The organism is Affinundibacterium danionis (assembly GCF_042432465.1).
In the GTDB taxonomy this organism is placed as follows: domain Bacteria; phylum Pseudomonadota; class Gammaproteobacteria; order Burkholderiales; family Burkholderiaceae_D; genus Undibacterium; species Undibacterium danionis.
This window is the reverse complement of the sequence record NZ_JBHLXJ010000035.1, coordinates 1-57,671: the sequence shown is the minus strand read 5'-3', so window position 1 is coordinate 57,671 and position 57,671 is coordinate 1. Positions and strand designations below refer to the sequence as shown.

Annotated in this window: 45 protein-coding genes, 2 tRNA genes and 1 riboswitch (1 of these 48 running past the window's edge); of the genes, 12 read left to right on the top strand and 35 right to left on the bottom strand. The window is 45.0% G+C overall.

Annotation, left to right across the window (positions count from 1 at the left end; all coding sequences use genetic code 11):
* A protein-coding gene (locus ACFFJH_RS19180) for a S9 family peptidase (protein WP_390214670.1) crosses the window boundary here: on the bottom strand, positions 1-97 show its 5' end (the start). 2,021 nt of this gene lie to the left of the window's left edge; 97 of the gene's 2,118 nt are visible here — the first part of the coding sequence; its start codon is at positions 95-97; the stop codon falls past the left edge of the window.
* A gap of 242 nt (positions 98-339) precedes the next feature.
* On the opposite strand from ACFFJH_RS19180, the gene ACFFJH_RS19175 reads away from it, so the two are divergent.
* Together ACFFJH_RS19175 and ACFFJH_RS19170 are read left to right on the top strand one after the other, a co-directional pair.
* Complete coding sequence (locus ACFFJH_RS19175; RefSeq protein WP_390214669.1) at positions 340-945, top strand: YdeI/OmpD-associated family protein; 606 nt, start codon at positions 340-342, stop codon at positions 943-945.
* A gap of 46 nt (positions 946-991) precedes the next feature.
* A complete protein-coding gene (locus ACFFJH_RS19170) occupies positions 992-1,687 on the top strand; it encodes a GNAT family N-acetyltransferase (protein ID WP_390214668.1) in 696 nt (231 codons plus the stop codon).
* 21 nt (positions 1,688-1,708) lie between these two features.
* Here the strand turns inward: ACFFJH_RS19170 and ACFFJH_RS19165 are convergent, their stop codons facing one another.
* Entirely contained in the window at positions 1,709-2,434 is a 726-nt protein-coding gene (locus ACFFJH_RS19165) for a hypothetical protein (protein WP_390214667.1), read from the bottom strand.
* Positions 2,435-2,567: 133 nt separating this feature from the next.
* On the opposite strand from ACFFJH_RS19165, the gene ACFFJH_RS19160 reads away from it, so the two are divergent.
* The 5 genes from ACFFJH_RS19160 (at position 2,568) to ACFFJH_RS19140 (ending at position 8,809) form a co-directional block, all read left to right on the top strand.
* Positions 2,568-3,830, top strand: coding sequence for a DEAD/DEAH box helicase (locus ACFFJH_RS19160; RefSeq protein WP_390214666.1), 1,263 nt, complete (start codon positions 2,568-2,570; stop codon positions 3,828-3,830).
* A 216-nt stretch (positions 3,831-4,046) separates the two neighbouring features.
* A complete protein-coding gene (locus ACFFJH_RS19155) occupies positions 4,047-5,540 on the top strand; it encodes an aminoacyl-histidine dipeptidase (protein ID WP_390214665.1) in 1,494 nt (497 codons plus the stop codon).
* Between the two features lie 119 nt (positions 5,541-5,659).
* Positions 5,660-7,837 (top strand): S9 family peptidase, encoded by a 2,178-nt coding sequence (locus ACFFJH_RS19150; protein ID WP_390214664.1) that lies wholly within the window; start codon positions 5,660-5,662, stop codon positions 7,835-7,837.
* A 165-nt stretch (positions 7,838-8,002) separates the two neighbouring features.
* Entirely contained in the window at positions 8,003-8,335 is a 333-nt protein-coding gene (locus tag ACFFJH_RS19145; protein WP_390214663.1) for a hypothetical protein, read from the top strand.
* Between the two features lie 18 nt (positions 8,336-8,353).
* Positions 8,354-8,809, top strand: coding sequence for a hypothetical protein (locus tag ACFFJH_RS19140; RefSeq protein WP_390214662.1), 456 nt, complete (start codon positions 8,354-8,356; stop codon positions 8,807-8,809).
* Positions 8,810-8,921: 112 nt separating this feature from the next.
* On the opposite strand, the gene ACFFJH_RS19135 is transcribed toward ACFFJH_RS19140, so the two are convergent.
* Positions 8,922-9,377, bottom strand: a complete 456-nt coding sequence (locus ACFFJH_RS19135; protein ID WP_390214661.1) for a YiaA/YiaB family inner membrane protein — start codon at positions 9,375-9,377, stop codon at positions 8,922-8,924.
* A gap of 71 nt (positions 9,378-9,448) precedes the next feature.
* Positions 9,449-10,660, bottom strand: coding sequence for a toxic anion resistance protein (locus ACFFJH_RS19130; RefSeq protein ID WP_390214660.1), 1,212 nt, complete (start codon positions 10,658-10,660; stop codon positions 9,449-9,451).
* Positions 10,661-10,934: 274 nt separating this feature from the next.
* Between ACFFJH_RS19130 and ACFFJH_RS19125 the strand changes: the two genes are divergently transcribed.
* From ACFFJH_RS19125 to ACFFJH_RS19115, 3 genes are all read left to right on the top strand, one after another.
* Complete coding sequence (locus ACFFJH_RS19125; protein ID WP_390214659.1) at positions 10,935-12,539, top strand: phospholipase D family protein; 1,605 nt, start codon at positions 10,935-10,937, stop codon at positions 12,537-12,539.
* 435 nt (positions 12,540-12,974) lie between these two features.
* On the top strand, positions 12,975-14,756 hold the full coding sequence (locus ACFFJH_RS19120) for a PAS domain S-box protein (protein WP_390214658.1): 1,782 nt from the start codon (positions 12,975-12,977) through the stop codon (positions 14,754-14,756).
* 24 nt (positions 14,757-14,780) lie between these two features.
* Positions 14,781-16,937 carry an EAL domain-containing protein gene (locus ACFFJH_RS19115; RefSeq protein WP_390214657.1) on the top strand — a complete coding sequence of 719 codons (2,157 nt, stop codon included), beginning with the start codon at positions 14,781-14,783 and terminating at the stop codon, positions 16,935-16,937.
* A 54-nt stretch (positions 16,938-16,991) separates the two neighbouring features.
* Here ACFFJH_RS19115 and ACFFJH_RS19110 read toward each other — a convergent pair whose 3' ends face one another.
* The 24 genes from ACFFJH_RS19110 to ACFFJH_RS18995 all read right to left on the bottom strand — a co-directional run bounded on the left by ACFFJH_RS19110 (position 16,992) and on the right by ACFFJH_RS18995 (position 47,167).
* Entirely contained in the window at positions 16,992-17,363 is a 372-nt protein-coding gene (locus ACFFJH_RS19110) for a DUF1801 domain-containing protein (RefSeq protein ID WP_390214656.1), read from the bottom strand.
* Positions 17,360-17,794 (bottom strand): hypothetical protein, encoded by a 435-nt coding sequence (locus ACFFJH_RS19105; RefSeq protein ID WP_390214655.1) that lies wholly within the window; start codon positions 17,792-17,794, stop codon positions 17,360-17,362. Before ACFFJH_RS19105 ends, ACFFJH_RS19110 begins: the two co-directional genes overlap by 4 nt.
* Positions 17,795-17,860: 66 nt before the next feature.
* Positions 17,861-18,082, bottom strand: a complete 222-nt coding sequence (locus ACFFJH_RS19100) for a DUF6500 family protein (RefSeq protein ID WP_390214654.1) — start codon at positions 18,080-18,082, stop codon at positions 17,861-17,863.
* 37 nt (positions 18,083-18,119) lie between these two features.
* Complete coding sequence (locus ACFFJH_RS19095; protein WP_390214653.1) at positions 18,120-19,118, bottom strand: substrate-binding domain-containing protein; 999 nt, start codon at positions 19,116-19,118, stop codon at positions 18,120-18,122.
* Positions 19,119-19,264: 146 nt separating this feature from the next.
* The gene (locus ACFFJH_RS19090) at positions 19,265-21,739 is read right to left on the bottom strand and encodes a glycoside hydrolase family 31 protein (protein WP_390214652.1); all 2,475 of its coding nucleotides are present in this window, start codon (positions 21,737-21,739) and stop codon (positions 19,265-19,267) included.
* Between the two features lie 11 nt (positions 21,740-21,750).
* Complete coding sequence (locus ACFFJH_RS19085; RefSeq protein WP_390214650.1) at positions 21,751-23,436, bottom strand: alpha-amylase family glycosyl hydrolase; 1,686 nt, start codon at positions 23,434-23,436, stop codon at positions 21,751-21,753.
* A gap of 194 nt (positions 23,437-23,630) precedes the next feature.
* Positions 23,631-24,959 (bottom strand): MFS transporter, encoded by a 1,329-nt coding sequence (locus ACFFJH_RS19080; RefSeq protein WP_390214649.1) that lies wholly within the window; start codon positions 24,957-24,959, stop codon positions 23,631-23,633.
* Between the two features lie 89 nt (positions 24,960-25,048).
* Positions 25,049-26,572, bottom strand: a complete 1,524-nt coding sequence (locus ACFFJH_RS19075) for a tryptophan halogenase family protein (RefSeq protein ID WP_390214648.1) — start codon at positions 26,570-26,572, stop codon at positions 25,049-25,051.
* 228 nt (positions 26,573-26,800) lie between these two features.
* Positions 26,801-29,638, bottom strand: a complete 2,838-nt coding sequence (locus ACFFJH_RS19070) for a TonB-dependent receptor (protein ID WP_390214647.1) — start codon at positions 29,636-29,638, stop codon at positions 26,801-26,803.
* A 609-nt stretch (positions 29,639-30,247) separates the two neighbouring features.
* Positions 30,248-30,811: a hypothetical protein gene (locus ACFFJH_RS19065; RefSeq protein ID WP_390214646.1), complete on the bottom strand. Its 564-nt coding sequence runs from the start codon at positions 30,809-30,811 to the stop codon at positions 30,248-30,250.
* A 111-nt stretch (positions 30,812-30,922) separates the two neighbouring features.
* Positions 30,923-32,380 (bottom strand): Ppx/GppA phosphatase family protein, encoded by a 1,458-nt coding sequence (locus ACFFJH_RS19060; RefSeq protein ID WP_390214645.1) that lies wholly within the window; start codon positions 32,378-32,380, stop codon positions 30,923-30,925.
* 253 nt (positions 32,381-32,633) lie between these two features.
* Positions 32,634-33,518, bottom strand: coding sequence for a class I SAM-dependent methyltransferase (locus ACFFJH_RS19055; RefSeq protein WP_390214644.1), 885 nt, complete (start codon positions 33,516-33,518; stop codon positions 32,634-32,636).
* 413 nt (positions 33,519-33,931) lie between these two features.
* Positions 33,932-34,007: transfer RNA gene (locus ACFFJH_RS19050), tRNA-Lys, on the bottom strand.
* 98 nt (positions 34,008-34,105) lie between these two features.
* Positions 34,106-34,181, bottom strand: a tRNA-Lys gene (locus ACFFJH_RS19045).
* Positions 34,182-34,233: 52 nt separating this feature from the next.
* Positions 34,234-34,995: a tol-pal system protein YbgF gene (gene ybgF, locus ACFFJH_RS19040; RefSeq protein ID WP_390214643.1), complete on the bottom strand. Its 762-nt coding sequence runs from the start codon at positions 34,993-34,995 to the stop codon at positions 34,234-34,236.
* A 180-nt stretch (positions 34,996-35,175) separates the two neighbouring features.
* Positions 35,176-35,703, bottom strand: coding sequence for a peptidoglycan-associated lipoprotein Pal (gene pal / locus ACFFJH_RS19035; protein WP_390214642.1), 528 nt, complete (start codon positions 35,701-35,703; stop codon positions 35,176-35,178).
* A 101-nt stretch (positions 35,704-35,804) separates the two neighbouring features.
* Positions 35,805-37,073, bottom strand: a complete 1,269-nt coding sequence (gene tolB, locus ACFFJH_RS19030; protein ID WP_390214641.1) for a Tol-Pal system beta propeller repeat protein TolB — start codon at positions 37,071-37,073, stop codon at positions 35,805-35,807.
* Between the two features lie 5 nt (positions 37,074-37,078).
* Positions 37,079-37,921, bottom strand: a complete 843-nt coding sequence (tolA, locus tag ACFFJH_RS19025) for a cell envelope integrity protein TolA (protein WP_390214640.1) — start codon at positions 37,919-37,921, stop codon at positions 37,079-37,081.
* 213 nt (positions 37,922-38,134) lie between these two features.
* Positions 38,135-42,634, bottom strand: coding sequence for a translocation/assembly module TamB domain-containing protein (locus tag ACFFJH_RS19020; protein ID WP_390214639.1), 4,500 nt, complete (start codon positions 42,632-42,634; stop codon positions 38,135-38,137).
* A 14-nt stretch (positions 42,635-42,648) separates the two neighbouring features.
* Positions 42,649-44,454 carry an autotransporter assembly complex protein TamA gene (locus ACFFJH_RS19015; RefSeq protein ID WP_390214638.1) on the bottom strand — a complete coding sequence of 602 codons (1,806 nt, stop codon included), beginning with the start codon at positions 44,452-44,454 and terminating at the stop codon, positions 42,649-42,651.
* 161 nt (positions 44,455-44,615) lie between these two features.
* A complete protein-coding gene (locus ACFFJH_RS19010) occupies positions 44,616-45,059 on the bottom strand; it encodes an ExbD/TolR family protein (protein WP_390214637.1) in 444 nt (147 codons plus the stop codon).
* Between the two features lie 13 nt (positions 45,060-45,072).
* Positions 45,073-45,768, bottom strand: a complete 696-nt coding sequence (tolQ, locus tag ACFFJH_RS19005) for a protein TolQ (RefSeq protein WP_390214635.1) — start codon at positions 45,766-45,768, stop codon at positions 45,073-45,075.
* A gap of 86 nt (positions 45,769-45,854) precedes the next feature.
* Positions 45,855-46,295, bottom strand: a complete 441-nt coding sequence (ybgC, locus tag ACFFJH_RS19000) for a tol-pal system-associated acyl-CoA thioesterase (protein ID WP_390214634.1) — start codon at positions 46,293-46,295, stop codon at positions 45,855-45,857.
* Between the two features lie 125 nt (positions 46,296-46,420).
* A complete protein-coding gene (locus ACFFJH_RS18995) occupies positions 46,421-47,167 on the bottom strand; it encodes an SDR family oxidoreductase (protein ID WP_390214633.1) in 747 nt (248 codons plus the stop codon).
* 259 nt (positions 47,168-47,426) lie between these two features.
* A riboswitch (ZMP/ZTP riboswitch) is annotated at positions 47,427-47,561 on the top strand.
* Positions 47,562-47,661: 100 nt separating this feature from the next.
* Here ACFFJH_RS18995 and glyA point away from each other — a divergent pair.
* The gene (gene glyA / locus ACFFJH_RS18990; RefSeq protein ID WP_390214632.1) at positions 47,662-48,912 is read left to right on the top strand and encodes a serine hydroxymethyltransferase; all 1,251 of its coding nucleotides are present in this window, start codon (positions 47,662-47,664) and stop codon (positions 48,910-48,912) included.
* A gap of 118 nt (positions 48,913-49,030) precedes the next feature.
* On the top strand, positions 49,031-49,483 hold the full coding sequence (gene nrdR, locus ACFFJH_RS18985; RefSeq protein ID WP_390214631.1) for a transcriptional regulator NrdR: 453 nt from the start codon (positions 49,031-49,033) through the stop codon (positions 49,481-49,483).
* 99 nt (positions 49,484-49,582) lie between these two features.
* Here nrdR and ACFFJH_RS18980 read toward each other — a convergent pair whose 3' ends face one another.
* From ACFFJH_RS18980 to ACFFJH_RS18950, 7 genes are all read right to left on the bottom strand, one after another.
* Complete coding sequence (locus ACFFJH_RS18980; RefSeq protein WP_390214629.1) at positions 49,583-50,047, bottom strand: type IV pilin protein; 465 nt, start codon at positions 50,045-50,047, stop codon at positions 49,583-49,585.
* A gap of 90 nt (positions 50,048-50,137) precedes the next feature.
* Complete coding sequence (locus ACFFJH_RS18975) at positions 50,138-53,833, bottom strand: pilus assembly protein (protein WP_390214628.1); 3,696 nt, start codon at positions 53,831-53,833, stop codon at positions 50,138-50,140.
* Positions 53,834-53,892: 59 nt separating this feature from the next.
* Positions 53,893-54,456, bottom strand: a complete 564-nt coding sequence (locus ACFFJH_RS18970) for a pilus assembly PilX family protein (RefSeq protein WP_390214626.1) — start codon at positions 54,454-54,456, stop codon at positions 53,893-53,895.
* On the bottom strand, positions 54,456-55,421 hold the full coding sequence (locus tag ACFFJH_RS18965) for a PilW family protein (protein ID WP_390214625.1): 966 nt from the start codon (positions 55,419-55,421) through the stop codon (positions 54,456-54,458). Before ACFFJH_RS18965 ends, ACFFJH_RS18970 begins: the two co-directional genes overlap by 1 nt.
* 8 nt (positions 55,422-55,429) lie before the next feature.
* The gene (gene pilV, locus ACFFJH_RS18960; RefSeq protein WP_390214624.1) at positions 55,430-55,999 is read right to left on the bottom strand and encodes a type IV pilus modification protein PilV; all 570 of its coding nucleotides are present in this window, start codon (positions 55,997-55,999) and stop codon (positions 55,430-55,432) included.
* A 12-nt stretch (positions 56,000-56,011) separates the two neighbouring features.
* The gene (locus ACFFJH_RS18955) at positions 56,012-56,578 is read right to left on the bottom strand and encodes a GspH/FimT family protein (protein WP_390214623.1); all 567 of its coding nucleotides are present in this window, start codon (positions 56,576-56,578) and stop codon (positions 56,012-56,014) included.
* 137 nt (positions 56,579-56,715) lie between these two features.
* Positions 56,716-57,300, bottom strand: a complete 585-nt coding sequence (locus ACFFJH_RS18950) for a GspH/FimT family pseudopilin (RefSeq protein ID WP_390214622.1) — start codon at positions 57,298-57,300, stop codon at positions 56,716-56,718.
* Between the last annotated feature and the right edge of the window lie 371 nt (positions 57,301-57,671).

The window sequence follows — 57,671 nt, the reverse complement described above, 5'->3', positions numbered from 1 at the left end:
TGTCGGCAAATGCGCTGCCACAACTCATCATCAAAATTAACAAGCCTGCCTTACACAGACTTTGATGAGCAAATACACGGGATTGTTTCATTTCCATCGTTGTCATCCTTTAAGGTGATTGAATTTAAGGTGCTTGGGTTTAAGGTGCTTGGGTTTAATATCATTAAATTTAAATACCAACCAAGAATACACCATGACAAGCGTCGCGATGCTGGCATCAAACAACAGTCTCACCTAAATACATGAATACTTTTCTGAACTACTTATGTGATAATTAAATCGTCAAATTATTGTTCTGCCGATTAAAACAAACTCACTCAAACTAAGCAAAAAAATATTATGGGAAACCAAGATCCGCGCATCGATGCTTATATAGAAAAATCGGCTGAATTTGCTCAACCTATCTTGTGCCACATACGTGCTATGGTGCATCAGCACTGCCCAGACGTGAGCGAAACAATCAAATGGAGCATGCCACATTTTGAATATAAGGGGAGTATTTTCTGCCATTTCGCTGCCTTCAAACAGCATTGTGCTTTAGGGTTCTGGCTAGGTGCACTATTGCAAATTGATAGCAAACTAGAAAAGGCCATGGGCGACTTTGGCCGCATCACGTCGCTGGGTGACATGCCCAATGATAAAGACTTTGCGAAATTATTAAAACAAGCGATCAAACTTCATGATGCTGGAGCCAAAATTCCTGCGCGTAGTAAAGCTGGTGCAGAGAAAAAAGAGTTAGAAATCCCATCCGAATTTCTAAGCGCGCTCAAGAAAAATAAGTCGGCGTTCGCGACCTTCGATGCCTTTCCTTATTCTCAGAAAAAAGAATATGTCATGTGGTACACCGAAGCCAAAACCGAAGCGACACGGGACAAGCGTTTAACGCAGGCGATAGAATGGATGGCGGAAGGTAAGCGCCGTAATTGGAAGTACGAAAAATGTTGAATCGGCTTTATATCTAACTCATCTCTAGCTCATCTCTAAAAACACCATGCCCTTATTACTCGACAATATTTTCTGGCATAGCTTAAGCGGTGCGCATGCAGCTTACGCAGTAGGTGAAGGAAAAGCTCGACGCTATGCTCAAGGTTTTTCGCCGATACTAGGCTTTGAAGATCGCGAGCAACCAAACTTCGATGCATTGCTAGCTTACTGTGATCGCGACGAACATTTTTACTGCGCTGAATGGCGAGGTGCGGTTCCCAATGGCTGGCAAGTACACCTAGAGAAAACCATGTTCCGTATGCAATGGCAGGGTGTCATGCCTGACGATACCGTCGCCCCACACGATCACCAGAATTTTGCCCTTCGCGCATTGACCAAGGCCGATGCGCAACAGGCTTTAGAACTAGCATTGCTCACCAATCCAGGCCCATTTGGCTTGCGCACGATAGAACTGGGAACTTACCTAGCCTACTTCAACGAAGGGCGCATCATTGCCATGGCAGGTGAACGTAGTTTTGCGCCACCTTATCGTGAAGTGAGTGGTGTTTGTACTCACCCCGATTTTCAAGGCCAAGGTTTAGCCAAACGCTTGATGAACCAGATTATCCGACGTCAACTGCTTGCCGGCGAAATCCCCTTTCTCCATGTCATGAGCCACAATACAGCGGCACATGAACTTTATCTGCGTATGGGTTTCAGCGACTATTGTGAAACCCCGGTGCGAGTTGTGTCACGGACTTAAGCTGACACTTACCTCAAATCATTATCGCTTCGCCATAGCATTGATCATGCGTATAGATCGACCATAGTGATAATGGATTTGCTGCTCGCTATATCGATGTTCACTCGCGACCGGGCAACTCACACGTGCCACGCAGGTTTCTTTACAACGCGAATTCTCTAGCTGTCGATAACTGACACATTTAAGCAGGTGAAATTCACCGCCATCTAATGCCTGCGCCGGGCAACTCTGAATACAGATTTTGCTACTACAATCATGACAAGGTGAAGTCGTTTTTACGGGCGTACTTGTCGGCAAATTGGTATTGGCTAAGATCATGGCGCGATAGGCAAACCAAGAACCGAAAGTCGCGTTAATTCCCACCATAAACGGCGACGCATGATGCCAGCCAGCTAGCTTACCTAACTCTTGTAAGCTAACAGTATAAGCACCTGGATACATAATCTCGTAGTCAACGCCAGAACACTCACTCTCAAAAAATTGCCGCACAATGGACACCGTGAAATCATCAACAGGATGATTACTTGCCTCGGTACTAATGACAGCATCAGTCGCCGATAAGGATTGCCAAAACTGTCGCCCACCATGCCCGATTAAAATTAACTGTCGATACTTAATCACCTGAGGACAGCGTTCGATCAGCAGGTGTCGTGCGTCAGTCGATAAGCTAGCAATATCAAATACCGCATGACAATTGAGTCCAGCATCGTTCAGCAGCGGCGAAGAAAGAGTTTGATAAGGATTCATGCGCTATTGCCATTTAAAAAAGTAACTATTTTACTGTGCTTGAGCATGCTCGTTCGAGATCAAGCCAATATCGTTTAAAATCCTAGGATTATGCAACGCAAGTATGCGCCGCGCCTCTCTTTTGAAATTCACCATGCCATTTTCCCATTTAGGTTTATCCAGTGCCCTTTTGAATGCCGTTCAAGCGCGCGCTTATCAACAGCCAACGGCTATACAAAACGATGTTATTCCCAGCCTGCTGGCAGGACGCGATGTATTAGCGACCGCGCAAACAGGATCAGGTAAAACCGCCGCTTACTGTCTGCCTATACTCGAACGCTATTTGCAGCAAAAGAAACCCGCGCACAGGACCGTGCAAACTTTAATCTTGGTGCCTACCCGTGAGTTAGCGGTGCAGGTTGGTGATACCTTACGCAGCTTGAGTCAGGCATTTTCACAATCACCTAAGCTTGCCGTGCTGTTTGGTGGCATCTCGATTAACCCACAAATGCTGCATCTGCGGGGCGGCGCTGATATCGTGATCGCAACGCCTGGTCGCTTGCTTGATTTGGTCAGTAAAAATTCCCTGAAATTAGATGAAGTCAGTTGTCTGGTTTTAGATGAAGCAGATCGCATGCTGGCATTGGGCTTCGCTGATGAATTGCAACAGGTTCTCAAGTTATTACCTGCACAAAGACAAAATTGTTTTTTCTCAGCCACCTTTGCGCCGAATGTGACAAGCTTAGCGGAAGCACTATTGCATGATCCGCATCGCGTCAATATCCCCAGCACCGAAGAGGGCAAACCCGATATTCTGCAACGCGCCGTATTGGTCGATGCCAAACAACGCACGCAATTGCTACGCCACTTATTTCAAAGTGAAAAATGGTCGCGTGTTCTAGTCTTCGTCGCGACTAAATACGCAGCTGATTTAATCTCGACTAAGTTACGTCGAGCCCACATCAGCGCAGAAGCTTTTCATGGTGAACAGACTCAGGGAAAACGTAGCCAAGTGATCAGCGATTTCAAAGCATCACGCGTCAAGATAGTCGTTGCGACCGATATCGCAGCGCGCGGACTCGATATCAGCCAATTGCCGGTCGTGGTCAATTATGACCTGCCCCGTTCCAGCGATGATTATCTACATAGAATAGGCCGCACAGGGCGCGCGGGTGAAGCGGGAATCGCACTTAGCTTTATTTGTGCCGATGCCGCCAACGAAGCACACTTTCGTTTGATAGAACAACGCCACGGTTTTAAAATTCCGCGCGAACAAGTTCCTGGCTTTGAAGCGAGCGCCGAAAGTCTGGCAACTACTGAGGCAATTCGTCCACAAGATCCAAATGGCGGTATCAAAGGCAAACGCCCAAATAAAAAAGACAAACTCAGAGCCTTACAAAAAACCATCGGCGAATAAATGTGTGTAGGAGCTAGCTTCCTAACGTCGATAACTAGACAAATTCGGAAGAATCCGGAAGCCTACTAGACCATAAGCGCCCTAGCTCAGGTTCGGCCAAATCGAGTTCGGTCAAATCAAGATTTACTGACTGCCATCAGAGAAAGGCCTTGTGCTGCTATGTTAAACTAATGCCCTCTGCATTTTTTAAAAGCTGACTAGGCTTTCGCTTTCAATATGACTAACGCTGCTCTCGATCAGATCACTGATTCCCCTTTATTAGCACTTTATCCTCAGCCGCTTTGGCACTGGTTCGCGCAAATCTGCGCGATACCTCATCCTTCCAAGCACGAAGCAGCTTTAAGCGCGCATATTCAAGCTTGGGCAAAAGAGCGCGGCTTACCCGTGATCGTCGATCAAGTCGGTAATTTAATTATTAGCAAACCCGCTACGGCAGGTATGGAAAATCGCAAAGCAGTCGTGATCCAAGCGCATCTCGATATGGTGCCGCAAAAAAATGCCGACAAAATTCACGACTTCACTAAAGACCCTATCGAAGCCTGGGTCGATGGCGAATGGGTAAAAGCACGGGGCACAACTCTGGGTTCAGATAACGGTATCGGTATGTCTTCCGCACTCGCCATTTTAGGCTCCAAGGACATTCCTCACGGCCCCTTGGAAGTATTACTCACCGTCGATGAAGAAGCCGGCATGTCAGGTGCTTTCGGCTTACAAGCTGGCATACTCAAGGCCGATATTTTGATCAACACGGACTCCGAGCAAGAAGGCGAGATTTATATGGGTTGCGCGGGCGGTGTCGATGCCAAAATCAACTTAGCGCTGCAATGGCAAGAAGCCGATACCACGCAAGTAGCCTACACCTTGAACATCTCAGGTTTAAAAGGTGGCCACTCCGGTGTCAATATTCACTTAGGTCGCGGTAATGCAAATAAAATATTAGCTCGTTTTTTAGCCGCTCATGCAAATGAACTTGGTCTTTGTATTAGCCATCTGCAAGGCGGCTCATTACGTAATGCGATACCGCGCGAAGCCTCATGCAGTTTCACTTTGCCTGTCGACAAACTAGAATTATTACAGCAGCGCCTGGGACACTATCAAGACATCCTGCAAGCCGAACTCGCAGCAACCGAACCGGCGCTAAGATTAAGCCTGGTCGATGCGGCAGACCCTGCGAGAGTTTTGCAAACCAAAACGCAACAACAATTAGTCAATCTGATCAATAGCTGTCCAAACGGTGTCATGCGCATGAGTGATGAAGTCGCGGGTGTCGTAGAAAGCTCTCTCAATTTAGGTGTCATCAGCACGACCGAAGATAGCATCAACATCATTTGCATGGTGCGTTCCTTAATAGACAGTGGACGTGCCTATATCGAAAGTCATTTGCAATCATTATGCGACTTAGCAGGTGCTGAAGTGCAATTTGAAGGCCGCTACCCAGGCTGGAAACCTGACAACAGTTCCCCTGTGATGGCGATAGTCAAAGCGACTTACGAGAGCATTTATCAACGTGAACCGGAAATCATGGTGATACATGCGGGCTTGGAATGTGGTTTATTCAAAAAACCTTATCCGCATCTAGATATGGTTTCCATAGGCCCAACTATACGCTTTCCGCATGGCCCTGATGAAATGGTGAACATCAAAACAGTTGGGCAATATTGGGATTTGTTGTTAGCAGTATTGGCGCGTATTCCTGAAAAAACGGCGTAGCACTTCACGCGATTTAAGACCTGAGATTCCGAAGTACCATTTCTTTCAGCAAGAATATTGAATTTAGCAAGAAAGTCTCATAAGATGCCTCTCTTACTATTTTCATTACAAGGAATCTCATGTCCCGTAAAAATTGGGCGGCTTTACCTCGCTGCAGCGCCATGGTTCTCATGGCAATCGCGACACAAGCATCTGCACAAACCTCTATGCAAACTCCTACGCAAACCAGTGTACCTGCTGCCAATGCAGCTGTACCACCAATTGCCGCCAAAGCAGCTTGGTCAGAAGTCCGCCATGGCGAAACCGTCACCGATGATTATCGCTGGCTACAGAAAAAAGAAGATCCCAAGGTCATCGACTACCTAAATGCAGAAAATGCTTACACCAGCGCAATGACGTCTGGCGTACAAGCTTTGGCCGATAAGTTATTTGCCGAAACCAAAGGCCGCATGAAAGAAACCGATTTGTCCGTGCCAGTCCGTCGCGGCAAATACTATTACTACTCGCGCACCGAGGCGGGAAAACAATATGGTATCAATTGCCGTCGTCTAGCCGATGCGCACATGAATTACGATGAAAAAGCAGTAGAAGAAACTCTCTTAGACCAAAACGAACTGGCCAAAGGACAAAAATTTTTCATGGTAGCGGGCACCTTAGTCAGTCCCGATGACCGCTATCTTGCCTATCTGACCGATACCACGGGCTATCGTCAATTCAAGTTGCAAATTAAAGATTTAAAAACAGGCGAACTCTTAAGCGACACCGCAGAACGCGTTACCAGCATGGCTTGGGCAGCAGACAACAAAACTATGTTTTACGTGCAGGAAGACGCTACAACGAAGCGTTCTGACCGCCTATTCCGCTTCCAACTAGGCGGTAAAGCACAAGAAATTTATCATGAAAAAGTCGAGCAATTTGGCATAGGCGTCGGCACCACTCACGATAGAAAATTCATACAGTTACAAGCCTTTGCCACCGATACCAGCGAGATTTGGATGATCCCTGCTGATCGTCCTATGGATGAATTCAAAACCGTTCTTGGTCGCACCAAAGGACATCGCTACAGCGTCGATCATCGGGAAGGTAATTTATTCATCCGCACCAATAAGAACGCAAAAAACTTCCGTATCGTCAGCACTCCGGTAGGCAAAGTTGCGGAAAAAAATTGGAAAGAGATCGTCAAGCATAGTGACGATGTTTTGGTTGGCAATTACGAAGTGTTCCGCGATTTCTTAGCGGTCACAGAAAAAACCAAAGCCTTGAACCGCACCCGTATTTACAATTTCAAAACCAAGCAATGGACGAATGTGCAGTTCAACGATGAAGTCTACTTAGCAGGTAGCGGTGGTACACCAGAATACACCGCACAAAAATTACGCATGTCTTACCAATCACCGACTACGCCACCGATGGTCATGGATGTGAATATGGCGACTGGCGAACGTACTATTTTAAAACAGCAAGAAGTGGTCGGCGGCTTTGATGCTAGTAAATATGAAGCACGCCGTTTATGGGCAACGGCCAAAGATGGCGTCAAAGTACCGCTGTGGGCCGTATACAAAAAAGGCGTGAAGTTTAACGGCACCGCACCTACTTTGCTCTATTCTTATGGCAGCTACGGTATTTCTACAGAAGCGACGTTCTCCTTGGCACGTTTGAGTTTATTGGATCGCGGCGTGATCTATGTGCAAGCACATATTCGTGGCGGCACAGACTTGGGCGAACGTTGGCATGAAGATGGTATGTTGATGAAGAAAAAAAATACCTTCACTGACTTTATCGCCGCAGCCGAATATTTGATTCAGGAAAAATGGACGAGCAAAGATAAGCTGATTATTCAAGGTGGCAGTGCGGGTGGTTTGCTCATGGGTGCGGTGGTGAATATGCGTCCTGATTTATTCAAAGCAGTGCATGCAGCAGTCCCCTTTGTCGATGTCATGAACACCATGATGGATGCCAGCTTGCCATTAACCACAGGTGAATATCTGGAGTGGGGTGATCCTAACAACAAGGCCGCGTACGACTATATGCGCAGCTACTCGCCTTACGACAATATTGAGAAAAAAGCCTACCCAGCGATGTTAGTAACAACGGGTTTGAACGACAGCCAAGTCATGTATTGGGAGCCGGCCAAATACGTCGCCAAACTGCGTGCGCACAAAACCGATAACAATCCCCTACTCTTAAAAACCAATATGGCAGCAGGCCACGGCGGCGCATCGGGGCGCTATGATGCGATCAAAGAAGGCGCGTTTAACTTCGCATGGATGTTGTCGCAATGGGGTATTGCTGAGTAATTTTTATCTAGTTGAACAAAAATAGTTTGAAAAAATGCCGACCTGCGTCGGCATTTTTTTTGAAACTAACTTCATTCCTAATTAGATTTCAATCAATGCTATGATCATGAGTAACTCATCTGATTTAGTTGTTCCCGCCCTCTTTACTCTATACGTATTTCAAACATGACTTCTCTTGATCCTAAATACGTTGCAGCAGATCGTCCAGTGAATCGCCGGACTAGTCCCAAATTAAAAGCAGACAGCGCGCCCGTCCCTGCTGTGGTGCAACAGCGACTAGCGGCATTGCGCATAAAACATAGATTTGGGCTTCCTTTAAGCGAACAAATACACTTATCCCCAAGCAGTCAAAACCCTAAAAAATTCACGCCTGCCAAGATCTTCATTGGCGCTGTTTTTACCCTGTCCACACTGACCGGATTACTGGCTGCGATACAAAAATCAGCTCTGATGGGCGGCGGCGCCGGGATAGGACTTGTTTGTGGAGCCGGATTATAGTGGCATGTGAATAGAAAAATGGCGAGAAATTTAGACGCGAGCATACCTGCTACTACCTTGTTTGACGAAGCCAGCCTCTTGGCTTTTGATCAGGCACTAGAAAGCCTAGGGGAAGAAGTGGACGAAGATATTTATCAACAACTACTGCAGCTCAAACATCAGATTATCCATATCGCGAAGATAGCCAGCACGCTGGATATTGATGCGCATTGCAGCATCGATGATCGTCACTATTTGAGGGAAAGTTTGCGTCGCTATTTACCTGACAGCTTACAAAGTTATTTGCGTGTACCTATCGCTATGCGCTCAAGTCAACGCATCACCGCAGATCACACCGCCAACGATTTATTGAAACAGCAGCTATCACTGTTACAAGCAGAATTCAGCAAACGGGAAGCACAGATAAGCAAAAACGCCGCTGAGCAACTAGTGCAACAGCAGCGTTTTTTAGAAGAAAAAATTAGCTCCCAATAATATTGAGCCCGATACTATCTGAATATTCTACAAAACAAATTGATGCTAATTTAGGTGACTTCAATTCGCAGGATTCAGTTCGCAGACTTCGACTTACACGATTTAATTTACTTTAGTTTGAGCTCGTTACTTGCTCTGGCATCTGCACACTGGATCGCTCCATCAACGCGACCTCATGCGCATCACGCAGCGTTTTTGCTAAAGTAAAACTAGCGCTAACCAGAAACAACCAACTCACCAGCATATAACTTTTTTCCCAAACCGGAATATTCATACGCCACAAACCCCAAGCCGTTAATAAGACTGCCGCACAAAAAGCGATCCAAACGGTCATCACCCACGAAGCGGTATCAATCTGGCCATCACGATTATCACGCACTGTTTTTGCCACCGCAAAGCTGGCAAACAAACTAAAAAATAGTCCTAAAGCCAAAAATGCGCGGTCCAATTCTTGTCCCGGCAACTGAACCACACCCGCACCGCAAGCCGCCACGGCCAATCCAAATGAAAACCAAACTTGTAAGCGCCATCCATTAGTATCACGTTGCATAATGTATTGTGTTGCCATCTCTTTTCTCCAAAAATAAATTTTAATCGTTCCTGTTGGTGTTCTTTTCAAATTACCTTCTTACTATATCATCACAAGTGTACTGGCCCCGTAGTTATCAAGTTACTTGCTTCGCGCACCTGCTGTTGACGATGTCGATCTAAATAGAGCTCTGCTTTCGCGCATTGCTGTTGCATGATCAAATTATTCTGCCCCATGACATCAATCGCTTTGCTACGAAAACTATCCATGGCATCCATCGCCTTCAATGTTTGATCAAACATATCCTTCAATTTATCAATCCCTATCATAGGATTTTGTGCAAATTGCCCGACTTTATCGGTATGCAGATTCAATTGCCGTCCGGTTTCTGTCATCAGATTTTCTATCGTACTATTGATGCCAGTCAGAGCATCCATCACCTTAATTTGATTACCGGTTGCTCGCGCTACGGTCTGCGCGACGGCTAAAGCGCTCATGCCCGTAGTTGCAACACGACTACAACCATTCATCATTTCTCTGCCAGTCTTCTTCAACACATCCAAGGCCAAATAGCCATTGGTACATACTGATTGCTGTGTCAACATATCTCGTAGATTTTGCCGTACATAAAACAAAACCTCTTGCTCTAGGGCTTTAGCTCGTTGCGCATCGGTACTTTTTAGAGCGATAACGCGCTGTTGCAAACGACTATCCAAGTTTTCTGCAAAATGAATAGCTGCTTTTAATTTTTGCATAGCATCCCACAACTTGACACGCGTCGCCTCTATGTCGATCACGTCACGCAGCATATCATCGCGCGCTGCATATAACTGCTGCATACTTTTTTGTAGCTGACCCGCTGCGCCTTGATATTTACGGAAATAGGATTGCAGTTTATTCCCGTAAGGAATTAGGCCTAAAAATTTTTGGGGTTGAAATAGATCACCGTCCTTACCAGGATTAAGTACATCGAGATGAGTACGCATTTCTTGTATCGCTTTAAATGCGGAACTGTCTTCCATACCCATAAAATTGGCTTGCAATAAGCGCCCTTGCATCAGGCTAGAAGCGATCGATATTTCCTCACGCCCTAAAGCGAACGCGCTATCCAAGCGCTGCCGAAAGGCATCGCTTTGCACATCCTCACTCAATAACGCTTGCATGAAGCGATCCACCTGTTCTTCCACCGCATGTTGTACATCGGCAGTCAAAGGAACGGCGGTTCTGGCGCACTCTTCACTCACAAGCTTAACCGTCTCTGGCGCTTGTAATACAAATTCTGTTGCGAGGTTCTCAGTCTGAAGCACGGTCTCTGTTTGCATACGTTTCCCCTTCTCTTAATCTATGTATTGGTGTTTTCTGTCTGGTGTCATGAATAGAGATGTATATCACCCAACGCAAAAACAGGATGGAGCATGAGACCATGCTTAAAAAAATAGAACGCCTAATTATGGAGTGGCAAAAAAAATATAAAAAAGTAGCTCCAGCCGATACTATCTTTCACTCAACATGGAACACTTCAAAGCTACGCCTAATCATCAACTTCATATAAAATGGTCAATTAAAGTTCTATCTTCCATTAACTCTTTCTTTGCCATGACACCTGCTAATAAACTCAAACTCAATCTGGTTATCGCTGGCATGCTAGGACTTTTTTGGTATCTAGATCGGCCAACTCCGGAAGCCAAAGCCGTTTATGAAAGTGTCAAACTGGTCGATGCGCCGACGCCGAGTGCAGAGTTCAAATTAGCGCTACCATCCGGTCAAAATGAGAAAAGTTGGTCACTCCCTAGCTATATACGTGACATCACGGCATCGCATCCGCAAGCAACTGGTGCGTATATCTTAGAAAATGGCATAGAAGCGCTATTGGCGCGTGCCTGGCTGGCCGATCACGCAACGTCCAGTATTGAAGTGCAATACTTTATCTGGAGTACTGACAATATCGGCACGCTCGCGTCTGAGGCTTTGATACGAGCTGCCAATCGTGGTGTAAAAGTACGTGTCATCGTCGATGATTTATTGATTGATGCTGCGGACAAGACTTTACTGGCGCTGGCCAAACATCCGAATGTAGAAATCCGTATTTATAACCCTAAGCACCGTGTGGGCAGCCATATCGGCCAACGCCTCTGGAATATCATTACCGACTTTAAATCGTCCAATCAACGTATGCATGACAAAGTCTTTGTGGTTGATGACGTGGTTGCGATCACGGGTGGTAGAAACATGGCCGCAGAATATTTTAACTTTCATCACGAGTCTAATTTTCGGGATCGTGATGCGCTGATTCTGGGCACTGCTGTGGCGGAAGTAAAAAATAATTTTGAAAATTTTTGGAAGCATGATTTAAGCGTACCGGTTGAAACGATTTTCGCTAACCACCGTTTTATGCAAAAGACCGTTGATGTCAGCGATCAAGAAGTACAAACCATTTATCAGCAACTACATGCTTACGCCAAGCAAGATGAAAATTTTGATCCTCAGTTAAAACAAGCGATACGTCTGATCCCCCAATCATTTGAACGCATTGCGCAAGAAATGGTATGGACGCAGGTCGATTTTATTCATGATATCCCCGGCAAAAACCGACAAGAAGGCTTACAAGGAAGCGGTGAAAGTACACGTGCCTTAGCCGCTTTAGTACGCGGTGCACAGAAGGAAATTATTATCCAATCGCCTTATCTGGTCTTGTCTGATAAAGCCAAGGCTTTACTCAAAGAGACCATTGAGCGCGGGGTAAAAATTATCGTCAATACCAATTCCATGGCATCAACTGATAATCTGCAAGCGTTCAGCGGCTATCGCAATCAGCGTGAAGAATTGCTCAAAATGGGCCTGCAAATTTTTGAATTTCGCCCTGATGCCGAGAGCCGGGGAAAACTATTAACATCGCCAGTAATCGATAAATTTAAACCGGCTGTATTTGGTCTGCACGCCAAATCTATGGTGGTGGATGGGAAAATTGCTTACATCGGCACGTTTAACTTTGATCCCCGCTCGGAGAATCTCAATACCGAAGTCGGCGTTGTCATCCATAACGAACAACTCGCCACCCAATTAGCCAACGCAATTCGTACCGATATGAAAGCGGGCAACAGCTGGAACGCACAAAGCGATGATCCTGATCAATTTGTAGGTCGTAGTAAACGTTTCAAAGTCTGGGTTATGCAACTATTGCCATTGCGCCCGATACTATAACTATGCACTGCGGCGCAGCCCCAGCATAATTACATGGAAGAAATTCCTTACATGTAAATTGTGCTGGCACAACGCTATGCGAGCCTAGCCCTTACTGGCCTTCCCCCATTGCGCCAACCGACTCTAAAACAACGACGAAATAAAATAAACCACTATTTCGTGTAGAGATATGCCTACATCGCAAATTAGGCGTAAAGTAAATATCCAACTGCGATCGTCTTCAGAAGTAAATTGGCTCAATTTGCTAGCACAATCGATATGGCATATGTACTTACTGAGTTGCTAAGCAAGTTCCCAGCTTTAGTCACCAAAGCTACACGCCTAAGCCGCGCCTAGCCAGATATTAACTGAAAAACAAATATCAATATTTCCACATGGACATATAAGGCACACATTTTGCTTTAGCTAGTTACATATCCTTTTCAGGTGATTCCTATGCAAGACAAAGCCGGGCAATCCTCAGATCTTAATCCTCTAGACGAACGTTTTAGTTTGTTAGTTGATACGATTGAAGACTATGCGATCTTTATGCTTGATCTCGACGGTCACATCCTCAGTTGGAATAAGGGTGCAGCGCAAGTCACTGGCTATCCCAAAGCGGAAGTCTTGGGAGTCCACTTTGCCGTGCTGTATGCCGATAACGAAGCACATCAGCTAGTACCGGGGGCTTTGCTAGAACCAGCCATATCAAGCGAACCTGAGAAAAAACAGCAAGAAGAATTCACTTGGTGCCGACGTAAAAACGGCTCAGAATTCTGGGCCCACATCACCATGGCAAAACTCACAGATCAACATGGAAAACTACTAGGCTACAGCAAGATCATCAAAGATTTAAGCGAACGAAAACGTCTGGAAGAGCGTTTTCGCCGGGTGGTCGAATCAGCGCCGAATGCCATGGTGATGATCAACGACCAAGGTCGTATAGAAATGGTGAATACCCAAGCCGAACGTCTATTTAGCTATAGCCGCGCTGAAATGCTAGGTCAAAAAGTAGAAATTTTGGTGCCAGAACGTTTTCAGCACGGACATCCCGAAAAACGCAGTATGTTTCTACACGCACCGCAATCGCGTCCCATGGGTGCTGGCCTCGATTTGTATGGCCGACGTAAAGACGGCAGCGAATTCCCCGTTGAAATAGGATTAAATCCCATAGAGACCGATGAAGGCATGATGGTTCTCTCTTCTATCGTCGACATCTCAGAACGCAAGCGCTTAGAAGAACGGTTTCGACGTGTAGTGGAATCTGCCCCTAATGCAATGGTAATGGTCAATTCAGAAGGAAGTATTGAAATGGTCAATACCCAAGCAGAAAGACTATTCGATTACAGCAGAGAAGAATTATTAGGAGAGCGCATAGAAATTCTGGTACCAGAACGCTTCCGCCACCATCACCCACAAAAACGAAAAATGTTTTTTGGCGATTTGCAATCGCGCCCAATGGGTGTGGGGCGCGATCTGTTTGGACGACGCAAAAATGGGAGCGAATTTCCTATCGAAATCGGTTTAAATCCGATTGAGACCGAAGAAGGCATGATGGTGCTGTCATCCATTGTTGATATCTCCGACCGCAAACAAAAAGAAATGCGGATACAAGAAGCACTCAAAGAAAAAGATTTGTTATTAGGTGAAATTCACCATCGTGTAAAAAACAACCTACAAATAGTGCACAGCTTACTCAGCTTGCAATCGTCCATGATCAGTGATGAATCGGTACGAAGTATGCTCGTCGATAGTCAAAACCGCATACAGTCGATGGCGTTGATTCATCAAACACTTTATCAGTCCAATAATTTTGCCCGCGTTGATTTTGGTGATTTTTTAGAAGCACTGGTACCGACCTTAATTAGTGCCTACACGTTTTCCGGAAAAGACATACAAGTTGAGATTCATGCGGACTCGATTTATCTACCAATTAATTCTGCCATTCCATGTGGTTTGCTCATTAATGAGCTCATTACCAATGCGCTTAAGCATGCATTTACAGAGCGCACGCAAGGACAGATCACGGTTTCATTGTCGATGTTAGAGGATAAAAAAATGCAGCTTATTGTCAGTGATACCGGCGTTGGCATCGCGGAGGAACTCAATCTCCATGCCATCGAAACTTTGGGCCTCAGACTAGTCAATTTATTGGCACAACAACTCAACGGTAGTCTCAATATTCGACGTCACAACCCAACGCAATTTTCGCTTATTTTTCCCTTAACTGAGCACTAATAAAAACGAATCGAGAGTCGTCACATGCCTACCAAAGTCCTGATTGTGGAAGATGAAAGTATTGTTGCGCTTGACCTGCAACGCCGCCTGATTCGTCTTGGCTATGATGTACCAAGAGTCGCCGCAACGTGTGAGCAAACGATTAAAGCGATAGAAGAAACTTTACCTAATATCGTCTTAATGGATATCAACATTGCAGGTGATGTTGATGGCATAGATACCGCTGCACAATTGGATGTGCCTGTCATTTTCCTGACCGCCTACTCTGAAGAAAGCACTTTACAGAGAGCCAAGGCCAGCAAGCCTTATGGGTATTTGGTCAAACCATTCTCTGAAAGAGAATTACACGCCACCATACAAATGGCACTAGAAAGATATCAGGTAGAAACACGACTCAAAAATAGCGAAAATTTACTCGCTGTCGCCTATGCGAAAATGGAGAGCGCAAAACGTGAATTGGAATTACATGCAGCAGAATTATTCAAAGAAAAACAAAGGTTAGAAGTAACGCTCAATTCCATAGGTGACGGTGTAGTTACCACAGACAAATTCGGCAATATCACTTATCTCAATCCTGTCGCTGAGAAAAAAACAGGCTGGACCTGCGCCGAAGCTTTAGGTATGCCAGCGGCAATGGTATTAGTATTAGTCGATGAAGAGCGCAAGTTAAGCACCATCTCTCCAATAGAATCAACCTTAAGAAGCGGACAAATTTCTGGTCTTGCCCATCAAAGTGCGCTCATCAGTCGCAGTGGAAAAGTCTATTCAATTGAAGATTCTAGTGCTCCCATGTATGACCGTAATCAAGAGATCGTGGGTGCCGTGCTGGTCTTCCACGACGTGAGCGAAACCAAACGCCTAGCAGATGAAATGACCTATCAGGCTACCCACGACGCGCTTACCGATTTGGTCAATCGACGTGAGTTTGAAAAACGTTTAGAAAAAGCTGCACAAAGCACGCTATTACAAGATCAGCAGCACACACTAGCCTACCTAGATCTGGACCAATTTAAAATCGTCAACGACACTTGTGGACACAACGCAGGTGATGAATTACTGCGCCAGATCACCAGTTTATTAAGAATAGCTTTACGTGCCAACGATACTCTGGCACGACTGGGAGGTGATGAGTTTGGTGTCTTATTAGAGTCCTGCCCGCCTTATATCGCTTTACAAATCGCGGAAAAGCTACGCAATATTATTAGCGACTTTCATTTTAGTTGGGATAACAAAACCTTCCCTGTTAGCGTCAGCATAGGGCTAGTTCACTTTGGTGGGGAACAAGCAGAGCGACAAGGCGTGCATGAGATTTTACGTTTTGCGGACTCCGCCTGTTATACCGCCAAAGATTTAGGACGCAATCGTATTCATGTCTATCAAATCGAAGACAATGCCATCAATAAACGCCATGGTGAATTGGATTGGTATACCAAAATATGTAGTGCATTGAGCGAAAACAGATTAGTTCTATATACGCAAAAAATCGCCGCTTTACATCCAGACAGCTCCTATACAAATAATATTCTGCATGTAGAAATACTGCTGCGTCTGTTGAGTCAAGAAGGCAAAATCATCCCGCCTATGGCATTTATTCCAGCGGCGGAACGTTATGGTTTAATGCCGGAAATTGATCGTTGGGTGATACGCAATGCCTTCGCCTACATCGCCAATCTGAGCACACCAGAAGACGCGCTATTTTCAATTAATCTATCAGGCGGAAGCTTGAATGACGAAAAGATTCTGGCGTATATTTTCGAGCAGTTAAAGTATTCAGGTGTGCGTCCTGAATGCATATGTTTCGAGATCACCGAAACCGCCGCCATCGCCAATCTATTAAACGCTAGAGCATTCATTCTCAGTTTAAAAGAAAAAGGCTGTCTATTTGCTTTAGACGATTTTGGTAGTGGCATGTCATCTTTCGCCTACCTCAAACATTTGCCTGTCGATTTTCTAAAGATTGATGGCTGCTTCGTCAAAGACATCACGACTGACACGGTGGACGCCGCGATGGTGGACGCCATCAATCAAATTGGTCATGTTATGGGTTTAAAAACGATTGCGGAATTCGCCGAGGATCAAGCCATCGTTGATTTATTGACGGCAATGGGTGTCGATTATGCGCAGGGCTATGGAATAGGTCACCCTGAGCCTTTACCGCTAAACAAAGATGAGCAGCACTGACGGAAATAAGATTTTAATAGCGATACAGTTCAAGTATAAAAATAAAACAAACCACTATTGTGCAGCCGCCATGTAGGCTAGTTGTACATAATGTGCGACTTGACGCTTTTCTATTTCATCTAAACTCGTGAGTTTAATATGGCGACGCTGTTTGCCTTTACCTTCTAAAAAACCATAGGCATCTGGCAAATTTGCGCCATTGCCAAACTCTAAAGAAATATGCTGGGTATACGCAAACACACCGCAAAATGCCTCAGATCGAGAAAAAAGTATGCCGCCGTATTTCACTTCTTCCGTCACATCTTTACCCAAGGCCAATACCAACTCACGCACTGCTTGCACCAATGCATAGTTAGCTTCATTCACCAAACTCAAATCTTGCAATAAAGAGGCCACACGATCAGACTGCAAACTAATTGTTTTCATACTAGCCGACTCCATATCTGATAAAGACCAATGAAATGCAGAGTGCCAATCAACAAGCATAGCCCTGAACTGACCATCCAAAATATGCTGCTATTTCCAGGAAAAAATGGCATCAACAAGGGAAATGCCACACCACGCAAAACGAATACTGCAGTCACCGCACACAAAACCCAAGTTAACAAAGGCAAGCGCATCAAGACACCCGCTGCTGACAGAGCGTACGCCGCACAGACCAACAAAGCCGAACCGACTAGCATTGCCACCACATGAGGATAAACATGCCCATGCTCGACCATTTTGGCAATGACATCACCTGCGCCTAATAAACGATATAAAGGTGCACCAAATAAAATGCACGCAAAATGCAAGAGCGCGGCGATACTAGTGAGTACGGCCGCGCTGATAAGATAGAGATTAAAAGTATTGGTCATATTTCAAACGATAGATGCGACGACGTACCAGCAATCATTTTAATACGGTTTGTTTTTCAATTCATCTCAACTCATTTCACTGAGCACCAATGCTTTGATCTTCGTCGCTTTTTCAAAATGATCTAAACCATGCATCGAGATCCACCAAGTAGCAGCCTCCATCAATAGCTTTGGGTCATCATTTTTGTTCGCAAAAAATGCATAGAAGGATAAACCAACGTTCTCCCCCTTTTGCGCAATTTTTGCGTTACATACTTCTAGGATTTTTTGTTGTAACGCTGCTCTCATCGAGATTACCTGACATATTGATTAAGATATGATTAGTCTAACTAACCGTCTCACCAGCCAACAACACAGGTTGCCATAAGACTTGCAGATCGGATGGTGCCGCACCGTTTTGCAATGCTAGCAGCATCTCTACCATTTTCTTACCAGCCAAATCGGGATTTGGTTGCTCTATGGTGGTGACGTTATAGCCCGCTAAAGAGTCTTCCATTTTGCCCCACACGATAATCGACATTTGCTTACCGATAGTGATACCTGCGTCGAGCAAAGCACGCATCGCACCAACGCCTGCCATGTGGTTATCGACGATGACAGCGCTAGGCGGTGTGGCACTGCTCAATAGTTGTTGCATAGCGGCGTAACCACCGCGTCGGTCATTGGAATTATCTTTGAGGTAATCAGGATTAGGACTCAAACCCGCTCCGCGCATGACGCTCTGAAAACTATCATAGCGCTGACGCGCAAAATTCATTTCCAGTGGCGCGCTCATCAAGGCGATGCGTTGATGTCCATGCGCAAGCAGATGTTCAACTGCGACACGCATGCCACTTTCATTGTCGTAATCAAACCAGGCATGCGGCTCATTCACGCGGGTACGGCCATGCGCGACAAAAGGCAAACCTTGTTTAGCTAAATAGGCAACGCGCTCATCATAGAGTTTCGTTCTTCCAACGATCAAGCCATCGACGCGACGCTCCTTGACCATATGTTCGTAAGAGCGTAATTCGTTGGCAGGTGATACTGGTGCCATCACCAAATCCATCTGACGCTCTTCTAGCGCCTCTACCATGCCGCCAACGATTTGCATAAACATAGGGTCGGCCAGATCATTGGCGACCAAGGGATGAATAATTCCCACGACGTTAGTGCGCCCAGAGGCCAAACTACGCGCCATAGGATTTGGCCGATAACCAAACTGTTCAGCAGCTGCCAGCACGCGCTGCCGCGTGCGTTCACTCACTTCAGGATAACCATTTAAGGCGCGACTCACTGTCGTTTCTGAAATGCCGAGATTCTGTGCCAAGTTCTTAAGGTTCATGGTGCCTATCAATTTGCATCGCTATAGAACGAATTCCGAAAAGCCATTCCAAAAAAAATGAAGTGTAAAGGTATGCTGCTGACTGTACAAGTATTTTTAGACTGGCTGCGCGTACGTCAACAGAGCACCAAATTACTGATTCTCGATTACCATTTCACGTGAATTAAATTCGATGATGTCGCCTTATTGACGAGCTGAGTTGTCAATATTTGGGTACGAGCATCCCATTCAAATTTCAGTGAGGTGCGCACTTTTCCTGCGGCATCTAAACCACTTACCTGCTGCGGCATCTGCTTAATATTGTGGATGTACAGGTTGACCTGTTTGTCCTGCGCCTTCATTTTTTTACCCTGACGCTGCACAATCTGAATTTGCAACTGCATTTTATTGGCGTTATAACGACTCTCAAAGTGTGTCAAACGGTAAGCTGCTTTGGCATAGGCATCTGGTGTTTGTCCATCATCTTCATACATCTTGCCAGCGCCCGTTGCCACGCTCGCGTCATGGTAGTAATGCAAATCAAGCGAATTATCCTGATAAAACTGTGTGCTTTGCATCGGCGTTGCCATAGGAATAAACGCCCCAGCACGAACAAATACAGGAATAGACTGCTCACTTACTTTGACATTATGACTAGTGCCACCTTGATAAATCGCACCACTATAAAAATCTACCCACACCCCTTGCGGAAACAAGACATCCACTTGCTGTTGTCCGGGATTCATAATCGGTTGCACTAAAAAGTCCTCACCCCACAAGTAAGAAGCAGAATGTGCACTTAACTGTGCATTATTCGGATCGGAAAAAAACAAGGGACGCATCAATGGTAAACCCTGCTGTTGATTATCAAACGCCAAGGTATAGTTATAAGGTAGCAGACGATAACGCAATTCAATAGCTGCCTTAGCTAACTGCTTGGCTTTCTCGGCGCGAAAGATCGCCTCCGATGGCACTTCCTCTTGCGCATGAGGTCTGAAAATTGGTTGGAACACGCCGTACTGCAACCAGCGCGCGTATAACTCATCGTCCAAATTGGCACCAGCAAACCCGCCTAAATCGGAATGCATATAGGCCAATCCTTGCAATCCCATTTGCAGCGCAATTTCTGGTTGTGAACGCAGTCCTCCCCAAGTACGATTCACATCGCCTGACCATGGAATCAAGCCAAAACGCTGCGAGCCAGAATAGCCAGCACGCATCAAAATAAACGGGCGTTGATTTGGAAAATCTTTCTGATAACCGTGCGCTACCAGTTTCGCCCATTCATGGCCGTAAATATTATGAACTTGATCCGCGCTGATTTTGCCATTCGCATGCAGTAGTTCAGAAGGATGAACTTCTGGCTCGCCCAAATCACCCCACACACCAGCGACACCCATAGTGGCAAGGTCTTTATAAATACGCCAAAACCAGTCACGTGCTTTTGGTTGGAACAAATCAATCAGGCCAGTATTACCGAAATAAAAATCATAAGTAAACGGCTTCCCTGCTTTATCGGTCGCCAAAATATTCTCACGCACCGCTTCTTGCCAACGATTCGAGCTGGTCAAAATAAAAGGCTCAGTAATCAGCACGGTTTTCACGCCTTGTTGATTAAAATCGGCGATCATTTTTTTAGGATTGGTGAAAGTATCTTGATCAAACGCCAGATTACCCATCGTGCCTTTAATTTCTTTACCAAACCAATACAGGTCAAAAATAATCGCATCGACAGGAATATTTTCAGCACGATATTGCGCAATCACCTTGCGTGCTTCTGCTTCGGAATGGTAGCCAAAACGACTAGCAAAATTACCGAAAGCCCAGCGTGGCGGTATAGGCTGACGTCCGGTTAACAGCGTGTAATTACCAACCAAACTAGCCCAATCTTTGCCCGCAATGATTTGATAAGTCTTGCGACCACTAATGGTTTCATAAGTCAGCGAATTCTCTTTTTTACTGTCGAGATCGAGAGTGCCAATCGCGGCATTATCAAAATGTATGCCGTACATTTTGGAGGAATACACCAGCGGGATCGCAAAATTCATTTGGGAAGAATTTTCTTCGTAGCCATAGTGTGCTTTGTTGTACAAAGGCAGACGGTGACCACGGCGATTCATGCCTAAGGCACGAGCACCGGCGCCGTACAAGGCTTCTTGCCCATCCAAATTGAAGCTAATACTTTCTTTATTCTGAGAAGAAGCATCGCTACTTGTAGCATCTATTTTTTCGTAGCCACGTTTTTCTGAAGTCAGTAATTTTCCTTGATAGCTATAGCTGATTTGAAATGGCGATTTGTGAACCGTGACCGTTAATCCTGCACTCGCATACACTAACTTATCGACCGTTTCGCTATAACGAATTTTGACTGCATTGGGTTTCGCGACTACTGCATGTGAATCCTGTACCAATTCGACAAGGACTTCACCTTTAGGAATAAAGCGAGTCTCGAACACATCGGTCGAATACGGCGTGATGCGATACTGGCCATCATTCGTGCGGATTTCTAAATAAGTATTTGTATGCTTAATCTGCTCAATACGTCGCTGTGAATTTTGCGCGTATGCTTGCTCACTAAATGCCGATAAAAATACGGCCGTAACTAGACTTGCGTTAACAGACAAAAGATAATATTTATTCATGGCTTACCTAATCACTTAGCCAACAACACAATTGAGTTTTTACCCGACAATTCAACTTTGCCCGCTTTCACTAACACGGTTTGACCTGAGTAATAGTCTTTTAAAGTATCGCCGTCTTTAAACGCTGCACCCACCTCAATACTGTGCTTATCGGACGCTGGCAAATCTAAAGCAACCACGACGACATCGCTTACGCCGTCTTTGTTATAGCTGCGTTTAAACACGTAAGGTATTGCCGATAATTGTTGATGGCTACCCGCACCGACTGCCAGATGTGCCTGACGGAATTGTCCTAATTTTTGCCAATGCACTAGCAAATCTTGATAAGTCTGACCTGTGGAAATGGAAGGGATGATTTGATTACTTTTCAAAAGTGTCCAGTTCATCATAGAACGTAATTTAGCATCACCCTGCGCTTCGGCGATATTCAGCGGACGAGCAATCTCGTCACCATAATAAATCTGCGCCGAACCAGGACTCAGCATTAACTTAGTCGCAGCCTCGAAGGGAAACAAACGTGCCGGATCAAACGGACTGCCATCATCATGTGAACTAATATAATTCAGCACTGAATAGCCTTTAAGATCGTGCGCCAGATAATTGGCGTAGCTACTGAAAAGTGCTTCATAAGTTTTTCGAGCATCAGATTTAAAACCAAAATTAATCATGCTATCGAAACCGTGAGCGTAATAATTAATCCGTCCACCGCCATCCATACGGAACTGTAATCCATCGCTGATAGGATAGTTGTAAGCTTCCGCCGTCATGAAGAAGGCATCGTCACTGAGTTTTTGTTTAGGATGAGCTCGCTTCCATTCCTCGAATGCAATGCTAGCTTCTTGCTTCAGCTCTTTCCAAACGGATTCTTCCACGTGCTTGACGGTATCAACGCGAAAACCATCGATGCCATATCGTCGAATCCAATCGGTGTGCCATTTCATCAAATAATAACGCGGCGCACGTGGAAATTTGGTTCGTGCAAAATAATGATCGAGTTCTTTAACTTCCTTGTCGTAACGTCCTTCTTGCTTCCATTTTTTCACCAACTGCTCTGGCAACGCCACAGGCTTATCGCTTTCTGTCAAAAAATCTGGCAGGTTTTTAACCAAGGTACATTTGATCGCACCATCGGCATTCTTGTAATCACAAGGTGGCCCCGTCCGCACCCAATCAGCAGGCCATACAGGGTCATCGTCAGTCACAGGTCCAGTGTGGTTCATAACCACATCAAGCAAAATGCGTATGCCATGTTGATGCGAAGTCTCAACAAAAATTTTAAAATCTTGCTCAGTCCCGAGATTAGCGTCGACCTTGGTAAAATCCCTCGCCCAGTATCCGTGAAAACCATATGACTTCCCGGTGCCCTCATCGGTACTAGCATGTATCTGCTCTACCGGTGGCGTGATCCATAACGCATTCACACCCAGACGATCAAAGTAGCCTTCTTTAATTTTAGCGGTCACGCCTTTTAAGTCGCCCCCCATGAAGCCTCGCAATGGTGCCGCATCCGCTTTGCGACCGTACGCCAGATCATTGGTTTTATCGCCGTTATTAAAGCGATCAGTGAGTAGAAAATAGACGGTAGCGTTATTCCACAAGAAGGTTTTTTGGTTCAACTTTCCACTGGCGGCGACGCTATCATCTTGCATCAAACCCAAACTCAATAAAGACAAACAGATCAAAGTCTTCTTTAACATAAACAAAATTCCTATCCATCAGTTTGTATTCCAATAGCGTATCAGCGCCACTTCTAAACTAGTCTCGCCCTAGCCATTCCAGACATTAAGTTAAGCAATTCTCGTAGCGCGGGTGAAGCCCGCGCTGCTTTGTATCTGGGCGATCTGGCGTCGCGGGTTTCACCCGCCCTACAATTTATCGTAAAAGGAGCAGGCTATTTCGCCATCACCTTCTCGACATCATCCTGCACGAACAAAGTCAACAGACCTGCCAGCACCATACAGGCACCGCCTAGCATTAATACTTTGACAGACTGATTGGCAAAGAAATGTTTCAAGATCGCACCTAACACCACGCCCGCAACGATCTGTGGAATCACGACAAAGAAATTAAATAGGCCCATGTAGTAACCCATTTTATTGGCCGGCAAAGCGCCCGCTAAAATCGCATAGGGCATGGTCAACACGCTGGCCCAAGCAATGCCCACACCGACCATAGGCAACAACAACATTTCTTTACTACTAATTGCAAAGATACTGATCAAGCTGACACCACCGATTGCAAGGCAGATCAAATGCACCATTTTTCGGCTAGTAACTTTGGCTAGCATGGGCAACAGAAACGCTGCTATCGCGGATACGCCACCATACATCGCGAACATGATGCCCACCCAATTACCGGCATCTTGATAAGCACTTGATTGTGCATCGGTCGCATGAAAAACGCCTTCGGCAATGGAGGGCGTGGTGTACACCCACATAGCGAACAGGGCGACCCAAGTAAAAAACTGTACGACCGCAAGTTGCACCATGGTCTTAGGCATCTTCAAAAATCCACCCAGAATTTCTTTGATCGCATTAACTAGGCCTTTATTCTCAGCACGCTCTGCCAAGAATTTTTCCATATCAGCAGGTGCGTCTTCTTTGCTCAACAATACCGTCCACAATACGGCTAAAAAATAGACACTACCGCCCACGTAAAAGGAATAACGCACGGTATCAGGAATCGCACCATTCACCGGCACATTGCTGACGCCAAGATAGTCGGTAAAAATCGTTGGCAACAATGACGCGATCACGCCACCGCAACCGATAAAGAAAGTCTGCATCGCAAACCCGCCTGTCTGCTGACTCGCATCGAGCTTATCACCGACAAAAGCACGGAAAGGTTCCATAGAAACATTGATAGACGCATCCATCAACCACAAGACAAAAACAGCCATCCACAACATGCTAGCGTTCGGCATCAAAAACATCGCGATCGATGCCAGCACAGAACCAATAAAGAAAAATGGACGACGACGACCCCACACGGGATGCCAAGTATTGTCACTGAGATAGCCGATAATGGGTTGCACCAGCAAGCCAGTAATTGGTGCCGCCAGCCAAAGTATCGACAGATTATCAATGTCCGCACCCAAGGTAGCAAAGATACGACTGGTATTGGTATTTTGCAGCGCAAAGCCAAATTGAATACCAAAGAAGCCAAAGCTCATATGCCAGATCTGCCAGAACGACAGTTTGGGTTTTGTTAATTGCTGCATTCGTGTCCCCTCAAAAATTCTTGCTATTGATTTTTATTACGGCTGTTTTCTCTAACATCAATTACAGCGCACCTACTACAGCACGCCAACTACATCTTAGGTGTAGCGCAATGCTTGGCGATGTAGGCGGCGTGATCCGGCATCACATTGACACATTTGGCGATCACGTCGCGGACACTTTCCAGATATTCCAGGGTATCGGCTTCGGTCTGCAAATCGACTAAAGAATGATAGCTTTCGACTGGCATATTCTGCCCTTCCAACACTTGCAACCAACCGATCTCAGCAAACAATTCGTCAGCAACGCGCAGTAAGCGACCACTGGCGCGATACATTTCCATTTTGTGTGTCAAGGTCTCAGGCACTGCCATCTGTGCACAATTTTTCCAAAACAATGAGTCTTCACGTTGATTCAATTTGTAATGCAATATGATGAAATCACGAATACGTTCATATTCGAATTTGCTTTGACGATTGTATTCATCAATCTCAACTTGATTGAAAGCCTGCGTTGGGAAGAAACTGATTAAACGTGCGATCGCCGTTTGAATTAAATGAATACTGGTTGATTCTAAAGGTTCTAAGAAACCACTAGCCAAGCCTATCGCCACCACGTTTTTATTCCAGCATTGCTTACGCATGCCAGTATTGAATTTAAGCAGACGCGGATCAGCTAATGGCTTACCGTCGAGATTGGCTAACAAGGTCGCAGCGGCTTCATCTTCGCTGGTGAATTGACTACAGAATACATGTCCATTACCGATACGATGTTGTAGCGGAATGCGCCATTGCCAACCCGCTTTATGTGCAGTAGATCGGGTGTATGGCGTTAAGACTGGAGCTGATTCGCAAGGCACCGCCAAAGCACGATCACAGGGCAAATAATGTGTCCAATCTTCATAACCCGTTTTTAAAGTCTGCTCTATCAGTAAGCCTCGGAAACCAGAACAATCAATGAATAAATCACCAGAAATGATCTGGCCATTTTCTAAGACGACAGCTTCAATAAAACCGTTCTTATCACCAGCCTCTTGACGTTGTTTAACTTGCGTAATTTTGCCTTCAGTGCGAACCACGCCCATTTTCTCAGCAAATTTTCGTAAAAATTTAGAATACAAGCTGGCGTCAAAATGATAGGCGTGCGCAATTTGATTCAAAGGAGAATTAGGCACCTCATGATTGGCGGGCATAAATTTGTTCGCCTTTGATGCCATGCGCGTGATCGAATATTCTTCTAAGGGCGCGACCTTGCCTTGCTGATGATATTTCTGCCAGTATTGATCAAAACGCACGGTATAAGTATCTTGGCCTATGGTGCCAAAACCATGCATGTAGCGATCGCCGAGCTTGCCCCAATTGACAAATTCTATGCCTAATTTAAACGTACCTTGCGTCTCACGCAAAAACTCATTTTCATCGATACCAAGAACCTGATTAAAGCGTTGTATCATGGGAATCGTAGCCTCACCCACACCGACGATGCCGATTTCATCCGACTCCACCACTCGTATCTGGTATTGGCCTTGAAGGACTTTTGCCAACGCTGCGGCAGTCATCCAACCCGAGGTGCCACCACCGACAATCACCACGTCTTTGATCAATGCTTTATTCATTTTGAGCTTTCATCTTGAACTCTCACTCTTTAAAAAATTGATGGAAAATTTCTCTTCAATGTGGTCGCAAGTCAACACATCTTAGTGTATTGCAGCGCGCTGCATGCAACCTGCATAAAAAAATTTTTCATTAATTATTTACAGTAATTCGATTTGAATTTTAGTGACGATGTCGAACATAAAAAAAGACCCCTGCCGTGCTGCGCAGGGGTCTGATGTTAGTTCAATTTAGAACTTGTAGTTTGCGCCGAACAAATAAGTTCTACCGTAAGTCACTTTATTGGTGATCACGTTAGGATCTGTGTTGTACTCTTGAAATGGTGTGTTATTCCAGTTGTTCGCTTGAATCAACAAAGACAAACCTTTCAACCAGCCAGTTTGGAATTCGTAAGATGCTTGCAAATCAACCAGCGTTTCACCTTTCACCATCGTCAACTGCATATTGTCTTGGTAGTCGCTAACTTGACCTAAGAAATCAGAACGCTTACGTGCAGCCCAAGCTACTTGGAAGCCATTTTTCTCATAGTACAAACGCAAGTTACTAACTTTTTTCGACAAACCTGGCAATGGGATATTCACAGAGCTCACCGCGACATTCGCAAAACCAAAACCTGGTAAGGTAATTTGGCTGGACGTATCAGAGTGATTCACCATCATACCGAAACCATCGAGGTAAGGCGTGATCATATTGAACGGTACATTCAGTGCCAATTCAAATCCAGAAATACTACCGCCTTCACCATTACGCGGCGCGGTCAACAAACCTACCGTTGATCCTTTATAAGCACCAGTCAATGGCAACGGTGTCTTAGCACTGACATAAGGTTTGAAATCAAAGGTTGTAGGCGAACGGAAGATATACGTATCTAAAGACTTGTAGAAACCAGCAATACTGAAATAACCTTTGTTCCCGAAATATTTCTCATAAGACAAATCCAAAGATTTAGCCAAGAATGGTTTCAAATTCGGGTTACCACCACTACCGGTCAAGATAGGATTAGCACCCTGCGTTGTCACACCAAATGCTTGGCTAGCGCGCATATCATCCATATTAGCGCGGGACATAATTTTCGCTGCGCCAACGCGGAAGAATTGATCACGACCTAAATCGAAAGATACGTTCAAGCTCGGTAAGATATTGGAATATTTAGTGCCACCACCAACCACGCTAGATGGGCAAGTTGCTGCCGTAATACCCGTACAGTTTGCCAAGTCGACTTGGTTACCAGTAGATGATTGGTCAGTATGAACAAATTGCAGACCCACATTACCGCGGTAGTTCAAGCCCATCATCTGTCCATCTAAGTCACCCATAGCATAGGCCGTTGTGACCTTCTCGTGTACGGACCAATCTTTAGCCAATACGGAGGCATCAACCCAACGCGCAAGATCATAGACTGTACCTAAAGAACCTTCTGGGTCGAAAGAAACAACAGGCAATCCGGTTGTGCCCGCCACACCAACCGCAGAACCTGGGACAGTTGCCGTCGCATAACCGCTGCTACCTTTCACCACTAAACGACCTTCTTGACCAGAACGTACTTTTTCACGATCAGTACCATTGATACCAAAACGTGCTGTAGTGATCGGACCAAAATTCACATCGCGACTTGCCGTCAAACGGAAGCTAGTCACTTTATCGTCTACTTTTGGCAAAGCCACGTAACCCGCTTGCGGTGAATTAACACCACCACCCCATCCGTCAACGTCAGTCAGCAAAGCAACTGAACGGTCACCAAAATTTAAACTCGTCGTGTACTTCACATCATTAAAGTTACCGCCATTAAAACCGGTATAACTAATAGTCGAGAGATTTTTTGCATCACCAGGTTGACCAGCCGTTGTTTCGTAGCGTGAGGCATCTTTCTTCGCTTTGGAATAAGCCAAATCAGCATTCAAAGTCCATTCATCAACTTTCAAATCACTATTCCAACCGATGGACATGAATTTATCTTTGGCTGATTCTTTATGATTACGCACCACGCCTTTGTAGTTACTGAAAGTACCGGCAGTCGCAACACCATTCACGATAGTCGCATTGGACAAAACACCATCAGGATCGTAACCACCAGCAGATCCCGAAACAGCACCTTCCAAACCTGTTTTCTTCAAACTAGAACTACCTGCGGAATAGAACAAATCCACGGTTGATTTAAAGTTCTTATTTGGCTTGAACTGCAAGGTCATGGACGCGCCATCACGGTCACTCTTGCTTGTTTCAGTATCGGCACCGAAACCACCTATCGTTTTCACTTTAGCGCCGTTGTAATCAACTTCAGGAGAGTAACCACCCCAAGTATTGAAACGCTGTTGCGCGCCACCGTCTTCTTTGAACTTAGTAAAGCCTAAAGATAAACCGATAGTACGATCAGCGAATTGATCCACATACGAGAACGACATACGATCGCCACTACCCTCAGAAGAGGTTTGTACGCCGGTACGCTGTTTACGATACGCAGCAGAAATCACTTGTTTGCCGAAATCGAGTGGCTTCAAAGTATTCAAGTCAATGGTTGCTGCCAAACCTTGGCCGATCAAAGACGCGTCAGGTGTTTTGTAAATCAATACAGAACCCATCAATTCTGCCGGGAACAAGTCAAACTCTGGTGCACGTGCATTGCCTGTCGATGCTTGCTCGCGACCATTCAACAAAGAACCATTAAATGACGGTGACAAACCACGCACGCTGATGTCCGCCGCTTTACCGGAAGAGCGACTGCGTTGTGCCGTCACACCTGGCAAACGAGCGATAGATTCTGCCACGCTAGAATCTGGCAACTTACCGATATCTTCGGCAGAGATTGCTTCAACGATAGAGGTGGAATTTTTCTTCAAAGAGATCGCCGCCTCAATACCGCGACGAATACCCGTCACCACAACCGTGTCAACACCTTGTTGCGCTTCCGCTTTAGCGGCTTCTGTTTTGGCTGGCTCAGCTTGTTGCGCATATGCGCTGCCGGATGCCAAGGCCAACATCACGGTGCAACCAGCTGCAATTGGGGTCAACTTCATCATAGTGCGGTTCAGGCTTAATACCTGTTGGCGCTTTTTCAAGTTCTGTTCCATTCATATCTCCAAATATTTTTTTGGTAACACTTTAATCTAAGGGGGGGAGGAAATCACATTTAACTACTTAGTTTTCTGCATCAGAATTCGAATCGGTTAAGTTCTATCCTAATTAAATTCTTGAAGCAAGTTTGTACCAAAACTAAATTACGTGTCAATTGCAAAATGCGGAGATTTACTCAAAGTATTTGGCTCTCCTATGACGAAATATACTATTGCGTGGCTAGCAAACCACAAATTAGCAGAATAATTTATGTAGTCAAACTACATTTATTGCGTTTAGTTATCAACATTTCACATGAAAATTCAAAGCGCTTTGTATTTTTTTTGATTTTTTTATCAAAGCGCTTTAAATTTTTTGCGAATAAAAACTGAAATTTGATGCAAGACCCGCTAAAACTTAATAATATAAAAACATCAAACCAACAAAAACGCTCAAATAAGATGCTTAAACGCCAATTTTTAAGCCAATTCTGTAACACCACTACTTTCATAAACGCGCTCAGCCCCTCCGCCAAAAAAGCAATCAAACCAACACAAAATCTAAAGACGAAAAAAAACCACCATCATTTATTGATGGTGGTTATTCCTATTGGGATGCTATTACACTTATTTTTCGACTTTAGGGCGACCGGCTTTCAGTGCAGGTAAAGCCTCTATCATCGCTTTTAAAGAGCCAACAGAAGCCTGCTTTAATAACACCAAACCCACTCGCAATAACTGACTTTTTTTCACTTCGATACCAGCCGCGATACAAGCCTTCTTCACCTCACCCAAAACCGCATACTCCGCCTCAGGCATCGTAAAACTATCACGCACCAACTTTGGCTTCTTGTGCTTATCTTTCGACGCGATAGCCAGCGCAGGCTTCACCTGGTTCGATTTAGCAGTCTTAACAGCAACTGGTTTTGCAGTTAAGGTAGTTGCGGACTTGCGCTTCGGCGCGGGCTTTTTTTCCGCTGTTGGTGCCGCTACGCCTGCGGCTGCGGACTTCGTTGCGACACGCTTTGCTGGCTTAGCTGCAGATTTAGCGACTGACTTAGGCGCAGCCTTGGCGGTCTTAGTTGCAAGTTGCATAGTTTCTGCTTTCGCCGCGGCACTTGCGATAGCCTTCGCAGGAATAAGCTTAGCTTTTACCTCAACAGGCGCCTTCTTTTTTACTGCAGTAACCATAATAAAACTCCTAAGCAGTTAGTTTCACAAAAAAATAAATAATATAAACAATTTACACCATTAATTCAATAGCATTCATGACGCGTCTTGGCTAAGCTTACTAAGTGTCCATCAAACTCTGGCGCGCACAATAAATTCAACACCAATTTCTCGCCAACATTCAATTTCTTTGCGCAACCAAAAGGCAACAGTCGGGTGCAAACTGACCCAATCCTGCTTAAGCTCTAGTTCTATCTTGTTTTTCATTTTCAAGCTGAAATCTTTATAATCCAACTCAACCCGTGAGTGCATAAAACTGACAGACAAACGCAATGCCAACACCGCTTTCGCAAAATCCAAATCAGAAAACGCGTCACCAATTTTCCGCAAATTACCTTTTTGGCTCAAAACCAAGCGACTCATAAGCTTTTGTTCTCGTGTAGTAAAGCCTGGAATATCTGCATTCTCCAGTAAATAACTACCGTGTTTGTGATAGCCCGTATGCGAGACCACCATGCCAACCTCATGCAACAAAGCACTCCAATAAACATAGTTACTCAAATTTTCATTGGCAGGCTTCAATTGCACATAAAGTGAGCGCGCCATATCGGCCGCCAAATTAGCGCGTCCAGCGTCAACCCGAAACAAATGCAAAAAATCCAGCACAGACTGCTCACGTCTGTCGCGTTTTGTGGAGCGCAAATACAGATCCCACATAACGCCCATACGCAAACCCGCCTCGATGGGATGAAGTATTTTGATGTTTAATTCTTGAAATAATCCAATCAAAATTGCCAAGCCACCGATCACCATCGCGACTCGTTCTGGCTTGATTCCAGATAAGTTCAAAGCATCAATCTCACCCTTCTCGATACAATAATCACGCAAAGCCAACAACTTCGCTAACGTCACTTGTGCGTCACCAAAACCGTTCTTATACAAGGCATCCGAGATCGCCCGTACCGTACCGGAAGAGCCGTAAGCGTTACGCCAGAATTCTGGTTGATAGGCGGGTGTCGCATCCTCCAACAAAGAACGCACCGAAAGTACAGCAGCTTCAAATCCTTCTGCTGAAATACGTCCATGCGGGAAAAAGTTAGCGCTATGCTTCACCGTCCCCATAGGAAAAGATTCAACCTTAACGATCTCAGGTCCGCGTCCCAAAATGATTTCGGTCGATCCACCGCCTATATCAATCACTAGACGTCGCTCTGCAGGAATCGCCAAAGAATTAGACACGCCGAGATAAATTAAACGCCCCTCTTCCTCCCCTGAAATCACTTCTATGGGCAGACCAATCGCAGCCTCCGCCACAGGCAAAAACTCAGCCGCATTTTTTGCGATACGTATCGTATTCGTCGCGACCACTCGCACCGCATCGACAGGAAACTCTGCCAATACATCTTTAAAATGAGCCAGACAAGCCAACGCACGTTGCATGGCTTCAGCAGTCAAATTACCTTGCTGATCTAAACCAGCAGCGAGACGAATTGGATCACGCGCACTTTTAATAACGCGTATCGCATTTCCCTCGTAACTACCGATATGCAAGCGAAAACTATTAGAGCCAAGATCAACCGCTGCGAACATGGGAATTTCCTTCAGATTAAAGATGCGCGCAAAAACACAGTGAAACACCGTTGCCTACGCCAAAATACGAACGACATAAATCATATCGTATGAGCACAAGAATTTAGGCCATGAACGCAAAAGGATAAATGATATTAATCATTAATTGTGACGCGAATGTGACAAGGGCAAAATGCAAAGCCGTGTACTTCGGAACCACCTCAACACCACCTCAGCATTAAGTAGGTGGTTCGAAAAAACGGAAGTAAGCAGACTAGTTTGCCGTGGTAGCGCTTGGCAGAAAGAAGCGAGGCTGCAAGGTCTCAAGACCAGTGGCATTTAGAATCTCGGTCAAGCGTTGTGCCGATTTAGTATTCCGCCCACCTTTAAATTCGGCCACGATCAATTCATTTTTCATGGAATGCTCCCAGCCGACCAACTCAGTCACGCGCACTTGGTAACCGTGCGACTCCAATTGCAAGCAACGCAAAACATTAGTGATCTGGCTACCAAACTCGCGAGCATGAATAGGATGACGCCACATTTCAGACATAGGATTGTTTTTAACTGCATCCCCCTTAGTCTTGCGCAACTCAGCCGCAACTTCGGCTTGGCAACAAGGGACCAAGACCATAAATTTTGCTTTTTTCTTCAACGCAAAATCAATCGCATCATCAGTCGCCGTATTACAGGCATGCAGCGCGGTAACGATATCAATTTGTGCTGGCAAGGCGCTAGATTTTGTTGATTCTGCCACCGACAAATTCAAAAACTGCATACCCTGAAAACCAAGTTTTTGCGCCAACTCACTCGATTTAGCGACTAGCTCATCGCGTGTCTCGATACCGTAAATACAGGAGGTATTTTCCCCAGCCAAAGCCTTAAAAAATAAGTCGTACAAAATAAAACCTAGGTAGGATTTACCTGCACCGTGATCTACCAAGTTCACTGTCCCCTTCTGTTCCAGCACTTGCTTAAGTAAGGGTTCAATAAATTGGTAGAGGTGATAAACCTGTTTAAGCTTACGCCGGCTATCCTGATTCATCTTGCCATCACGCGTCAGAATATGCAGCTCTTTCAACAATTCAATCGACTGCCCTGGGCGAATTTCGTGTTTTTCTGTTTTATGCGCTTGTGCTGTAGCGGCTGCAGATTTCATAGTTAACCTTTGATTGATTTCGATTTACTGACAATGTTCTCTTCGCATTTTCCACAGTATAAAAAAATGGGGAAAAGGTTCATTTTAACGACCAATATAGTCGCACCAAGGCTTACTTCGCAACTAATGAACGGCATTTGATCTTATACAGCGTATGACTCAGAAACTGGACAACACCAGTCACGAATCCAATATCCAACATCTCCGCCCAAATCAACTGCGCCTCATGACCATCAACCGACTTAGCAATCAACAATCAGGGGCAAGCTAACACTGACAAAATTCACACAATAGGCGACGGCGATCCGACTATATTTGATTATGGATGACCACATCAAATTGACATCAAGATCAAACAGAAAATAAAAAAGGATTACGCGCCAAAGCGGGTAATCCTTTTTTATTACTTATTTTGGTAGGCCGTGCGGGATTCGAACCTGCGACCAACGGATTAAAAGTCCGCTGCTCTACCAGCTGAGCTAACGACCCAAAACTTGCTGCTTTTACCGAATAACTTAGATTTCGGCACGAATTATTCGGTAAATGAAAAGGACTTAGATTTACACCTAAGTCCTTCACTAAATTCGTGGTAGGCCGTGCGGGATTCGAACCTGCGACCAACGGATTAAAAGTCCGCTGCTCTACCAGCTGAGCTAACGACCCGAAAGAACGAGATTATAGGGCGTTTCCCACACCCTGTCAATTAAGGCGGCGATTATTTTGTTGATGGCAAGCGGTTCTTAGCGGCCTGCGCTGCGTCTGTACCGGGAAATTTGGCAATAACAGCCATCAATGTTTTACGACTTTCTTTCTTATCTTTTAAGTCCAACTGACAAGCAGCGATGTTTAACATGGCATCAGGAACTTTAGCATTGTCTGGATAATTTTTAAGTAAGGTTTGCAAGGCCGTAATGGTATTTTTGCAGTCACGCTGGGCATAAAATGAATTACCTAACCAATATTGCGCCTGACTCGCAAAAACGGAGTCAGCATAGTTCAGCGTGAATGCAGTAAATGCCGATGCGGCGTTGGCATATTGCCCGGCCTTATAGAGGCTCATGGCAGCATCAAAACTGCGCTGCTCACTTTGTTCTATCGTAACCTCACGCCCCTCTACGGTGAGTTTTTTCGGCTCAAGCGCACGTAGACGTTTGTCCAAATCGATATAGAAATCTTGCTGACGTTTTTGCGCATTCGCTAACTCATTCATCAGAACTTCGATTTGACCGCGCAATGCCGCGATTTCACTGCGTAATTGCTCGTTCTGATTCGACAATTCTAAAACACTGGTCTTATCCGCTTTGTCGTCCAGTTTGGCATCCAGTTTAGTGCTGAGTGCTGCGATCTTAGTACGCAAATCCAATATCGCTTTGCGCGCTTCGTCATCGTCAAAAATCCCAGCTGATGCAATGGCTGGCAGTAGCGTAACTGCAAATATTAATGCCTGCAGGCCTTTATTTAAATTCCATGATTTCATATACCACCTCATTCTATAAACAGTCTAAGCTTCACTCGACAGCAGCGAATACTCTACAAACACTTTACACAATAAAAAACGGACTTTGCAGTATGACACTGCAAAGTCCGTTTTAGATTACTCCACCAACAAAACTCAACAAAATAATCGCAAATCGATTTGATCTACGACCTAAGTCGATTATTGGTAAACGATGTCGGAACGGCGATTTTCAGCCCAAGATGCTTCATCGCTGCCAGTTGCTTTTGGTTTTTCTTCGCCCAAAGAAACGGCTTCAACTTGCGCTTCAGCTACGCCCAACAAAGCCAATGCTTTACGCACGGCTTCTGCACGTTTTTGACCCAAAGCGATATTGTATTCACGGCTACCGCGTTCATCAGTATTACCTTGTACCAAGATCTTACGACCTTTGTTCGCTACCAAGTATTTGGCATGCGCTTCAACTACTGGTTTGAATTCATCTTTAACAACATAGCTGTCGTAGTCAAAATAGATACTACGTTTTGCCAATGCACCTTGTGTCAATGGATCTACTTCTGCTGCTTTTTGTGGCACTACAGCGCGATTATCGACTTGTGCTACTGGCTCTGGTGATTTTTCAACAATTTTCGCTGGCTCTTCCAACTTAACTGGTGTGCTGCAAGCACTGATCAAAGCTACGCTGGCGAGCAACAAAGCTACGGTTTTTGATGCTGAAGTTAAACGCATTTTTTTCTCCTGACAATAATTTTAAAGTGGAATTTCAAATCTAACGCTAAATTGTAACCCAAAATAGGAAATTCGCCATCATCTCAACGCTATTTCAAGCATTATTTCATGAATGGACCCCAAGTAGGCTCGCGAATATCACCAGCCTGAATTGTTAATTTTTGCTTAACCTTGCCATCGGTAGAAACGATACCTAAACTACCACGACGACCAGACTGAGTCGCATACAAAACATAACGGCCATTCGGCGCGATACTTGGAGATTCATCACGATTGGTATCGGACAGCTTTAATTCCTGCCCGCTAATCAGATCCATCGCATACACTTGATCACCACCATCACGTCGAGAAATGAAAACCAAAGTATTACCGTCAGGGGAAATCCTAGGAGAAACATTATAAGTGCCTTTAAAAGTGATACGCTTAGCGTCACCTCCTGTGGCACTCATACGATAGATTTGCGGCCCACCGCTGCGGTCGCTAACAAAATAAATAGACTGGCCATCGGGAGAATAACGTGCTTCGGTATCGATGCCATTAGAATTGCTCAAGCGTTGCGCGTCAGAGCCATCGGCATTAATTGAATACACTTGGGCAATAGCACCTTTCGACAAAGTGACCAACAGCTTACTGCCATCAGGCGACCATGACGGTGAAGAGTTATTGCCTTTAAAATTAGCGACCGTCAATCGTTGACCAGTTACCAAATTTTGAATGTAAACGATAGGTTTTTTCAATTCCATTGACACATAGGCCACCTTGGTACCATCAGGGGACCATATCGGTGAAATGATAGGTTCTTTCGATGTCAAAGCGACTTGCACACCTTCGCCATCCGCATCAGAAATTTCTAAGCGATATTCGGGTCCGGCTTTGGTCACATAAGCGATACGGGTAGAGAACACGCCAGGCAAACCCAATAATTTTTCATAAATATCATCGGCAATTTTATGCGCTGTCAAACGGAACTTAGGATTCGGCGTATCGATAGCAAAACCTGACAGCATCGTCGTTTTTGTCACGTCATATAATTTATAACGCACTTCGTAACGGCCTTCTGCACGTTTCTGTACACTACCAACCACCAAGGCTTCTGCACCACGTGCCTTCCAAGTATCAAAGTTGATACTGGCTGTTTCCGAAATCGCCATGCCTACGTCGATTAATTTAAAGTAACCACTACGAGCTAAATCATCTCGAATAATGCGAGTCACTAATTGTGGCGACAGCTCTTCATCTGCAAATGCAGCGACTGCAATGGGTACTTGGGTCGAGCCGACTCCCGACACCTCGACCCGCATTTGCGCTTGCGTCGCTGCAGAAACAAGAACAACAATACTCAGCATCAAGGCTTTTAATAAGGATTTCATCGATTTCAATCTTTCATGCGGTGAACAATAGTGAGACTAGACGGAACTTCGCCTGACTTATCTCGTGGAAATGGCTGTGATTTGTCAATCGCCTTTTCTACAGCTTCATCAAACGCTAAATTACCTGAAGATTTTGTTTTCTTAACCGGCCCTTTTAAAGACCCATCAGGAAATAAATTAATCACAAATTCTACAGTGGGATTATTAGCAGAAGCGTCGTTCACCAAGTAAATGGTATTTGCTTTGATCTTCGCCGCCACTTTCGCATTGTAGCTGGGGTCACCTCGATTATTACCAGTCGATTTGAGTGCGTCACCGAGGCCGCCGGAGCCCGACTTTACTACTTGGCCGTTCAAACGACGCATATCTTCTTCAAAAATTTTATCTCGCGCTGCTTTTTCTTTCGCCAATTTTTTCTTATCGAGTAAGTCTTTTTCCAACTTCTCTTTTTTCAATTGCTCCTCAGCTAATTTCTCTGCTTTCTTCTTCTCTAACTCAAGTTCTGCAATTTTTTTCTTTTCTTCTAATTTACGTTTTTTTTCTTGCGCGAGTGCGATCTCAGGATCTTCTTTGACTTCTTCCTGCTGTACTGGTTTGGGTGGTTCAACTTCTTTTGGAACCTCTTTTGGTATTTCTACTGGCACTTCGGGCAACGGTGCTGCTTGACGTACTGTCATATCCCACACTTCAGCTTCAACAGCAGTCGACTCCTGACTCTGCCATTGCACGCCTATCCAAAGAAAGGCCAATAGAAATAAGTGCACCGCGGTCGCAAGACCTAAGGATTTCCATTCTAAAGTCTCATTTCGAGCGACACTGGGCATAGCGTTGTAGGTAAATTCTGTCATCACTTCTTTAAACCAATTGGTAGGCGGATCATTCCGCAGATTTTGCCCTAGCAGGCATCAAGCCGCGACTTGCCATTTTCGCGTGATTATAAACCCTCTTCTAAGAGAAGCGGGACTAAGCGAGCAGACTAAGGAAGATCACTCTATATCGTCGCGAGAGATGCTACCGTAAGTCGATTCTAGCGATGCTAATTAAAACAACTCCTAGGCTCATTAATTAAACGAAAACTTGTATTTCATATCAAGCGAATTATCAGTACCAAAACTACCTATCATTCGGATTCTGCGCGTCAACTGCCAGCTCAGCTTGAGCGCACCGCTAGCATCCGATACACCACGCTCTACCGCCAACACCAAACCGGGACGCATGCGCCAGCCTATACGTACTACTTTATCATTGGATGAAGCACCCACATCGGTCGCCCCTGCAACCGTTTGACTTGGCAATTTGGATGCGCCGCCATTCTCTGAGGGCCCGATACTAAACTCATCAAAGCCTAAACCTTGCACCAACTCTTTAGGAATATTGCGGCTACCATCACCACCAAAAATTGCGCCAGCCGCGGACAATAACAAAGAAGCGTCCGCGCTTCCAACTTGATCTGCTTCGCGTCCTAATACCAGCCATGATAATTTGTCGCTATCGGGCACATTAGGCTCCGAAACTAATCGTACGACAGGATTGGCGACCGTGCCAGTTACATCCACACCCGCCTCTACCGCCAACCCTTTTCTCAAAGCGCGAATATTCAAAGAGGGATTACCAGGAGCACCCTGAAAATTCAGAATGCCTCGCTCTATTTCTAATTGCTGCCCGTAACCTTCATATTGCCCACCGTTCGTAGTAATCGAGCCGCTCGCATGAATTGGTGAACTGTCGGTACTACGCAAACGCAAAGTACCAGACAACGCAGTATTTAAGCCACGACCAACAAATAGAAACCGCGACCCCACATCAATCTGCAAATCTAACTTTGTACGAAAACTCTTTTTATTCGCATCTTGCGCTTCATCATCTAGCGTTAGCCCTCTAGACACGACGACATCGCTAGACAAGCTGGGTGGCGGCATCTTGGGCAATTTAAAATAAGCTGCATCGGCCTTCAATTTCCCAGCTAATCCCCACACATTATCGAGCTGACTAATAGTCGCTTGACCGCTAACGACCAGCCAACGGTCTTTTCTCTGCAGCAACGGAAACGTCTGCCAATCCGCCTTAATAGCACCTGCCTGCGTATGCCAATTTACTTCGCCACTAGCATTAAACTCACCTTGTTTACCCGTCCAATTCAAGTCTTGAAATTGCTCAAGTTTGGGCACAAAGGCGATCTTATTTGAGAAACGTAAATGAGCTAATCTGAAAGTTTGCTCATTCAGCTCAGCTTTTAACTCACCATTCGGAAATAACAATCCTTCCGAGGCAAATGCAAATTCTAAACCCTTCCCTTCAATATTCGCTTTATACAAGGGTTTATCAAAACTGCCAGAAAATTTTGCATCGACATCGAGCGCACCTTTGAGTGAAAATTCAGAACTAAACTGGCTGACCAGCCATTGCAGTTCCGGCACATTGGCACGCAATTCAGCCTGCATTGGCGCATCAGAGGTAAAAGTCCATTTGCCGTCCAACTGACGTATTTGCGTATTTAGGTTTGCAGTCCAACTTCCAACTCGTGCGCCGTTTGCTTGCAATTGGATACGAATTTTTTCAGCATCGGTCCCAGCCAAAAGTCCTGCGGAGTTCAACACAAGCTGAAAATGGCTCAAACCCAAATCCATTTTTTGTCCGGTGCCATCCGCATCCAACACTTGTAAATCACCGCGTTGACGTTCAACACTAAGCTGTGCTCGCAAATGATCTTTCAGTTGCAAGTCCCACTGGACGCCCAATTTTAAATCACCACCAAACCGATCTTGCGGCTGCACTAACTGCAAAACATCAAGCAAAGGCAATCCATCAACACTACCTTTAGTCAGCATGGAATGTGGTGTCCATTCAAAATTTTGCAAACTAATTTGCCCCAAGCTGCCAGCCAACTTACCTGCACCAACACTGATTTTTTCAGCGCTCAACTCTAGAGGAATTGTGTTTAGCAAACTCAGATCTACTTCATTTGGATGAGCAAGGATATTCGTCGCCTTAACTTGTTTTGCGCTCGGATGTGTTACGGGATTCAAACCTGGATTCAAACTTGGAATCAAACCTGATAGCTGTACTTGCTCCAATTGCCCACGCCACACAGGGGATGCGAAACGGCGCAAATCCAAGGCACCACTGGCTTGCATTTTCAAATGACGCACCGGAGTAAATTGAGCTGTCGCTTGTAACTTATGAGCGTCACGTTGCCCTTGCACTTGCAGATTAAGTAGGTCTAGCCAATGACGCCTCTTGGTTTCAGGACTGGTTGGCGTATCGCCAGCATTCTTCGCCAAAGTGATATTACTGCTTTCAAGGTTTCGAGCGGTGACACTAATATCTATTGGTCCCGAGCTACTTGTGCCGAGATTGAAATCAGCGTCGACTTGCCCTACCCGCAAACCGTCCGGCAATTTTATTTGCGCCGCAACGAACTTTCCTTTGACGGTCAGCGCATTCAGCTTTCCGCGCACATCGGCTTCTAGATTTGCTTTTCCTCCCAAAGAGAAGTTGGTCAATGTCTCAAATAGGGCTAAATCTTCCGCTTGCAATTTGACTTGTAAAACGTCATTGTCGTTACCTAATTGGCCTTGTGCAGTCAGTACGTTCGCGCCCCAAGATAAATTCAATTGCCCAACTTTCAAGCCCGTGAAATGTTTATCTTGTTGCCAATCTACTTCTGCAACCCCCATCAGCTTATGCCCATCCAACTCGCCAGAGAGATTTGGCAAACCTAATTGCAATTGCAATTGGGGTAGCACGCTGCCGTGTACATGTAATTCGGTGTCAATACGTCCTGTTGGTAATTTAGCCCATTGAGCAGGATTAAATTGCTCTAATTTCGCAGTCATTTTGAACGCTTGCTTGCCGTCTAAATTAAACTCGGCATTACCAGAGAAACGAGACTGCTCCGCCTTCAATTCAAAATTATTTAAACTTATTAGGCCGCCATCACCACGTTGATTCCAAATAAAATTGCCATCAGCAAGTAAATTCGCATGAGGATCACTGAGCTGAGCTTGCACATCGATACGACGATCTGCCTTACTTTCCAGCGCCAGTTTCCCCTTAATCTGAGTGCTTCGAATGCGACTATCAATTTGCGCCAAATTAATGTCACTCAACAAAAATTTAGCGTCAAACTGTGGCAGCTTGCCATTTCCCCACAACAGATGCGCATTACCTTCTAATTTTCCATTTCCCACTTCCAGCAGCTGATTGGTCAGTTGCAATTGTTGATCTTGCCAATGCAGTTGGGCACGCAAAGTCCGTACAGGAATTCCATTTTTATCCCAGGTTTGAGGAGCGCTATTATTAACTTGGATGTGTCCAACTAAATTGATTGCTGAATTGGTTGCTGGTAAATTCGTATTTTTTGGTGCTTCCGATTTTTTCTCAAGATTTTTTTCAAGACGAGTGCGCAAAGATTTATCGGAAGTAGCTGACGACACGGGCGATGGCGCAGCGCGCACGGCAATATTCATAGACAGCATGGCTTGCGGTGCTGCCGCACTTAACCATTGTGGATCAAGATGTTCAACCTGTACTTTGGCGGCCTGTAGAGGCATTTTGGCGAATGGCGCCACACTCACATCCACCGCAACACTCGCATCTTGCACGCTATTTTTTTGTGCACTCTTTATCTCGCTCTTTGGCGCACCTTTTACAGAACTGTCAACGGAATGCAAACCCTGATTCAATGTAGAAGCAAGTGAATGTGCTTGCAAACGTAATAATTGCAAATCACCAGACAACTTGCCCTGCAAAGAAATCGCAGGCAGTGCCTGTCTAGCTTGCCCTGTATAGTCGACATCAGCATTCAATTGAAAAGGAGCGCTCGTTTGCATCTCTCCCTTAAGTGCGAGTCCGCCCCATTCTGACTGTAAATTCAATACCAATTGATGCAGCGCCTGCGTACTATGCACACTGCCAGAAATCGCATTTAAGCTTAGCTTGATCTGCTGTTTTTGATCCTCAACATTTCCCGTGGCTTTATCACCTTGCAACTCAGCTACGCTGAAACGTCCTATTGCCAATTGTTGGATATCAATTGCGAGCGGCAATTGCAAATTTTGCGGTAGTGTAAGTGGCTGCTTGTCTGGCACACTTGCTAAGCGTATCGCACTCAGCTTCAAAGATTGAATGACGAGTTGCTGGTGCCACAATGCTGAAGGTGACCACTCTAAATCGAGACCACTGATACTCACATGCTGAGTTGCGCTTCGATAAGTTAGCTCATCAATGTGCAATTGGTCGGCCAAGCGCCCCTCAACACCAGAAAAACGCACTTGTTCACCGCTCAAACTTTGCAGGCTTTGTAGCAAAAATCGCGTACCGGACTGGGTCTTTAAGATCCACACCGACATCAGCGTGATACTCAACAAAAGTACGAAGAGTAAGCTAAGTACTGCGAGAAAACGTCGCCAAAAACCTTGGCGATACTTGGCTGGCCTTGTGTCAAGCGCGGATGTGGATGCTGGTGCAACTTCCGGTACAATCGTATCGGGCGACACGACAGTAGTCGTTGTAGAAGAGAGTTCTTCAGAGACTGGATTGGATGTTTTATTCTGAGTCATACGCTCGCACCCAACTAAAAGGCAATCGCAATTGAAATATCCAAACGCGCTTTTCTTACTTGGCGACCATACGCAAGATCCAATGCAATTGGGCCTGCGGGTGTTTTGATCCTGGCACCAAAGCCAATACTTTGCTTACTATCTAGTGAGCGCCAATCTTTTGCCGCATCTCCCACATCGACAAAAGCGGCCACACCCAAACTCTCATTACGCCAATGTACATATTCGATACTGGATGCTGCCATCACTTGTCCACCAAGCACCGCCTCACCACTTTTAACACCTAAACTTTGGTAGGCAAAACCTCGCACCGTGGTACTCCCACCAGTACGGAATAGATAATTTTCTGGGATGCCACCATCACCATTACTAAATACTTTGCCGAATTCTGTGCGCAACAAGATACTATCGCGCTGCCCTACTGGGAACCAATATTGATACTTGGTGTACAAACGCACAAAGCGCTGATCCGAGATCAATGCTTTATCAGAAAAAGCCAACTCCAACTGCGCTCTTTGTCCTTGTCTCGGCGCAAAAATATCATCTACATCACGCCAGATCCAACCGACACTTCCAACTAAAGCGCGGCTTTTGCGTTGCAGCTCTTGGCTACTACCATCATTTTCGACGACTTTTTCCTGCGTATAATTAAGACCCAAAGACTGCTCTAGCTTACCGTGAGTCGTGGTTCTTTTCACCCCCACCGCTGAGCGTGTTTGCAGTAATCCTTCAACATTGAGACGATCAAATAAAACGCCAAAAGAATCTAGTCGATGTTGATCTTGGGGCGGCAAAAAAACATCTGCATAAGATAGTTGCCGTTTCTGCTCCAAGCGAATCGCCCCTCGCAAATCCCAAACACGATTAGCAATATTTCGATCACGATAACTCATTTCCGTTCTGAATCCGGTACTAGAACTATAACCGGTTCCAAAGCCCAAATCGCGTGTTTGACGCTCATGCAAAGTCAGCTCTATGGGCAAGGCCGATGCTTTACTTTCCTCCGGCTCCACATTCAAAGCCACGGTAGAAAAATAAGCCGAATTTTGCAAAGCGCGCTGAAAATCAAGTAGCTGCGAACTAGAATATGGTTGTCCGTTTTTGGGGGGATTAAATCGATCGATAAGCCAAAGCGGATAGCGATCCAGACCTGACACTTGTAAATCACCGAAGAAAAATTCAGCACCACTATCAATGTCCAATTCGAGCACGGCAGTGTCAGTTTCGGCATCAATGTTGGCACGACTATCCACTAAAGTCGCGCCTGCATAAGTCAAGCTGCGCAGGCTTTCCAAAATTGCCGTCTTTGATTGACTCCAATCGCTCTGTCTAAATGCAGCCCCCCGCGGCAATCCCCACTCTTTTACCAAACGCTCGTAATGTTCCACCGCAGCGGGTTTCTGTGCGCGCACATTGGCCATCAAACTACCGGTTAAATTAAACACCACCTCTTTAATCACGGTGCGCTTTCCGGCATCGATCTTTACCTCCAACCGAGTTTCATCCGCATTTTTTTCAAATACTATTTGCGGAGAAAAATATCCCTCCGTTGCGAGAATTGCGGATGCATCCTTCTGCAGCTTACGCAAAAAACTAGGCGTCACAACTTGCGCCTCCGCATTCGATGCGAACACGGGCATGTGCTCTTCCAGTAAGTCGGCTAGTGCGGTTGGTTTAAGCTGTAAGTACACGCGGGTCGTTCTGACAGCAACAACAGGAAGCTCAATCGCGAGCTGTGCAGTTGGCGTGATGGTTTGGGCTTCCTGCTGCGCATTGACCGGCTCTGCAATTAACCAAGTGCACGCCAACAAGCTGATCATGCAGTTCACACGACAACGAGCGGATCGCACTCGCTCGGTAATTCGTGACGGCAGATTTTTACAAACAATAGGCATTAAGTCGATATCTGAACAATGTAGGACACAAGTTTGTAGAGCGCATAATTACCTAAAACTCATATTGGAAAATACTCGGTTCAAAATTATTTGGTTGCTAACCCTACCCGATTAATACCCAATTTTTTCGCTTCAGAAATAACTTGAATGACTTCATCATATTTAATTTCTTTATCCGCCGACACCATAACCGACAACTCCGGTTTCGCCTGATGATATTCCTTGAGTTTCTGCATTAATTGTTTGCGATCTTGTGCAGTCTCTTTTGACTCTTGCTTACTATTTCCGTTGCTACTGCCTTTGGTCGTTATGCTAATCGTTGCAGAGGCATTGGGACTCAAAGCGATTTCTATATAATCGGCTGGCGGTTGAGTTGACTGGCCAGCCGTTGGTAGGTTGATCACGCTAGGATTAGTCATAGGTGCAGCCACCATAAAAATCACCAACAACACCAACATCACGTCGATATACGGGACGACATTAATTTCGGCTTTAAATTTGCGTTTACGTTCGCCACGAAGAGAACTCATTTCTACTTGCCGCTTAGCGTGATTGTCGCTGCAAAATATTTGAGAACTCTTCAATAAAAGTTTCAAAACGAATCGCTAACCGGTCGATATCATGGGAATAACGGTTATATGCCAACACTGCCGGAATCGCAGCAAACAAACCAATCGCGGTTGCGATCAAGGCTTCGGCAATGCCAGGTGCGACCGCACTCAAAGTCGCTTGCTGCACATTGGCCAAGCCACGGAAAGAATTCATAATGCCCCAAACGGTGCCGAGCAAACCAATGTAAGGCGATACTGAACCGACCGATGCGAGGAAAGACAAATGAGATTCCAAATGATCCATTTCACGTTGATAAGAAGCACGCATGGCACGACGTGCGCCATCTAACATCGCGCCCGCATCCAGACTCGCCTTATTGGCAGCTTTCACCTTGTGGTATTCGTTCATGCCAGCCTCAAAGATACGCTCCAACGCACCCGTTTTATCGCGACTACCTCGATGATTGGCAACCGCCGCCTGGTATAGCTCAACCAGATTTCCACCGGCCCAAAAATTACGCTCAAAATCCTCGGTTTGTGCACGGGCTTTTTTGATAGCAAACATTTTGCTGAAGATATAGTTCCAGCTAGTCAGTGATACCAGCAATAAAATTGCCATCACAATTTGAACTAAGGGTGAGGCATTTAAAATTAAAGCGGAGAATGAAAGATCGTGGGTAACTGTCATGATAATTTCTACGAAAACACTACTATCTAAAATGCCTGGCAAAGTTTCACAACGATGACAGAACTAATTACTGATTTTAATGAAGACTAAACTTTATTCGCAAATAGCTGAGGATTCATCAATTTCAAAATGGGACTGGGAATAGGCATAGGTCGCCATTGATCCATATCTACACAACAAGCGGTAACTTTAGCACTCGCCAATAAACGTTCACCACACCACACTTCTTGCAAAAAAACGACCGACGCTCTTCCCGTTTTTTCGATCTGTGCGGTCACCGAAAGTTCATCATCCAAACGTGCGGATGCATGATACTCGACTGCAGTCGCTTTGACGACAAACAACGCACGGAATTCATCCGCCATTTGCTTTTGATGAACGCCCAGCGCACGCAACCACTCGGTTCGTGCTCGCTCAAAAAACTTTAGATAATTCGCGTAAAAAACGATACCACCCGCATCGGTATCTTCATAATACACACGAACAGGCCAACTGAACGTATGAGACTTATCAAGTGTATTTATCATCACTACTTCTTCATTATCTAGCTATCAAGGAATAACGTAAGGAATAAGCTTTCAGGCGCTTGCGCATTAAGGATAGAGCTGATTACTCAACCAACTCTTGACCTACTTTGAACACTCAAAAGACATCAATTGCGCTGTATCGCCAAAGGCCCAAAGCCCTGACACATAGGCATCATTTCTATGTAATTGATATTGACATGAGGCGGCAAGGTAGCAATCCAATACGCCGTTTCCGCGATATCAAGCGCAGTTAATGGCTCAGTACCTTGGTAAACTTTCGCAGCTGCTACATCATCGCCCTTAAGTCTGACATTAGAAAACTCCGTACCACCACAAAGTCCAGGTGCGATATTGCTAGCGCGTACGCCGGTACCGATCAAATCGGCACGCAAGTTTAGCGTAAATTGGTCAACGAATGCCTTAGTCGCGCCATACACATTGCCACCTGGATAAGCCGTTGAACCAGCAATCGAACCAATATTCAAAATCACACCATTTTTGCGCGCTATGAAATGAGGTAACAAGGTATGCGTCATACGCACCAAGCCCTTATTATTGGTATCAATCATGGTTTCCCAATCATCCAAACTCGCGCTTTGAGCTGGGGCAACACCCAAAGCCAAACCAGCATTATTGATTAATACATCAATATCACGCCATTCAGCAGGCAAACTCGTCAACATCGACGCAATGGAAGCTTTATCTGTTACATCCAACTCAAGGCCTAGCAAAGCACTGCCCAATTCAGCTTGCAATAACTGCAATTTATCTATGCGGCGTGCCGCAGCAATAACTCTATGGCCAGTTTGGACGAATTTGCGCGCCATCGCTTCACCGAAACCTGAACTTGCGCCTGTAATTAATACCAGCATTTAGCTTGCCTCTAACACTTTCTGATAAAAACGCCATTTTAAAGCTTTTTACTAAGACTGGCTGCGTTTGAGCATCTTATGTCCCAGATAAAGATGCTCTCAACGCATTACCTATCTCGACTACTTGAATCTACGCAAAGAACCACTAGCCTATTCCACACCAGCAGATTCATTGTGTATTTACACTCGATTCGAAAGCAGTGTTTACCTTTAGGTAACTTGCCGAAACACCCCTCTTCACGTAAAATTCGGGCACCATTTTGTCTCACGCAACTGGCGAAAATGCAGCAATTTTTTATCCAAAGATTGTCAGCAGAAGATGGAGTTCCATCGTGAAGCGTGAGATTTGCAGAGTCAAAGATGTCGATTCTGGCCGTACGCCTGGGTATCCCGATGGTAAAAGTGATTGAGGCTTGTATCCACAAGTTTGCGCATTTTTACAGATCAGCCCCAATCTAATTTTTCATTTTTTACGTTTTTTCTACAGGAAACCCATGTTCTCCAAGAATCATACTCTCGCCAATATCGATCCAGAATTGCTCGCCGCGATTCAAGCCGAAAACCTTCGTCAAGAAGAACACATTGAATTAATCGCCTCTGAAAACTATACCTCACCAGCGGTCATGGAAGCGCAAGGTTCGCAATTGACCAATAAATACGCAGAGGGTTATCCAGGCAAGCGCTACTATGGCGGCTGCGAACACGTAGATGTGGTTGAACAGTTGGCAATTGACCGCTTAAAACAACTGTTTGGCGCAAACTTTGCCAACGTACAACCGAATTCAGGTTCACAAGCAAATCAAGGCGTATTTTTTGCATTACTCAATCCTGGCGATACCATTATGGGCATGAGCTTGGCAGAAGGTGGCCACCTCACGCATGGCATGTCTTTAAACATGTCTGGCAAATGGTTTAACGTAGTCTCTTATGGCTTGAATGCACAAGAAGACATCGACTACGATGCGATGGAAAAATTAGCACGCGAAACCAAACCAAAACTGATCATCGCTGGCGCCTCTGCATTTGCACTGCGCATTGACTTTGAGCGCTTTAGTAAAATCGCTAAAGAAATCGGCGCTTATTTCATGGTGGACATGGCGCATTACGCTGGCTTGATTGCTGCAGGCGTTTATCCTAACCCTGTTCCTTTTGCTGATGTTGTCACCTCCACTACGCACAAGAGCTTGCGCGGTCCACGTGGTGGTATTATTTTGAGTAACGATGAAACCATCGCTAAAAAAATCAATTCAGCGATTTTCCCTGGCCTACAAGGTGGCCCTTTAATGCACGTGATCGCTGGCAAAGCCGTTGCATTCAAAGAAGCACTCACACCAGAATTTAAAGCTTACCAAGAACAAGTCGTTAAAAATGCAGCAGCGCTTGCCAACACATTGACAGAACGCGGTCTGCGTATCGTATCAGGTCGCACTGAATCGCACGTGATGTTGGTCGATTTACGTCCTAAAGGTTTAACGGGTAAAGAAGCTGAAGCAATCTTGGGTTCTGCTCACATCACATGCAACAAAAACGGCATTCCAAATGACCCACAAAAACCAATGGTGACATCCGGCATACGTTTAGGTAGCCCAGCATTGACGACTCGTGGCTTCAAAGAAGCAGAAGCTATTAAGATCGGCCATTTAGTCGCGGATGTTTTAGATAACCCAAATGACGCAGCAACCATAGAACGTGTAAAAGCTGAAGTCAAAAAATTGACCTCTGCCTTCCCTGTATATGGCAATTAATTAATGTATAAAAAAGCCACTCAGATGAGTGGCTTTTTTTACGTTAAGTTTTACCCATAAAAATAAATAAAAGACTGATGCATACCAAGATAAACCAAACATTGGCAGGAGATATTTCATGAAGTGTCCATACTGCCACCACGTAGATACCCAAGTTATTGACACCCGAATTTCTGAAGAAGGCGACAGCATACGCCGCCGCAGACGTTGCGCCAGTTGCGACAAACGCTTCACCACTTACGAACGCATAGAATTAGCCATGCCTGTCATCGTCAAGAAAAATGGCAGCCGCTCAGAATACGAATCTTCTAAACTACGTGCTAGCCTCATGCTAGCTTTGCGCAAGCGCCCGGTATCGGCCGAAGCAGTCGACACTGCAATTCAAAGAATTGAAGAAAAATTATTAGCCAGTGGAGAACGTGAAATTGTGTCAGGCCACTTAGGTGAGTTAGTCATGCGAGAACTAAAACGCTTAGACAAAATTGCCTACATTCGCTTTGCTTCGGTTTATAAGAGTTTTGAGGATGTTTCTGAATTTGTTGAGGCGATTCAGGAAGTGAAAAAGAAGTAACACCTAAATTTTGTAAGAATTTAAAGTTGAACGTAAAAAAGGAAAATATTACTTTTCCTTTTTTTACATTTACTCAAATACAAATTTATTTATTCCACCTTATTTATTCCAGCATAAATCTTGTGTCTTAGAGGCACCCAAAGTACCAGTAATTGTGCGCTGACCAAAATTATTTACCGTAAAAGTTGCACAAGGATCTCCAGCCATCTTATTGACAGGACGCGCATCCAAAGAATATGTCCTCGCAGTTCTTGGTGAAGCTGGGCTAAACTCCAATTGATATTGGACTTGTGTCCCCGTCGAATTCTTAGGTGACACCAAATTTGGCAATACAGGTTGAGTACCCGACAGAGAAACTAGATACGAATTATTTTCCGTATAAAAGCGTTCCATGTACTGGGCATTTTCCATTAAAAGGACACGTACATCAGAGCGCTTACCTCGATTCATATACTCAACAAGACCTGGGTAAGCCACGGCCGAAACCACACCTAAAATAACGACGGTAATCATTGCTTCTATCAGGGTAAAACCATCACTAAGCTTTCTTTGTCGCTGTTTCATCGCACATCCTTCTTTTTTAAAAACACATTGTAGCTTATGTGTCAACAAGGCTCAAAGAAAATCATTCTTGAGCCTTGCATCACCAGAAAATTACTGACGACCAATCAATTGACGCCATAAGCGTGTGGTTGGAATCAGCTTAGACCCTTTACTTGGAGTCCCAGTGCTATTGACTAAAGCGCCGTCTTTCGAAGCCGCTTGATACAACTTCAAATTACGATTGCCTGTACGGATCACGGTGGTTCCTAAAGTCGAGGCACTCAAACGACCACTCACCATCGCATCAGAAGCATTGATCACGCCATCGCCATTGGTATCAATCGTTTGATAGCCAAGCGCTGCGCCGTTTAACGCACTAATTTGAATAGTCGCTGACAAACTGTCATTTGCGCACAAATCAGTACTGATGCCAGGTACCAAAGTAGTAAATATTGCCTGATCTTCAAAGATATTCGGGTCAGTCACTAAACGCTCTCCCGACTTCTGATCCAAGGTAACATACCAGCCACGCTTAGTATTCCAATCGACTGGATTTTTAGTCACTTGATAAAAATTACTCAAATAAGTCGACAATTTTTGTTGCACTAATTGAGTTTTAGTCACACGAGATGCCGCGGCTCTATCCCAAATACCATACAAAGTTTCAAGATCGACCGTTGCAGCATCATTATCTTCAAAAATCTTTCCACTACCAAAGACCACCATAAAACCATCTGTCGGGTGTTGATAAAGCTGAGGCTGGGTGGTAATTGGTTGTCTGCGACCACTACCGTCAGTAGCATTTGTTGCAACAAATAAAGGATTTCCTGCGCCAAAAGCCAAGCTCGGTGTTGTAGTACCGCTCGTTGTCTTGAAATCAAATTTCCACAAGTTACCTTGAATGTCACCAGCATAAACCGCTGCAATAGTGGACTCAGAATCTAACAATAGCTTAGGAGTTGATAAGCCGTTCGGTGAGCCAGCACTGCCAACGCCTGTTGAAATACGATATAAGACATTGCCATTATTCAAATCAACTACATACAACATCGCAACACCATTAATGCTCGAAAAGCCATTTCCAAACACAGTCACCCAACGCCCATCTTTAAGACGACCAATTTGAGGAATACCTATCGTATAACCCAAATTATCATCGCCTGTTGCTGATATTTCCCATTTCACATTATCTTTAGTAAAACTAGTTGGATCTGTAATATCCAAAGCATAGACAGACTTAGCGCCAGCGCCAGTCGTCCCCACTAAAATAGTTTTCCACGGACTTGAAGGATTAGATCCCAAAGGTGCATCACCTATAGCTGGCGTTCCGTCAACAAAGAAACGATGCACATAATTGGGCTTTGCCAACTCAGGCATATTGCCAATCACCGCTTTTGGCACAAAAGCAAAACGCTCAGTTCCACCAGATGCAGTATTCGTAGCATCGAATGCATGCAACATACCATCATTACTTCCAACATAGACGGTAGGTGCTCGTCCTTTTTTCTGATTCAAATAGCTTTGATAAACCGTTTTACCGTAAGATCCTGCCGGTAAAAACGAATAACCATGATCTTGTCCTTCAGCAACATATTGAGGATCAGAGTTAACCAAATCCCCTAGCCAATAAGAACGGCGTCTAAAAAAATCACCTTCTTTAGTTGAATCACCGCGAATAAAATTAAAGATATCGCTTCCAGAAACTTGAGTACCGTTGCCATAAGTTGATGCTGAAGTATCAAATTTTGCCTTGTCCGCAGAAAACAGATTAGCATATGTAAAATCTAAACCACCGGTACCCGAAGCAGCGCTAGTCACGATGTTTCTGTTTGCTGGCACTGGTTTTTTTAAATCAGTATCCCAATCATTAGTTGGTGAAACCGTTCCATTCGCAGGATCAGCGGGATTACTTGTATTATAAAACACAGATTTCTGTTCGAGGCGACCAGACCAATCTCCAGTGCGGTATGTAGCTGTATAAAGCTTTACTCCTGCCCCCAGAGTATTGTTTGAAGTCGCTATTGCAGCAGCATCCCCAGAACGAGCAGCAATCTCATTCAAAGCTTGTTTTAAAGCATCGGCAAATTCATTAGGGTCACTTGCACTAAAGTACTTACCACGAGAATTTACCGCTGCATGCCACAGATCATCTACTTTATTAATATCTGCTAAAGTCGGATTTGGCCAAGATTTTGTCCCTGCTTTAAGTGCAGGGAGATCAGTTTCTGGATTTAAAGAACCATAAACCCCCAAACCAACCGTAAACTGTACCAAATGCTGCCAAAACGCGACATCCGTGCCATCACGAGAAGTCGGTACATTATTTGGCATATCGGTACGTAAATCTCTAGACCAGTAATAAAAAGCAATATCGGCCAAAGTGTCAGAGTTAGCAGCGTCCGCGTAAGGCTTTTCAATGTTATATTTATAAGTTGTTCCGGTAGGGCTGGTAATCGTATCGCCAACCTTTCCATCCCAATCGCCAGGTTTAAACGCACCTTTATCACCGGCGCTCCAATATCCATCCGTCATCAAGATATTAAAATTTTGGCGACATGACGCTTGTTCAGATGTACTGCCAACTCCAAATTTCGTCTGCCATGGGGAATTGATCCCTGTATAACCACTCACATTACCCATAAAGTACTGACCGACTTCATCTAAGGATTTAATCAGTGGAGTGCCGTTGGCATCAATTGGTTTAGTGTATAAGGTATTGATGAAACTCTTTTTATTAGCATCGGAAAAGTCATCGGAGATACGACTAATTAAAGTCTTTGTCGTATTAATTGTGCCAAAACCGACGCGCAAATTACTTGCCTGACTCGCAAATGCAGTTGCACTGCCACCACGCGCCATTAAAATCCTAGAACGGTAGTACTGGAACCAATTAGCGAAATTTTGCATTTCCTCGTCGTAAGAGCAGGTTGTCGCAGCGGCAATACAATCTGTGCGGGTAGCAGCTTTAGCATAAGTAGAGGGTGTTGTCTTAATCTCGATCCGCGTAAAACAATTCAAATTGCTAGTCGAAATATTCGCCCCGGTACATAAAGGATAGCTCGCGTGCTTAGTTGGGCGAGGAGCATATATATAATAGGTGGCAGGATAGAATGTCGCTGCAGCTGCGGTTGATGGTGCTGTAGTAGAGTCATCGCTCAACCAGTGGGCAGTCCGGGTTGCATTCACCGTCAGATTCAAGACATCAGTATTTGAACCGCCGGCGGGCGCAACTGGATTAAATTTTGCTGCTGTCTTATCAGCAGGTGCCATAGGCAATCCATAAGGATTATTTGAGTCAATCTTAGAAGGATCTACCCACGGGTCATAACGTACTGCGGGATCGTAATACATTTTATTGGTCACAGCAGTGCGCCAACGAGCAACCGTAATATTGTCATTAAACCCCATTACCGTGGCATTACCCCTGCCGGAATAACCTTTCGTTGGCGAATATACTTTATTACTATCCACAGTATTTTCCGCACCGGGAGGCGGAAAAGTGTAACGGACAGAACAATTAGAACCAGAGCAATAGCTAGCAATGCTAGTAGTAGTCCAAGTTTTACCCGCCACTCCGCCATTTGCTAAATCCCTACCGTCTCCAAATGGCGTCAGACTTTCAGGCATAACCTCAAACATCATTGAACCGGAATCATCCAAGGTATAAAAAACATTTGGCGGCACATTTGGTTTAACCAACGGGGGTAACTGAGAAATACCTGCGTTAGCACTCAAAGGCAACAATACTTGAGCGGATGCAAGTAGCAGTGCTAAAGGACGCAATAAACGATTTGACATGCGCATCATGGTAAACCTCGTAAAAAAACGTTCACTAAACTTGTACAGAGTTACAAGTGACTAAAATATTAAAAATTTCCACAGCGAATTGTTTCTTGCAACCAAACTACTGCATTTTCACTTTTCTCACTTGGTGTCGCATCAATTTTGGGGCCTGCACGTGCGGTTATAACCCACGCCGGCTGTCTATTCCCATTCGCTGGATTTAGGCGCCACTCTTCTATCAGGCAACGTGGCTGGCTTGTGGCATCAAGTCCTGAAATAGCATTGGGCCCTGTATCGGGAAGCTGCTGTGAAATGCCACCTGCTTTCCAGTTATTATCATCTCGCCACTGTGTTGGAGGTCCTGCCCCAGGATTCGGATCTGGAATAAATTTAGATTGATCTTTAGCAGTGCACATCGTCACAGAACCTGCTGCAAGATCCAGAAAACGCTCACAAAAACGCAAAGCCTTTTCCGCGGCCTGAAACGACAAATTTTGAGTACGCAAATTAGCTGTGATCTTTTCATCGAGTGTCGATCGCTTAATCGCTGAAACTGCTAGCAAAGTCATCACTATCAAAAAAATCATACTGATCGCTAAAACAAAGCCTTTTTCATGACGTGATCTAGGGATGGAATAATTACGCATCAGGTTGCTCCCGTTGAACGACTGCGAATGCTAATCGTAGTTGAAAAGACGCCACGTAAACGATTGTCAACAGCGGTTACCAATGTGTCATTGCAATCTCTATATGTCTGCTTCTCCATGGCAACTTTATCATTGGTAGATCTCATTACCAAACATATCTTTAACGACACAACCGAATTCCAATCTGTCACAGAATTCGCAGGAATGTAACGATCTATCGTTTGCCCATCATTGTTCGCGATACCATAAACCACTCGCATCTGCTCAACATTCTCGGCGACTGGCTGAGGTGGATTTACTAAATTAGGAGCTCCTTCTGGAGTATTGCCGTTGCCCTGACAGTACAACTCAGGTACGCCATTATTCATCCGAACGAAAAATCGATTATCCACCACGTATTTATCACCGCCAGCGGGCTTTTTACCTTCAGCTGGAGTGCTCCTAATCACCAAGGCTGCACCCAAACAATCTGTCGGAACAAAACCAGCGGTGGTGTTTGCACTATCTCTATCAACCACATAACTAACACGAAAAGCATCAGCTCCCACACCAGCTGCACACGGTATTGGAGACACAGTACTGGAAGGATCTAGAAAACCACCTGCGCAACCTTGAATCGCATTAACACTCTTACCTTCAGAATTCGAAAAATCCGTATAAAGAGTTGGATACGTTTCATTAACAGAGGTTAAATTATCTGCCGATTTCTCTCGTACACCAGACTCAATGGTTAACAAAAGATTTCCATAGCCCGCCATACGTACATGATGGGCGATCAAATTTAAAGCAAGTCTTCCTTCATCGTCCAAACGACTCTTGTCATCAGTGGCCCGGTAAGTTTGACGATTCACAGCAAACAAAGAGGTTAATGCCAATACAATCATTAGACCTATCGTCAAAGAAATCATTACCTCTACCAAAGAACGTCCATCGCTTCTCTTTAGAGTTCCTAATTGAACATACATAATCTGCCTCATACGGTAAGTCTCACGGTAAAGCATCTAATACCCACTGGGGCTGCAACTGCAGCAGGGCAAGTGGCATCAACCGCATTGAGTGTTGGCTCTTGCCACATTACCGTTATATCAAATGTAGACACGGCTGCACCTGCAACTGGCACAGCGTAACCAGCGCCACCAGCCAAGCGTCGTTGCAATCCGCGCTGCCATTCAGCCAAATCATAGGCTGCAATTTGATTGGTATCACACGCGACTGCTGGCGGAGCCAAAGTGCAGTTACTTGCAGGGCTATAAGTGGCAGCTTGCTTGGTCACGTAATTACCAACAGATGTGTATTTAGCCTCATTAGCTGCTCGCTCTCCAGCGAATAACTCAGGTAAGGTGTAGACAAAATTCGCACGCATCCTGTCACCGAGGTCATAGGCTGCTTGCACCGCCTCAGAACGTTGGCTTGCGGTTTTTTGAAACTTTAACGCATTCATCTGCATGCTTGCTAAGCCTAACAAACCGATGGCGATAACAACAATTGACACCATAATTTCGATTAAACTGGTACCATTTTGCTTTCGTTGAGTTTTCAACATTTCTCCTCCAGACTAGCTACATGTTGGCGCTTTTCCGATACGCGCACGACCACCAATTCCAATACAAACCGCCCGATCCAAAGCCGAATAATCGGAAGGACCTGCAACAACAAAATTGACAGGAACAGCTACCTGACCAGTTGTATTAAAAGCGACAAAATTTGCCCCGTTGCTCGGCAAAATCGATCCCTCAGTAGTATCTTTCAATATCTGACCTTGAACACGAATTAAAACTTCAGCAGGCTCTTTGTTACTATTATTATTATCGTCAACAAATAGAATCCACCCTTGTGCCCAACCTAAAGGTGCCGGAGCCAAATCACATGTCGCAGCAGGGCTATCTGCATTAGAACTTTTACAAAGAACAATACGAGCACCACGCTTGAGCGCTTCAGACCTTGCCAATAATATAGTCGAGTGAAGAGAACTCGCCAAATTTGAACTGCGACTAGACACCATCATGTGCCTGTAGGATGGAATTGCAATACTAGAGAGCAAGCCAACGAGCGCCAGCACCACCAATAATTCAATTAAAGTCACACCAGAATATAGTCTCGTGCGAGGCATATGATATTTCATCTAGCTCTCCATTTCTGTTAAGTTACACCTTACTTTAACAGATAAGGTAAGCGCAATTACTTTCGGATGAGTGGAATTCATTATTGGATAATCGGAGTGCGACGAAATATAGATTTGCAGCACTGAAATTGATAGGTCTATTTGTTTACACACAGACGATCATCAACTCTTGCACGCCCACCTGAAGCGAGGCACAAATATCTATCATGCGAGGAATTTAAATTGCTTTCCGGTCGCCGAATTGTAAATCGCATGTAACTACCAAAAGTCTGACCAGTAGGAGTGAATGACAAGTAACTGCGATTTGGTGTTGGAATAATTGCACCATCTGCGGGTCGACTAAAGATCGCAGACTGTACTTGCACCAAAGCGTCTCGACTGGAGAATTTTTTGTCGGAATCCTGATCTACAAAAATTATCCAACCATCTCCCCAACCTGCATCACTTCCTTCAACACCTCCATTGGATGTGCAGGAGGGCGTCACAGTATTTGGATTAGTACTACGACAGATAACAACATTTTTATCACGTTTAATTGCCTCTGCTCTGGCTAGTAAAAGAGCCGCCTGTAAAGTTGTCGTAGCAGCAGAAATTCTAGATTTAGCAATCAAATCGCCAAAAGCTGATACCGCAGTAGCCGCTAACCCGGCCACTAGTACCATAACTATCATCAATTCAACTAAACTAACCCCACAATTAGTGAATCTAAAGATCCGTCGCATAGAAGGCCTCGTAAAATATACAAATAAATATAAATTTAGTATAAATATAAAAGTACTTTTAAAGCATATTTTAATAATATTTGTTGTTATTTTTTAACCAATATACAATAGAATTAATCAGAAAAAGTCGTGCCAATAAATCATTCAAAAGAATGATAAATAAGAAAAGATGCAATACGGCCGCTGGGGGAAGTCAAACTAGACCAAGCAGTTATGCTTGAATGGAGAAGTTAATTTTCGGTGTTATAAAAAGCAAAAGCCCCAAGTTCAGAGGAACTTGGGGCGATGCGGAATAAAAGCCTGACGATGACCTACTTTCACACTGGTTGCAGCACTATCATCGGCGCAAAGTCGTTTCACGGTCCTGTTCG

Coding starts and splice junctions, on each gene's coding strand:
- ACFFJH_RS18950 (WP_390214622.1), bottom strand. CDS start 57,300: ATGCGACGGATCTTTAGATTCACTAATTGTGGGGTTAGTTTAGTTGAA.
- ACFFJH_RS19080 (WP_390214649.1), bottom strand. CDS start 24,959: ATGCAGCAATTAACAAAACCCAAACTGTCGTTCTGGCAGATCTGGCAT.
- ACFFJH_RS19120 (WP_390214658.1), top strand. CDS start 12,975: ATGCAAGACAAAGCCGGGCAATCCTCAGATCTTAATCCTCTAGACGAA.
- ACFFJH_RS19095 (WP_390214653.1), bottom strand. CDS start 19,118: ATGAACCTTAAGAACTTGGCACAGAATCTCGGCATTTCAGAAACGACA.
- ACFFJH_RS18980 (WP_390214629.1), bottom strand. CDS start 50,047: ATGAAACAGCGACAAAGAAAGCTTAGTGATGGTTTTACCCTGATAGAA.
- ACFFJH_RS19070 (WP_390214647.1), bottom strand. CDS start 29,638: ATGGAACAGAACTTGAAAAAGCGCCAACAGGTATTAAGCCTGAACCGC.
- ACFFJH_RS18965 (WP_390214625.1), bottom strand. CDS start 55,421: ATGTATGTTCAATTAGGAACTCTAAAGAGAAGCGATGGACGTTCTTTG.
- ACFFJH_RS19135 (WP_390214661.1), bottom strand. CDS start 9,377: ATGGCAACACAATACATTATGCAACGTGATACTAATGGATGGCGCTTA.
- ACFFJH_RS19055 (WP_390214644.1), bottom strand. CDS start 33,518: ATGAAATCTGCAGCCGCTACAGCACAAGCGCATAAAACAGAAAAACAC.
- ACFFJH_RS19145 (WP_390214663.1), top strand. CDS start 8,003: ATGACTTCTCTTGATCCTAAATACGTTGCAGCAGATCGTCCAGTGAAT.
- ACFFJH_RS19015 (WP_390214638.1), bottom strand. CDS start 44,454: ATGATCAGCTTGTTGGCGTGCACTTGGTTAATTGCAGAGCCGGTCAAT.
- nrdR (WP_390214631.1), top strand. CDS start 49,031: ATGAAGTGTCCATACTGCCACCACGTAGATACCCAAGTTATTGACACC.
- ACFFJH_RS19065 (WP_390214646.1), bottom strand. CDS start 30,811: ATGGTTACTGCAGTAAAAAAGAAGGCGCCTGTTGAGGTAAAAGCTAAG.
- ACFFJH_RS19175 (WP_390214669.1), top strand. CDS start 340: ATGGGAAACCAAGATCCGCGCATCGATGCTTATATAGAAAAATCGGCT.
- ACFFJH_RS18975 (WP_390214628.1), bottom strand. CDS start 53,833: ATGATGCGCATGTCAAATCGTTTATTGCGTCCTTTAGCACTGCTACTT.
- ACFFJH_RS18995 (WP_390214633.1), bottom strand. CDS start 47,167: ATGCTGGTATTAATTACAGGCGCAAGTTCAGGTTTCGGTGAAGCGATG.
- pal (WP_390214642.1), bottom strand. CDS start 35,703: ATGCGTTTAACTTCAGCATCAAAAACCGTAGCTTTGTTGCTCGCCAGC.
- ACFFJH_RS19085 (WP_390214650.1), bottom strand. CDS start 23,436: ATGTTAAAGAAGACTTTGATCTGTTTGTCTTTATTGAGTTTGGGTTTG.
- pilV (WP_390214624.1), bottom strand. CDS start 55,999: ATGTTGAAAACTCAACGAAAGCAAAATGGTACCAGTTTAATCGAAATT.
- ACFFJH_RS19110 (WP_390214656.1), bottom strand. CDS start 17,363: ATGAAAACAATTAGTTTGCAGTCTGATCGTGTGGCCTCTTTATTGCAA.
- ACFFJH_RS19105 (WP_390214655.1), bottom strand. CDS start 17,794: ATGACCAATACTTTTAATCTCTATCTTATCAGCGCGGCCGTACTCACT.
- ACFFJH_RS19010 (WP_390214637.1), bottom strand. CDS start 45,059: ATGAGTTCTCTTCGTGGCGAACGTAAACGCAAATTTAAAGCCGAAATT.
- tolQ (WP_390214635.1), bottom strand. CDS start 45,768: ATGACAGTTACCCACGATCTTTCATTCTCCGCTTTAATTTTAAATGCC.
- ACFFJH_RS19170 (WP_390214668.1), top strand. CDS start 992: ATGCCCTTATTACTCGACAATATTTTCTGGCATAGCTTAAGCGGTGCG.
- ACFFJH_RS18955 (WP_390214623.1), bottom strand. CDS start 56,578: ATGAAATATCATATGCCTCGCACGAGACTATATTCTGGTGTGACTTTA.
- ACFFJH_RS19100 (WP_390214654.1), bottom strand. CDS start 18,082: ATGAGAGCAGCGTTACAACAAAAAATCCTAGAAGTATGTAACGCAAAA.
- glyA (WP_390214632.1), top strand. CDS start 47,662: ATGTTCTCCAAGAATCATACTCTCGCCAATATCGATCCAGAATTGCTC.
- ACFFJH_RS19130 (WP_390214660.1), bottom strand. CDS start 10,660: ATGCAAACAGAGACCGTGCTTCAGACTGAGAACCTCGCAACAGAATTT.
- ACFFJH_RS19060 (WP_390214645.1), bottom strand. CDS start 32,380: ATGTTCGCAGCGGTTGATCTTGGCTCTAATAGTTTTCGCTTGCATATC.
- ACFFJH_RS19090 (WP_390214652.1), bottom strand. CDS start 21,739: ATGAATAAATATTATCTTTTGTCTGTTAACGCAAGTCTAGTTACGGCC.
- ACFFJH_RS18970 (WP_390214626.1), bottom strand. CDS start 54,456: ATGCGTAATTATTCCATCCCTAGATCACGTCATGAAAAAGGCTTTGTT.
- ACFFJH_RS19160 (WP_390214666.1), top strand. CDS start 2,568: ATGCCATTTTCCCATTTAGGTTTATCCAGTGCCCTTTTGAATGCCGTT.
- ACFFJH_RS19150 (WP_390214664.1), top strand. CDS start 5,660: ATGTCCCGTAAAAATTGGGCGGCTTTACCTCGCTGCAGCGCCATGGTT.
- ybgC (WP_390214634.1), bottom strand. CDS start 46,295: ATGATAAATACACTTGATAAGTCTCATACGTTCAGTTGGCCTGTTCGT.
- ACFFJH_RS19155 (WP_390214665.1), top strand. CDS start 4,047: ATGACTAACGCTGCTCTCGATCAGATCACTGATTCCCCTTTATTAGCA.
- ACFFJH_RS19020 (WP_390214639.1), bottom strand. CDS start 42,634: ATGACTCAGAATAAAACATCCAATCCAGTCTCTGAAGAACTCTCTTCT.
- ybgF (WP_390214643.1), bottom strand. CDS start 34,995: ATGAAATCATGGAATTTAAATAAAGGCCTGCAGGCATTAATATTTGCA.
- ACFFJH_RS19140 (WP_390214662.1), top strand. CDS start 8,354: ATGGCGAGAAATTTAGACGCGAGCATACCTGCTACTACCTTGTTTGAC.
- ACFFJH_RS19165 (WP_390214667.1), bottom strand. CDS start 2,434: ATGAATCCTTATCAAACTCTTTCTTCGCCGCTGCTGAACGATGCTGGA.
- tolA (WP_390214640.1), bottom strand. CDS start 37,921: ATGACAGAATTTACCTACAACGCTATGCCCAGTGTCGCTCGAAATGAG.
- ACFFJH_RS19075 (WP_390214648.1), bottom strand. CDS start 26,572: ATGAATAAAGCATTGATCAAAGACGTGGTGATTGTCGGTGGTGGCACC.
- ACFFJH_RS19115 (WP_390214657.1), top strand. CDS start 14,781: ATGCCTACCAAAGTCCTGATTGTGGAAGATGAAAGTATTGTTGCGCTT.
- tolB (WP_390214641.1), bottom strand. CDS start 37,073: ATGAAATCCTTATTAAAAGCCTTGATGCTGAGTATTGTTGTTCTTGTT.
- ACFFJH_RS19125 (WP_390214659.1), top strand. CDS start 10,935: ATGACACCTGCTAATAAACTCAAACTCAATCTGGTTATCGCTGGCATG.